The sequence below is a fragment of the Streptomyces sp. NEAU-YJ-81 genome (assembly GCF_017592595.1).
GTDB lineage: Bacteria > Actinomycetota > Actinomycetes > Streptomycetales > Streptomycetaceae > Streptomyces > Streptomyces hygroscopicus_B.
Map to the genome: position 1 here is coordinate 1 of NZ_JAGFNO010000020.1, position 57,671 is coordinate 57,671.

Sequence of the window (57,671 nt, forward strand, 5' to 3'; positions counted from 1 at the left end):
CGCCAACGACCTCCTGGCGCTCGGAGTGCTGCAGGCCCTTTTCGCGGCCGGGGTGTCGGTGCCGGGGGAGGTGGCGCTGGTGGGGTACGACGACATCGAGTTCGCGGCGGCGGCCGCGGTGCCGCTGACGTCGGTGCGCCAGCCGGCGTTCCGGATGGGGCGTACGGCGGCCGAGCTGCTCATCGAGGAGACCGGTGAGGAGGCGGAGGACCATCAGCACCGGCGGATCGTCCTGCAGCCCGAACTGGTGGTCAGGGACTCGACGTTCGCGGCGAGGCCGGGGGCGTGACCTCGAGTGCGCTGACTTCGTGGCGTGGGGAAAGGCCGGAGCAGGGCCAGGCCGTCGGCCTGGCCCTGCTCCGGGGGAATCCGGGATGGCCGCTTCAGGGAGCTGCGGCTGCCGGGCTCAGGTTCAGGGTCGCGCGACAGTGGCGGCCGTCGTCGGGGCGCCGGTCTCCGGCTGAACGGGGGGAGACGCGGGTGCCGGTGAGCCCTGAAGCACGGTTTCGATCTCTTCGAGCCGCTTGCCACGGGTTTCGGGCATGCGCCGGGCGAGGAAGACGAAACCGAGGGCTCCGAGGACGGCGTAGCTGAAGAACAGGCCGCTCGGGGTGATGGCGTTGATCGTGGTGAGAACGGTGACCGAGATCAGCAGGTTGAGGATCCAGTGCGTGGCCAGTCCGAAGGAGCCGGCCTTGCCGCGCACCGCGGTGGGGAAGACCTCGCTGTTGACCAGCCACATGGCGATTCCCAGACTGGCGGAGAACGCGGCTTCGTAAGCCATCAGGGCGGCGACGAGCAGGACCCGGCTGATTCCCGTGAGGTCGGTCGCCGCGTACAGGGTGCCGATGAGGACCAGGGCGGCGACGGTGATGCCCGTGCCGGTCAGCAGCAGCGGGCGCCGCCCGACCCGGTCGACGAGGAGGTAGCCGAGGAAGGTGAAGGTGACGTTGGCGACGCCGATGCCGACGGAGGAGAGGATGGCGGCGGAGCCGCCGAATCCGGCGCGGGTGAGCAGGGTGGGCGTGTAGTACGTGACGGCGTTGACGCCGACGAGCTGGTTGATGGCCGCCACGCCGATACCGAGGACGATTCCGGGGCGGAAGCGCTGCCCCAGCAGGTCGCGGTAGGAGAATTTCCGTTCCGCGGCCATGGAACTGACGATGGCGTTGACTTCTTTGTCGACGTCGGCCGGGCTGTGGTTCTTCGCCAGGGTCCGGCGGGCCTCGTCGATGCGTCCCCGGGTGAGCAGCCAGCGCGGGCTCTCTCCGAGCCAGGCCAGACCCACGAGCATGCCGACGGCGGGAACGGCGGCGATGGCGAGCATCCAGCGCCAGGCGCCGGAGTCGGAGAGCAGATAGCCGACGAGGTAGGAGCTGAGGATGCCGGAGCTGATCATCAGCTGGTTGACGGAGACCAGGCGACCGCGCAGATGGGCGGGGGCGATCTCGGCGATGTAGGCGGGTACGGCGACCGAGGAACAGCCGATGGCCACGCCGAGCGCGACGCGGGCCACGAGCAACTCGGCCAGGGAGGTGGAGACGGCCGAGACGGCGGCGCCGATGGTGAAGACCACGGCGGTGGTGGCGAGCGTGCGTTTGCGGCCGATGCGGTCCATGAGGCCGCCGCCGGTGGCGACACCGATGATCGCGCCGACGAGCAGGGAGGCGACGACGATCTGCTGGGCCTGGTCCCCGAGCTGGAACTGTGGGCCGATGTAAAGCAGAGCGGCAGAGATGATACCGGTGTCGTAGCCGAAGAGCAGGCCGCCGAGAGCGGCGATAAAGGTGGCACCGACCCCTGCCGTGCGTGTGGGTTTCCCGGAGGTCGGCTGAGAGTATGTCTTGGTTGCCATGTGATTCTCCGATCCGGCACGCCATCAAAGCGCCGCAAAATGGGCGCAATTTGACATCGACTCTGGGCGTGCGCTGTGATGGATCTCCTGGTGTGCCGCCGTTGAAGTCGGCACCTGGGTCACCCGATGACAGTGGGCTCGCATACAAACCGACCTATTCCATGGAGTCTTGTATGCGAGTCGATCGGGCTGCTGGTTTCCCGGTGCGGGCTCTGGCCGGAGCCCGCACCGGGGAACCTCTCTGGTGGCTTCCGGCTCAGTGCGTTCCGGTTGCCGTGGGCGGTGTCGCTGCTTCGCCCGTACTCACTCGCCGACGACCGAGCGCCACGGGACGGCACGGCCGTCGATGGCGGCGATGCACTCGTCCAGACGGCGGCGGCCGGTCTCGGCGAGGAATGTCTGGCGTTCGGCGGGGTCCATGCCGACGGCCTCGCGCCAGATGGCACGTCCGCCGATGAATCCGCTCGCGCCGCCTTCGTCGCAGGCGATCTTCAGCACCTCCTGGAACTGTTCGAACGGCACACCCGCGGAGAGGACGGCCCACGGGACGCTGACGGCGTCGGCGATACGGCGGGTGTCCTCGGGGGTCCCGGGATACTCCAACTTGAGCAGGTCCGGCTGGAGTTCGTTCAACAGCCGCGCGGCTTCCACCACGGCGTCGGCCTTGGCCTGTGCGGACAGCTCTTCCGCACCGGGAATCGGATAGATCAGGTTCTCGATGATGGAAGGGATCCCGGCGGCACGGCAGTCGGCGATGACCTCGCGGACGACATCGAGAGCCTCGGCGATCAGATCCGGCTCGCCCGTCGCGCGGGGGCGGTCCGGGCGCATCTGGACGAAGAACTTCACCGCGTGGCCGCCCATGCCTGTGACCCAGGCGGCGTTGAGCTGCGGATCGCGCCCCGGACGCGGCTCGCCGTTCCACTTCTGACGCTCGGCCGGTTCGCAGGCGACCAGGATGCCGCAGCTCTCGGCGGCGGCACCGTCCGCGACGGCGGCCGGTACGCCGAAGTCGGGGTCCAGCAGGAAGCCGCTGGCCGAGGGGGAGAGGGAGGCGACGACATCGTGCTTGAAGGCGCGCAGGTCGGCGGCGGCACCGTCCTGGCCGATGGCGGTGAACATCCGGCGCAGCGTGTTGCGCTGGTCCAAGGCGACGATGGCGAAGGTGCCCTCGGGCCCGGCCAGGACATCCAGGTCCTTGGCACGGGTAGTGGGGGTCTGAAGTGCACTCATGCGGAGATTTCCTGTTCCTGTATCTGTGGTGATGTGCGTGGGGGGTTCGTGGGGTGGGCGAACTCGGTCGCGAGTTCGCCGAGATCGCCGGCGCGGCCGCGGGCGGCCCATTCGGCGATCACCGCGGCGCCGAAGGCGCTGGGCTGGTCGACGTCGGCGAACCTGACCTTCGGCAGCGATGCGGTCTTGGCATGGCGGAAACTGGACATCCGGGTCCAGCCGCCCGCCGCGGTGATGCACGTCGCGGCGGGGACCTCCCGCTCCATCGTGGAGATCACCGCCTCGGCTTCGGACATGGCGTGGCGTAGTGCCGCGTCCCACACATCCGCCGGGCCGATCTCGTCGCTGGCGAGTTCCAGGACCACGTCCGTGGCGGTGGCGTGGGCGCCCCGCACCCGAAGTGGCGGGCGCGTCCGGTCGGCGTCGGCGAGGGCGGCGTCGAGGCGGTCACGGCCTTCGGCGTGGTCCAGGCCGAGCATGCGCAGGGTCCTGCCGAGCAGCAGCCCGCCGCGGGTGCCGCCGAGGAGGATCCAGCGCCGCGGGAGAATGTGCATGCCCTGGGCCAGGCCCGCTTCGGTCAGACGTCGGCGCTGGTCGTCGGCCAGCGGTTCGGAGATCACACGCATCATCGCTTCGGACGTCCCGCAGGAGTCGAAGAGATGGCCGGCATCGGCGGCGTGCGCACCGACGGAGGCGACGGGATGGTCGTGGCCCGCGACCGTGATCACCGCACCGAGTAGCGCGTCGGGCGCCCGGTCGGCGCGCACGGTGCCCAGGGGGGTGCCGGCGTCAGCGGTCTCGGGGAGCAGGTCGGCGGGCGCACCCAGCGCCCCCAGCAGCTGGGTCCACGCCATGCCGGTGGCCTGGTCGAGCAGTCCGGTGCGCGACAGCAGCGACGGCTCTCCCGCCGGTGGGGCACCGAGGACGTGCGCCAGATACTCCGGGACGCTCAGCCAGCACGACCCGGCGGCCAGGTCGTACCCCTGCCCGGCGAGCCAGCCGATCTTGGCGGCCGAGCACAGCGGGCTCAGCGGCAGCCCGGTGCGCCCGCTGAACTCGGCCGCCAACTCCACCGGCAGAGCAGTCAGTTCAGCACGGCCACGCGGGTCGAACCAGGCGATCACCGGAGCCGTCGGGCGGCCGTCGCGGCCCAGGAGCACACCTGATTCGGCCATCCCGGTGAAGGCGATTCCCCGCACCGTGACCGCACCGACGGCGGCTTCCACCTGTCGTAGGGCGCTTGCCACGGCGGCCAGCACCGAGTCGACGAGGACGTCGGCCGTGATGTCGGCACGGCCGTCGCGGTCGCGCCGCCACGGAGTGCGGCGCCGGTCGAGCGCCAAACGACGCCCGGCCTGGTCGAGGATCAGAGCTTTGGTCTCGGTGCTGCCGATGTCCACGCCCATGACCACGGAGGTACTCATGCGCTGCGCTCCCCTCGCCCCGGACATGCTCCGGACGCGCCTCGGGCCCCGGCACCGCGGCTGCCACCGACCACGCCACGCCCCGAGGCGTTCGGGGGCAGCTCACCCGAACCGCGGGGGATCAGCTCGGCGGGAATAACCGTCCGACACACCGGCAGGTCCGGGACGTCCATGCGCTCCAGCAGCCGTCGCGCGGCCACTTGCCCGATCCGCTCCGGGTCCTGCTCGAGCACGGTGATGCCGGGCACCAGCGTGCTGGCCATCGGAAAGTCGCCGAAGCTGACCACAGCGACATCCGTACGGCGGCGCGCGTGCAGGGCCGGCACCAGGCCGATCGAGCAGCGGGCATTGGAGGAGAAGACCGCGGTCGGCGGCTCCCGCAGCTCCAGCAACCGGGCCGTCATCCCCGCTGCCTCGTGTTCGGTCGGGCAGCCGTCGGCCACCAGGTCGGGCACCACAGCCAGACCGGCTTCCTCCATGGCGGAGCGGTATCCGGCGAGCCGCTCGCGGGTCGTCGACACATCCGGCGAGTCCCCGAGGAAGGCGATCCGCCGGTGGCCCCGGTCGATCAGGTGCCGGGTTCCGGCCGCCGCGGCCTCGAAGTTGTCGGTCACCACTGTGTCGGTGTCCACGCCGGAGGGGCCGCGGTCGACGAAGACCATCGGAAGGTCCGCCAGGTGAGGACCGAGGTAGGACTGGTCCCCGCCAACGGCGACGGCTAGCAGACCGGAGATCTGCCGACGCATCAATCCCTCGATCACCTGGCGCTCACGCTCCGCGTTCCGGCCGATGCTGGAGACCAGTACGGCGAGGCCCCGCTCCAGAGCGGTGCGCTCCACCGCTTCGGTCATGGCGGCGAAGAAGGGGTCGGCGACGCTCTCGACCGCCATGGCGATGACGTGGTCGCCACCGACGCGGAGGGAGCGCGCCGCGCGGTTGAGCCGGTAGCCGAGGGAGGCGAAGGCGTCCAGGACCACCTGTCGGGTCTCCTCGGTGACCTGCGGGTCGTTGTTGTACACCCGCGAAACGGTCTTCGCGCTCACCCCGGCCCGCTCGGCGACGTCCTTCATGGTGGGCCTGCCCTGCTTCCGGGGCGGGCCACCGCTACCTGAACTTGCTGGTGTGCTGTGGGTCACGAGCCCATTGGAAACGCTCGATGTCATCGATGTCAATGAAAAGTTACGAGCTCTTTGTCATCGATGTCATGGAGGCCTCCACGGCGTTCGGGCAGCGCAAAGTGCCCGGCGTCGGGGAGCTCCGTGCCGGTTTCCCGGAGGCTGATGGGGGTGTGGTGCGAGTGGGTACGGACGATGGCGCGAAGCGGCTCGGCGGTGTGCGGGGGCGGATCAGCGGTGTGCGCGGAGGGCCTGCCGCGCCTGCCGCAACTGCTCGGCCATCGACGCCGTGGCGTCAACGGCCGTGTGCTCCACCACGGGTGGGCGCAGCGCCGGACTGGTCAGGAAGGCTCGCACGTCGGCGAGCTTGGAACGGTCACGCGTGGCCGCGCGCTCCCGCATCCGCCGCACGAGCTCCTCGCCCGGACACGCCAGCCATATCAGCCGGGGCTCGGCACCCGCCCGCCGCAATCGCAGGCGGACCCTCTCCCACGCGGCACTTACGGTGCGCTCGGTGGTGAAGGGCGCGACCATGACGACACCGTTGCCCGCCTCCACGTTGTGCACGGCGGTGTCCAGCAGGGCGTCATAGGTCGCCCGTCGGGTGGCCTGCCGCAGTAATGGATGATCCAAGTCCCCGTCCGCGCCCAGGATGTCGCTCAAGACGGTCGTCAGCGGACCGGTCATCACGTCCTGGTCGAGGAGGGTCGCCCCGGTATCGCGGGCCAGCGCCGCGCCGAGGACGCTCTTGCCGCTGGCGGGAGGGCCGGTCAGCAGCACGGCGTACAGCGGGTCTGCGGACATCGGGGGAGCTTGTCGGTCACTGTGTGCTCTCGGGTTCGTGAACGGTGCCACAACCGTCATGCAACTCCGAGCATGTCATCGATGTCAACAGGTCCGTTCACACGCGTTCGCCGGCGCGGCCTGCCTCCGGCACCGTCTCGGGGGCATTCAGGCGACGGCCCCGGCCCAGCCGCGCGCAGTGCGTAGCGCCTGGATGTCCCGTACGGCGGCCCGGCCCGCCCGGTTTGCGCCGACCGTGCTGGCCGAGGGCCCGTAGCCGACCAGATGCACCCGCGGATCGCGGACCGCCCGGGTCCCCTCGACGGCGATCCCGCCGCCCGGCTCGCGCAGCCGCAGCGGGGCGAGATGGTCGATCGCGGCGCGGAAGCCGGTGGCCCAGAGGATCACGTCCGCGTCGACGTGACGCCCATCCGCCCAGGCCACCCCGGACGGGGTGATCCGCTCGAACATCGGCAGCCGCTCCAGCACGCCCTTGGCCCGGGCCCGCTCCATCGCCTCCGTCATGGGCAGCCCGGTCACCGACACCACGCTCTGCGGCGGCAGCCCCCGCCGGACCCGCTCCTCCACCAGCGCGACGGCGGCGCGCCCCTGGTCCTGGCCGAACGGCCCGGTGTGGAACACCGGCGGGCGCCGTGTCACCCAGGTCGTCTCCGCCGCCACCTCCGCGACCTCCAGCAGATGCTGCACCCCGGACGTACCGCCCCCGACGACGATCAGCCGCTGCCCGGCGAACGCCTCGGGCCCCGGGTACTGCGCGGTGTGCAGTTGCCGCCCCCGGAAGGTCTCCTGCCCGGGGTTGCGCGGCCAGAAGGGCCGGTCCCAGGTCCCGGTCGCGTTGATCAGTGCGCGGGCGGACCATGTCCCGGCCGAGGTCTCGACCAGCAGTCGGCCGTCGTCCCGGTCCCGCACGGCGGTGACATGCACAGGCCGGACGACCCCCACCGCCGGGCGCGGGAGCTGGTGCCGGAGGCCGAGTTCCGCCATACCGATGCCACGGCCGTGGAGTTCCCGGCCGCCTCCTTCGACGCCGTGGTCTCCCTCTACGCCCTGATCCACGCCAACGACCTCCTGGCGCTCGGAGTGCTGCAGGCCCTTTTCGCGGCCGGGGTGTCGGTGCCGGGGGAGGTGGCGCTGGTGGGGTACGACGACATCGAGTTCGCGGCGGCGGCCGCGGTGCCGCTGACGTCGGTGCGCCAGCCGGCGTTCCGGATGGGGCGTACGGCGGCCGAGCTGCTCATCGAGGAGACCGGTGAGGAGGCGGAGGACCATCAGCACCGGCGGATCGTCCTGCAGCCCGAACTGGTGGTCAGGGACTCGACGTTCGCGGCGAGGCCGGGGGCGTGACCTCGGGTTCGCCGGTCTCCGCGGCGTCGGGAAGGGGCCCGGCACGGGCGAATTCCAGGGGCCCTTCCCGACGCCGGGGCCCGGTCAGACCGGAGGTTTGACCGCGACGACGGGGACGCGGCTCTCCAGCAGCAGCCGCTGGCTCACGCTGCCCAGCAGCGCCTTGCCCACCGGTGAGCGCCGGCGGATGCCGATAACCAGCCGGTCGACATCGGGCCGGGCCTCGATTTCGTCCAGAACGGCGTCGACGGGGTCGCGGTCACCGGGACCGCTGCGCTCGACGATCGTGATCTTCAGGTCCTCGGGCAGGCCGGAGCGGTCCAGTGCTGACAAACGCAGATTGACCAATACCAGATCGGTGCCCAGCAGACGGGCCTCGGCGATTCCCGCGGTCAGTGCGTGGTCTCCCTCGCGGCCCTCGGCGATTGCGGTCATGACGGTCATGGTGTGGAGCTCTCCTCTCGGGGCGGGGTGGGTGAGGAGTAGCGGGCGCGGAAGTCGTCTTCCAGCTCTTCCAGCGAGCGGCCCTTGGTCTCGGGAACACAGGTCGCGATGAAGATGATGGCCAGCACACCGAAAGCGGCGAAGCCGAGGAAGGTGTTCGAGATCCCCAGAGCCTTCACGACGGGCGGGAAGCCGAGGGCGACCAGGGCGTTCGCCATCCACAGCACGAAGATGCTGATACCGATGGCCAGGCTGCGGATCTTCAGCGGGAACATCTCGGAGAGGATGAGCCAGACCAGCGGACCGATGGTGGCCTGCATGGAGAAGACGAAGAGCACGACGAACACGAGAATGAACCACGCCTTCGCACCGCCCTCGGGCAGCAGCATCGCGGAGAGACCGACGAGCAGGTGGAACGTGGTGGTGAGGGTGAACCCGCCGAGCAGCATGGTGCGTCGCTTGATCTTGTTGATGACCGACACGCCCACCGCGATGCCGATGACGCTGAAGGCGCCGTTGAGGGTGTTCGCGATGATGGCGGAGTCGCCCGAGAACCCGGCGTCGCCGAGCAGTTGCGTACCGTAGTACATGACGGAGTTGATGCCGGTGAACTGCTGACAGAATCCGAGCCCCGCCCCGATCAGGATGAGCACACGCACCCATCGCACTCCGAGATCCACCCGGCCCGCGGTCTTGGCGACCCGCTCCTCCTCGGCGAGGCGGTGGACCTCGGCCATCTCCGCCTGGGCCCGCTCGGGGGTGCGGACCTGCGACAGGACCGCGAGTGCCTCGTCGTCACGGCCCTGGGCGACCAGCCAGCGCGGGCTTTCCGGCAGCCGCAGCATGCCGATGAACAGCCCGATCGCCGGAAGGAGGGCGACGAGCAGCATGAGCCGCCAGATGCCATCGGTTTCGCCCCAGAGATTGAAGATGACCGCGTTGATGACGAACGCGGCGAACTGGCCGGACACGATCATCACCTCGTTGCGGGTGACGATGGAGCCGCGGCGTTCGACCGGGGCGATTTCGGCCAGATAGACCGGAACCGTCGCCGAGGCACCGCCCACGGCGAGGCCGAGGATGAAGCGGAAGAGGGCGAGCACCTGCCAGCTCGGCGACAGTACGCAGCCCACGGTGCCGACCATGAACACCAGGGACAGCAGCAGGATGTTGTGGCGGCGGCCGTGCCGGTCCGACAGCACTCCGCCGATCATGGCGCCGAAGGCGGCACCGAAGACGAGGTTGCTGACGACGATTCCCTCGGTGAGCGCGGTCAGTCCGAGGTCGTCGGTGAGCGGATCGAGGGCGCCGTTGACGACGCCGGTGTCATAGCCGAACAGCAGCCCGCCGAAGGTCACGATGACGGCGACCAGGCCGAGCCGTCGTGAATGGGGACCTTTGGTGTCCGGCGGCAGTTCGGGTTCTTGGGGTGCGATGCCCGAGTTCTCGGAGTCGAGTCGGGTGTTCATCGTGTCTCCTCGTGGAGGCAGCGGAGGTCGTGGTGGCGCCCCGACACGTGCGGTGGTATCCAGTGTCGACTGAGTGGGGGCGTGCTTGGGCCCGGTGCGGCGACGCAGCCATCTCGGCAGGGGTCGCCTGCCGCGCGGTCTCGTGGCTGCCCAGCCGCGATCGCGCGGCTACGGAGGGCCTTTGTCTGTTTGTCAGTACAACTAGTACGTACAAGTGCTACGTACTATGGGAGCGCGGTGTGACGCATGTCAAGACATGAGCACGAGGAGGTCCACATGAGGGATCCGGGGGGCGTCGGCCGGACGGGTGAGCCGGGAGCCTCAGTGGGGCGCCCCAAGCGTCCGACCATGTCCGACGTCGCCGCGCGTGTCGGTGTCTCGCAGGCCCTGGTGTCACTGGTGTTCCGCAACCAGCCCGGCGCGAGTTCCGAGACGCGCCGACGCGTGTTCCAAGCGGCCGAGGAACTCGGCTATCGTCCCGACACCGCCGCCCAGCTTCTGCGACGCACGCGAAGCCGGCAGTTGGGCGTGTTGTTCACCATGCGCCAGCCACACGACGTGGGCATCGTCGAGGCCCTCTACCCCGCCGCCCAGAAACACGGCTACACCCTCGTACTCAACGCCATGTTCGCCACCCGCGACGAGCGTCAGGGGGTGGAAGAGCTGCTCGGACTGCGCAGTGAAGCCATCATCACCATCGGCGCGACGTCCAGTCGGCAACACCTGACCACGGGCGTCGGACGGACCCCCATCGTGGAGATAAGCCCGCGCACGAGAGCCGCCGGTGTGGATGTCGTCCGGACCGCCGAGCGCAGGGGGATGGGCCAAGCGGTCGACCACCTCGTCACGCTAGGACACCGCGCCATCACGCACATCGAAGGCGGCGCCATGCCCGGCGCCGACGAGAGGCGACGCGGATACCGTGCCGCCATGCGCCGCCACGGACTCGCCGATCACATCCGGGTCCACCCCGGCGACTACACCGAGGAATCCGGAGCCCAGGCGGCCCGGGACCTGCTCGCGCTGCCCGAGCTGCCCACGGCGGTCATCGCCGGGAACGACCGCTGTGCACACGGTCTGCTCGGCACGTTCCTGCGCGCCGGCGTCAGAGTGCCCGAGGACGTGTCCATCGTCGGCTACGACGACAGCCAACTCGCCCGGCTGTCCTTCATCGACCTCACCTCGGTGCGCCAGGACGCCGCCGAGGCGGCGGAGACCGCCGTCCGGGCAGCCGTCGAACGACTCGACGAGGGGCGTACCACCGACCGGGACATCGTCCTCAACCCCACCCTCGTCGTCCGGGGAAGTACCGGCCCGGCCCGCACCCCGTCAACGCCCGACGGTGACCTTCTCCGGTGACCACTGGCTGGCGTACGGGGCATCCAGCAGCTCCTGGATGTCCCGTACGGCGGCCCGGCCCGCCCGGTTGGCCCCCACCGTGCTGGCCGACGGCCCGTAGCCGACCAGATGCACCCGCGGATCCCGGACCGCCCTGGTCCCCTCGACGGCGATCCCGCCGCCCGGCTCGCGCAGCCGCAGCGGGGCGAGATGGTCGATCGCGGCGCGGAAGCCGGTGGCCCAGAGGATCACGTCCGCATCGACGTGGCGACCGTCCGCCCAGGCCACCCCGTCCGGGGTGATCCGCTCGAACATCGGCAGCCGCTCCAGCACGCCCTTCGCCCGGGCTCGCTCCATCGCCTCCGTCATGGGCAGCCCGGTCACCGACACCACGCTCTGCGGCGGCAGCCCCCGCCTGACCCGCTCCTCCACCAGTGCGACGGCGGCGCGCCCCTGGTCCTGGCCGAACGGCCCGGTGTGGAACACCGGCGGGCGGCGGGTGACCCAGGTCGTCTCCGCCGCCACCTCGGCGACCTCCAGCAGATGCTGCACCCCGGACGTACCGCCCCCGACGACGATCACCCGCTGCCCGGCGAACGCCTCGGGCCCCGGATACTGCGCGGTGTGCAACTGGCGGCCCCGGAAGGTCTCCTGCCCGGAGTAGCGCGGCCAGAAGGGCCGGTCCCAGGTCCCGGTCGCGTTGATCAGCGCGCGGGCGGACCACGTCCCGGCCGAGGTCTCCACCAGCAGCCGTCCGTCGTCCCCGTCCCGTACGGCGGTGACATGCACAGGCCGGACGACCCGCAGATCGAAGGCGCGCTCATACCGTGCGAAGTACGCCGGGATCACCTCGGACGAGGGCCGCTCGGGATCCGCGTCGTCGCTGGTCAGCCGCATGCCTGGCAGGTCGTACATCCCGTGCACCTTGCCGTACGTCAGCGACGGCCACCGGAACTGCCACGCCCCGCCGGGCGCGGGCGCGTGGTCGAGCACCACGAAGCCCGTCCCGGGCTCGTACCCGGCCCGCCGGAGGTGATAGGCCCCGGACAACCCGGCCTGCCCGGCACCGATGACCGCGACGTCCACGCTGTTGTTCATGGTTCTACTAACTCTGCTCGGGGGCGGTCTCTTCCCGGTCCTCCAGCCGCCGCCCCCGGCTCTCGGCCACCCGCAGTGCGTCATGCAGCGCCTCGGCGAGCCGATGCCCCGCAAACCGCAGCTCACCGATGTCGGCCTTGCGGTCCTGGAGCAGTGGCCGCGCATGCCCGAGGAGCTCGGCCCCGGTGCGAAGCTGTACGGCCTCCATCTCGTCGGCCAGCCGTGAAAGGTGGCTGGTGCCGGTGTCGTCGGTGACGAGGTAGCAGGGCTGCCCGTTCAGTCCGGGCCAGGGCAGCAGACGGGGGCGGGATGAAGGCATGAGGGCTCCATGGCGTTCCGAGGTTCGGCTACCGCGAGTGATGAGGCGGTGGCGGAAACAGCTTCGGGTGCGCGGAAGTGGGCGCGCAAGATGACAGCTAATTTCCGCTTCAGATGGCATATGTGACCGAGTGGGCAAATGACCTGATGCGGCGGTCCGCCCTTGCCAGACTCAGAACTCGCACGGCGACATGGCAGGCTCGACCCACCGGGAGGCATACTCGTGGCAGCACCAACGGGACCGACGGTCCGTCGCATGCAACTCGGCTGGGAGCTCAAGCGGTTGAGGGACAAGGCCGGATTCACCCTCGCGGAGGCCGTGGACGGGTTGACGTTTTCCACCACGAAACTGTTCCGCGTCGAGAACGGCCTCTCGGCCCTGCCCAAGGCCGCGGACCTGAAAGCCCTCTTGGACCGATACGGCGTCGAGGACGAGGACGACGTGGACTTCCTGGTCGAGATCCACCGGGACTCGCTCAACCGGGGCTGGTGGTCGCTCTATCGCAGCGTGCTGCCGTCCGGCATGGGGATGTACATCGGGCTGGAGAGCGGCGCTCGAAGCATCCGGGCTTGGCAACCGAGCGTGGTGCATGGGCTGTTGCAGACCGAGCGCTACGCCCGGGAGATGTTCCAGACCGCCAAGCCGGTTGAGGAGACGACGACGGAGTTCGTCGAACGCCACATCCAGATTCGAATGGAACGCAAGAAGGCTCTCACACGCAGAGACGGCCCATTGGAACTTTGGGTCATCCAGGAGGAAGCAACACTGCGGCGGGTGGTGGGCGGCCCGGAGGTTATGCGCGAGCAGTATGAGGAGATCCTTGCCTTCGCGCAGCTCGACAATGTGACCGTCCAGATCCTCCCGATGGCCACAGCCACGTACAGGACAGGTGCCAACTTCAACCTGCTCGAGTTCGGCAGCCCGCTTCCGACGGTGGTGCAGAGCGACGCAGCCGACGGGTCGGAGATCAGCGACAAGGACACCACCATCTGGAGTTTCTCCCGCAGGTTCGAGGCCCTGCGGGCAGGAGCTCTCGCGCCCGGCGAGACACCGGAATTCCTGCAACGACTAGCACGGGAGATCTGATATGACCCACCGCATAGCTTCTGACGTCGCGCCCGAAGGTGCCTGGTTCAAGTCGTCCTACAGCGAGAACAACGGAACCGCGTGCGTCGAGATCGCCCACCTGCCCCACACCGCCCAGGTCGGCATCCGCGACTCCAAGGACAAGGGCGGCCCCGCCCTGGTCGTCCCGGCCGGGGCCTGGGCGGAGTTCGTGGCCGCAGTGCGCAAGGTCTGACGGTGCTGCCGGGCGCGGGCATCGTCTCGCGCCCGAAAACCGTTCGCGGAACGCACCCGCCCCCAACTAGCGTGCCTCGCCGTGGACATCGACGATCCCAAGGACGTGGTCAGGCGCGGGTATGACGCGCTCTCCCGCCACTACGAACAGTCCTATGCCACCGAGACCAAGTACCAGCCCTGGCTCGGGGCACTCCAGCAGCGCATCCCGCCCGTCGCCACCGTGCTGGACCTCGGGTGCGGCTGCGGCATCCCGGTCGCCCGGGTGCTGGCGTCCGCAGGACACCGGGTGACCGGTGTCGACATCAGCGGGGAGCAGATCCGCCGGGCGCGGGAGCTGGTGCCGGAGGCCGAGTTCCGCCAGGCCGATGCCACGGCCGTGGAGTTCCCGGCCGCCTCCTTCGACGCCGTGGTCTCCCTCTACGCCCTGATCCACATCCCCCTGGCGGAACAGCCTCCCCTCCTCGCCAGGATCGCCACCTGGCTCCGCCCGGGTGGCTGGTTCCTGGCCACCACCGGGCACACCGCCTGGACCGGCACCGATGACAACTGGCTCGGCGGTGGCGCCACGATGTGGTGGAGCCACGCCGACGCCGCGACCTATCGGACGTGGCTCACCCAGGCCGGACTGACCGTTGAGGGAGAGGAATTCGCCCCCGAGGGCGACGGCGGCCACGCCCTGTTCTGGGCGCGGCGACCGTGACGTGTCCCGGGATCTTGTCTCAGCCGACGGGCCCGTCCTCACCGGCCTTCTGCCAGGCGCAGCTACCGAGCGTGGCCCGGCCCTTCTCGACCAGCGGGTCGGCGATCCGGGCCGGTGGCATGGAGCTGTGGCCCCGGTAGCAGATGACCGTACGGTCCGTGTGCCCGGCGAGGTCGACGAGGATCTGGTCCCAGTGCCGGTACTGCACGTCATGCCCCGAGTCGGCGTAGCTGCGCACGGCCGGGTCGCCGGGCAGGTGCTCCTTCCAAGTGTCGATCGTGCTCGGCGGCACGGTCGTGTCCTTCTTCCCGCTGTAGATGGTGACGGGGGCCGTCAGCTTTGACAGATCGGGGCCGGGCCGCTGGCAGTAGAGCTTCTGCTCATGCACCTGAGGCGCGGGGTCGGCCTTCTGCCCGCGCTGGTTGTAGGTGCGGGCGCCGTCCTCGAAGGCGGTGTCGGCGAAGCCGGGGATGCGCTTGGTCGGGCTGTCGTCCGGGAACGCCCACCAGACGCGGGGATCGGCGATCTGCTTCTCCAGCGACTTGCCCAGCTCCTCGTCGGACATCGAGCAGTACGGACGCTTCGCGCCGTACGGCGGCAGCGCGGCGGCCAGGTGCAGTGACTGAATGCGGTCCGGGGCCAGGGACGCCAGCTCGGCGGCGTAGGGACCGCCGCCGGAGATGGCGACCACACTGACCTTGCGCACCCCGATACGGTCCAGCACCTGAAGCGCGTCCTTGGCGAAGTCGGCCTTCCCCAGGCTCTTGTCGAACTCGGTGTCCCCGAAGCCGTTGCGCTCGACCGATATCAGCCGCAGCCCGAGGGACTCCCGGGTGCTGCGCAGGAAGTCCGTCATATGGGCCACCCGCGCACTGGTGCCCGTGCCGCCGAGGTAGAGAACCGGCTTTCCGTCCCGGGGTCCCTCGTCGATGTAGTGGGCGGTGCGCCCCGACTCCAGTTTCATCCCCCGGACCTCGGGGCCGAGCGAGTCGAAGTCGTCCTGGATACGGACCCGGTGGACATCGGTGGCGTGCGGCTCCCGTGGCGCGGTGGCCGTGGCGGTGGCGCTCACGGCTCCGGAGCCCGTGAGCAGGACGGTGGCGACGGCGGTGGCGGCGATACCCGTGACAAGCGTTCTGGGCACGTGTCTCTCCTGGTCATAGGGGGAGGTGACGCAGTGGGCGGGACGATCGCCACCTACCCCCTTTGATCGGGAAGACTCCGAGCGGAGGGAAGCTAGTCGATCCTGGAGAAGCGCCGTGCCGCGGTGGCCAGGGCAACCAGCGCCAGCGCGCCGACGAACGCCATCTCCACCGCAACGGGTGGCTGCCAGCCCCACCAGCGCGGCCCGCCGCCGGTGGCGGCATCGGACAGTGTGCGGCGCATCGCGTCGACGGCATAGGTCAGGGGGTTCGCCAACACCGCGCCGTTCAGCCATCCGGGCAGCCCGCTGACGGGGAAGAGTGCTCCGGACAAGAAGAGGAGGGGCATCATCGAGATGCTGACCACGGCCTGGAACGTCTCTATGCGTGTGATGCTCACGGCGGCCAGCGCTCCCAGCGCGGTGAGTGCCAGCGTGGTCACCAGCAACTCCATCAGCACCGGTGCGAACAGAAGCGGGTCGTAAGTGACGCCGAGCACCCCGGCGATACCGAGCACCAGCGCGCCGTATGCGGTGGCGGCGGTCGCGCCGCCCAGGCAGATACCGGTGATCAGAGCGCTGCGGCGCACCGGGGCGACCAGCATCTCGCGGAGGAAACCGGCCCGGCGGTCCCACACGATCGATACTCCTGTGTTCACCGCGGGCGCCTGGACGACCATGAGGAGCATGCCGGGCAGGAAATAGGAGCGAAAGTCCGCGTCACCGCCCGTGTCGCGCATGGCGGAGTTCAGTCCGGTCCCCAGGACCATCAAGAACATCAGAGGCGTGAGCAGGCTCATGAGGAGGCCGACGGGGCTTCGGGAGAGCCGGATGAGTTCGCGCTGCCACATGACCCGGACCGTGCGCAGATTCCGGGCGTGGGTGCTGCCGCTCCATGAGATCAGGGCCGGGGGCGCCGTCGTGGTGTTCTTGGACGGTGCTTCGGTGGGAGCCACGGTCTATCCCTTCGGTTGAGGGCCGCCGTCGTCGATCTCCCGAATGGTGCGGCCGGTGTAGTACAGGAAGACGTCGTCCAGGGTCGGCGGCGTCACGGTCACCGAGTGGACGGGAATCGTGAGTTCGGCGCACAGCAGGGGGACGAAGCCCGCCGCGTCGGACACTCGCAGGCCGATCCCCCGGGGCTCGGCAATCGCCTCCAGCCCGAAGCGCTCGCGGATGGTCCGTATGGCCGTGTCGTCGTCGCCGGTGCGCAGGACTACCAGGTCAGCGCCGACGACGGCCTTGAGCGTGGCCGGTGTTCCCTCGGCCACCAGGTGCCCGTCGTCGATGATGGCGATCCGGTCGCAGTGCTCGGCCTCCTCGAGGTGATGTGTCGTCAGGAAGACGGTGATGCCCTGCTCCTCCCGCAACTGGTGGAGGTGTTCCCAGATCACGGCTCGGGTCTGCGGGTCGAGTCCCGTCGTGGGCTCGTCCAGGAAGAGCACACGCGGGGTGTGCATCAGCCCTCGGGCGATCTCCAGCCGCCGGCGCATACCGCCGGAGAAGGTGCGGACCGGATCGGAGTGGCGCTCGGCCAGGCCCATCAGATCCAGCATGGTGAGGGCTCGATCGCGTCCCTCGCGCCGGGGGAGGCCGTAGAGATCAGCGTGGAATCGCAAGTTCTGCCCGGCGGTCAGGTCCACGTCCAGGGTCGTCTCCTGGAAGACGAGCCCGATGCGGCGGCGCACCTCATCGGGCTCGTGACGGATGTCGTGGCCTGCCACTTCCGCCCGGCCCGCGGTGGGGCGCAGAAGCGTGCTCAGCATGCCGATGGAGGTGCTCTTGCCCGCGCCGTTGGGCCCGAGGAAGCCGAAGATTTCGCCGGAGGAGACCGTGAGGTCGAGGTCGCGCACGGCCGGAACGGCGCCGTAACTCTTGCCGAGCCCTCGGGCCAGAACGGCCGTACCGGCGCCGCCGTTGACGTTCACGGCCGGCTCCGTACCGTCATGAGGACATGGAAGTACCGGATTTCATCGATGTTCTCACCGATGGGCTTGCCGTCGACCTCCACCCAGGCGTGGGCTTGGAAGGGCTGGGTGCGTACGCCGGTGCACCAGTCCGGCCAGGTGCCGGTCATCCGGCACAGCAGCGCGGTGGCGATGGAACGTTGCAGGCACCGGGGCCCGGCGCAGGGCACGCTGACCGCTACCACCGCGTTGCGGGCTCGCAGGGTCTGGGTCTCCGTCGCCGGCCGGGATCCGCGTCGCGCGCATTCCAGTACCTTGCGCAGACGCTGGGGCGGCAGGTAGGTGAGCAACCGGGCGATCCCCACCGCGGTCAGCGCGGCCGGACGCAGATGCCATGGCGGAGTGGTGGGAGTCTCAAGGCTCAGGGCTCGCACGCTCATGAGGCCACCATCTTCGCGGCTCGAAGGGCGTCGACCAGTTTCTCGACGTCGGCCGTCGCCGCTTCGGGCGCTCCGGAGAAGCGTTCGTGCAGGGTCGAGGCGGCGGACGCGACGGTGCCGCCCGCGAGGAGGCATCGGAGCACCAGCGCGCCGGTGTCGTTGAGCTGCCAGTACCGGCCGGTGCGCTCGTCGAGCAGCACCATGCCGGTGTCCGTTTCGGTGCTGGTCACATGGGAGGCGAGGGAGAAGGTCACGATGCTCCTCGGACGGGTTGGGGTGTGGATGTTCCGGCAGCCCTCGCATCGGCCGGCAGTGCGCGGAGCCACAGTTCGTTGGCGAGCGTCAGCTCGAAGGGCATGAGCGGCCTGGTGTCGATGTGCAGGCTGTTCAGGACGGTGCGGATGCCGTCGACGTCCACCAGCCCCAGCCGTGCGAGCCGTGAGTCCTCGAACAGTTCCGTGAGACGGCGCCGGTGGCGGCGCAGCCCGATGTACAGCTCGGGGCTGGCGTCGGCCTTGCTCTGCCGGGCGAGGAGGTCATCGGGTGCGATGCCGCGCATCGCCGCGGCGAGGACCGGTTTGACCTGGCCGGGCGCCATACGATCGGCCAGCCTGATGGACATCGCCGCCTCGAGCACTCGGTCGTCGATAAAGGGGGCTTGGAAGGAAACGCCGAATCCGGCGCCGATCCGCGAGCTCGTACGCACGGCGGTGCCGTTGACCTGGGTCAACCGCAGCATCTCGTGGTGTACGGGCAGGGGGGCCAGCGGTTCGGGGTTCTGCGATGCGACCTGGCGGATCCGGCGGCGTACCGCGTCGATGGCATCCGGGGTGGCCCAGGGAGGCATCTTCGGTGCGATCTCCCAGTCGACGGCGGTGCCCCAGGCCCGTTCGGCGGTGATGTCCTCGGCCGCCGAGGCCATCCACCGCGGGTAGGACTGGTTGTACAGGAGAACGCGTAGCGTGCTCGCCCACGACCAGCGGCGCATCGACTTCATCGCCCGAGCAGGACGGATCGCGCTGATCGGGCTGCTGCGAGCGAGTGCGTGCAGTGACAGGGCGCTGGGGATGAACAGCTCGTCCGAGCCGGTGCCCTGCAGATGTATGGCGGAGCCGTGGTCGGCGACAAGTCGCGCGTGGTGTTCCATCATCGGCCGACGGGCGAAGGACAGTGGCGTATCGGTGTCCTGGGCGGTGTCGCCGTCGGCGACTTCCGCGTAGATCCCGGGCGTGGCGTTCATGGGGACCACCAGGTGCTGGGCGTGGGGCAGCCGGTCCGCGCACCGGGCGGCCCAGATCCTGTCCTCGTTCGCGGGGTCCGAGGACTGGACGTGGACGGTCACCAACCGCGTGTCATGCCGGGCGGCGAGAAAACACAGGCTCGTCGAGTCCTTCCCGCCGGAGAGGTCGGCGCTGATGGTGGCGCCCCGTGACGTACGTGCCGCGACGGCCGCCTCCAGGGCCTCGCGCAGCGCGGCGACACCTGGTTCCAGCGGGAGTTCGGGGTCGGGCGGCGTCCAGTAGCGGGTGGTGCGCTCGGTCCCGTCGGCGTGGATGTCCACGTAGTGGCCCGGGAGCAGGGTCCGCACTCCCCGCCATACGCTCGTCATGTTCAGCGGCCAGGGCGGACCGAAGGGGGTGAGCAGCTGCAACGCGAGCAGTTCTTCGTCGATGCCGGCACCCGTCATCGACGCTATGGTCTGCGGCCGGTCGGCTGCCACCGTCACGCCGTCGACGCGGCCGTGGAAGAGCTGGCACGCGGTCGAGACGGTTCCTTGGGCCCGCACGCGGCCGCCGATCGACGCGACCAGATGGAAGCAGCCCGACAGAGACCGGGCCAGCGTGTCCAGATCGTGGACGGTGTGGACGGTGCGGAGCCGTTCGGCCAATGCGGCGGAGGTCACCGTGGTGGTTCCCAGCACTGCCGCGGAGTTCTGCCCCACGGAAGCGGTCACCACCTCGCGGTCGGCCCAACGACCCACGATCAGCGGGCGACCGGAGCTATGCGGAATCATTTGTGAGCGCGCCGAGTCCGGCAAGAGCGCCGTGATTCCCGCACTCGCCGGGTGATCCGGAAGGATCAGGAATTCCATGTCGATCTCCCTGTCGGGCGGACCCAGGGCCATTCCTGGGTCCGCCATTTCGCCTGGGAATGGTCGGGGCCGAGGGTTTAGAAGTCGAACCACCCGCCGTTGAGCGGGTTGTCGATCCACCGGCCGCAGCAGCCGAAACGGGTGAGGTCGGCGAAGTCGCCGACCTCGACCAGCATCGGAGGCTCGTATCCCAACTGCTCTGCGATCACGAAGAATCAGCTCCTTGGATTGTTGGCCGCAGCCGGTCCGGAAGGGCCCGGGGGACGGACACGGAACGCGTCCGTCCCCCGGGCCGTGAGACCGGCCCTTACGCGGGCCAGGGGTTTAGAGGTCGAACCAGGCGGTCCAGCCGAGCGGGTTGTCGAGCCACCTGCCGCAGCAGGTGATCCGGGTCAGCTCGGCGAAGTCGCCGATCTCGGCCAGCACGGGCGGCTCGTACTCCAGCTTTTCCGTGTTCACGGACGCTCTCCTTTGTGTTGATTCACCATGCGGTGGTCGATCTCCTTGACCGCCGCGGAAACCAATGTGCTCGGAGGGCCGTGGACAGACCTTGGACGAACCTTGAATCGTCCGGTCACAGCGGCTATGAAGGTTGCAGGGGATGCGACAACGGGGGGAAGAATCGATGGTGTCATTCGGCTTATTGGGCAGTGTCGAAGTACGTGTCGACGGCACAGAGGTGAACCTGGGACATGCCCGGCAGCAGTGCGTACTCGTCGCACTACTGGTCGAGGCGAATCACGTGGTGGCGGTTGACCAGCTCGTCGACCGGGTGTGGGGAGAGCGTCCTCCGCGACGCGTTCAGGGGACGCTGTACAGCTACATTTCCCGTCTCCGCCAGGCACTGGCTCCCGCCGCCGAGCAGGTGAGCATCGGCCGGCGATCCGGCGGTTACGTGCTTTCGGTCGAGGAGACGGCAGTGGATCTGCACCGCTTCCGTCGACTGGTCGGGCAAGCCCGCGCCGCCGACGAGGACGAGCGTGGCTCGGACCTGTTCGCCCAAGCGCTGGGGCTGTGGCGGGGGAGGGCGTGCACCGCCCTGGACACCCCGTGGTTCACCACGCTCCGCGAGGCCCTGGAGCGGGAACGGACCGCCGCGGAGCTGGACCACACCGACATCCAGCTCCGCATGGGCCGCCACACCGGACTGCTGGCCGAACTGTCCACCCGCTCGGAGGCGCAATCGCTGGACGAGCGTCTGGCCGGACAATTCATGGTCGCCCTGTATCGCAGCGGCCGCCCTGCCCAGGCCCTGCACCACTACCAGGAAATCCGATGTCGACTCGCAGAGGAACTGGGTACCGATCCGAGTCCGGCGCTGCAAGATCTCCACCAGCGGATTCTCACCGCTGATCCGGCCCTCACCGCCCCGGCGACCCCCTCCACAGGCGGTTCGGGCCGACGCCCGGTACCTGTGCCACGGCAACTGCCCGCGCCACCCCCGGTGTTCATCGGACGAAGCCCCGAACTCGCCACCCTGGACCGCCTGCTGGACTCCCAGGTCGCTCCCGGTGGCACGGTGATGGTTTCCGCGATCGGTGGCGTCGGCGGCGTCGGCAAGAGCTGGCTCGTCCTTCACTGGGCCCACAACCGTCTGGAACACTTCCCCGACGGACAGCTCTACATCAACCTGCGTGGCTTCGACCCCTCCGGCGAACCGCTCCCACCGGCGGTGGCGGTACGAGGTTTTCTCGACGCCCTCGGCGCCGATCCCGCGGAGATCCCCGCGGAGCTGGACGGGCAGACCGGGCTGTACCGCAGCCTGACGTCGGACAAGCGGCTGCTCATCGTGCTCGACAACGCCTGCGACACCGCCCAGCTCCTGCCGTTGCTTCCCGGCAGCTCCACCTGCACCGTGCTCATCACCAGCCGCCGCCAGTTGACCGGCCTGGCCGTCAGCCACGGCGCCCGCTCACTCGACCTCGACGTACTCCCGGACACCGAGGCACGCCACTTACTCATCCGCCATCTCGGCCACCGCCGGACGGCCGCCGAACCCGACGCCGTCGCCACGCTCTTGAAGTACTGCGCGGGTCTGCCCCTGGCCATCAGCATCCTGGCCGCCCGCGCGGCGGCCGGCCCGGACCTGCCGCTGTCGGCCCTGGCCGAGGAAGTCCAGGAAGCCGCCACCCGACTCGATGCCCTGGACACCGGGGACATGGCCGCAGACCTGCGTGCCGTGTTCTCCTCCTCCTACCACGCACTCGAACCCGATACCGCGCAGGCGTTCCGGCTGATCGGCCTCGCGCCGGGCCCCGACATCAGCGTGCCCGCCACCGCGAGCCTCACTGGACTCCCCGTGGCACGGGTGCGCGTCCTCCTGCGCAAACTGCGGGCCGCCCACCTGATCCAGGAACACATCCCCGGCCGCCACCGCATGCATGACCTCATCCGCCTCTACGCCACCGAACAGGGCCACGGTCAACCGGTCTCCGTCAGCGAGGCCGCACTGCACCGGCTCGCTGACTTCTACCTCCATACCGCCCACACCGCGGCAGGGCTGCTGGACGCACACCGGGACCAGATCCCCCTGGCCGCCGTTCAGCCGGGGGTCGTGCCGGAGGAGATGGCGGACCACGGTGCGGCTCTGGACTGGTTCACAGCCGAGCACCGGGCGCTGTATGCGGTCGTTGATCTGGCGGCCGGTCTGGGTCTCGACGCGCACGCCTGGCAGCTGGCGAGGGTCCTCGAGACCTTCTTCGACTATCGGGGGCACTGGCACGACTGGGCGGCCAGCCAACGTACCGCGCTCGCGGCGGCGCGGCGGCTGGGGGAGCGGTCCTGGCAGGCCGGCGCACATCGCAGCCTCGGCATGGCCTACACCCAGATGGGCCGCCTCGACGAGGGCCACACCCACTTCCACCAGGCCCTGGATCTCTACGACCAGCTGGGCGACCGGGTCAGTCAGGCGCACACCTACCGGGGGCTGGGCTGGGTGTGCGATCGGCAAGACCGGCCCCGGGAGGCGCTCGACCACAACGAACGGGCGCTGAGGCTGTACCGGCGGGCCGGCCACCGGGGCGGACAGGCCATGGCGCTGAACAACGCCGGGTGGTTGCACGCCATGCTCGGTCAGTACGAGCGGACACTTGATTACTGCACACAGGCGGTGGCCCTCAACAGGGAGATCGACGACCGGCACGCGGAGGCGGGGGCGTGGGACAGCCTCGGCTACGCACATCACCACCTCGCTCGGTACGCGGATGCCACCGGCTGCTACGAGCGGGCCCTCGACCTCGTCCGAGGGGTCGGCGACCGGTTCAACGAGACGGAGATACTGAATCATCTGGGCGACACCCGTCTCGCCGCGGGCGATCATGAAGCGGCTCGGCTGGTCTGGCGACAGGCGCTTGAGATCGCGGAGGAGATCGGCCACCCGGCCGCCGACGAACTCCGTGACAGACTCATGGATCCCGCATGGGACCTCTCCGACGACCAGTCGCAGCGTTGACCCGCGGCTTCCCGCAGGTGCGACAGCCCCGTGTCACCCGCCCGGTGCCGACCCCATCGGCTACACCGTCGCCTGCCAGGTCGCCGACCTGGAAGCGGTACGGAAGGCGCTGCGGGCCAACTAGGCGGGGGCTGTCATGAAGTCCTGTGGCCGCAGGGCTCGTTTGACGATGCGGGTGTCGCCGATCCAGCCGTAGAAGCCCTGGCCGAACTTCTCCTCGAACTGAGTGCCGCCGATCACGAAGGGCTTGCCGAGGGTGGCGATCCCCGTCGACGGCTGGGAGGGATTGCGGGCGATCTTCGAGCCGTCGACGTACACCACGGTGTGATGGCCGTCGTTGACGACGGCGATATGGGTCCACCGGCCCACCGGCAGGGCGTGGCTCCAGGAGGTGGGATCGGCGTCCTGCACATGGGGGTAGACGACGAACTGCAGGAAGCGCTCGGGGGTCACATTGAGGCTGCACGTCGGCTCGTCGGGCGACCAGCCGGTGGTCTTCCCCGCGTCGCCGTTGCGCCCCTCCCAGCTCAGGATGCCCATCCAGGCGTGGTCGCCCTCGAAGGGGTCCGGGAGCTTGAGATACGTCTCGATGGTGTACCCACCGGTGAACTTCTCGGAGTTCAGCGGCGCCGTGGCGGAGGTGGTCAGGACCGCACCGCGATCGGGGGCCTTGCCGCCGTCGAAGCGCAGGCTGGCATGGGCCGGCTGGTCGCCGTGGTGCTCGCCGGACCACGTCAGGATGTCGGGCTCGCTGTCGTGCAGGCGCGTCACCCGGAGGTCGTTGCCGTGGCCGGACAGATCGCGGAGCACCGTATCCGTGCCGACCGGTCCGTCCGCGCCCGCGCGGGAGGCGGTTCCCGAGGCGTCGAAGCGCCAGTACGCGAGGGTGCCGCGCGGCATGACGGCGGAGGCCGGGCGCGGCTTGCGCGGTACGACCGGCGCGAAGGAGGAGAAGCGGCGTTCGAAGTCGATGCTCAGGCTGAACCGGTCGACGGGGCCGGTCAGTTCGATGGTCTCCGCCTCCAGAGGTGTTCTCTTCTCCGGGTCGCGGCTGAGGAACCAGGGCGAGAACGTCTCCACGTCGATCACACCGCGGACGAGGTCGAAGGCGTAGAGGCGGATCATTCCGGCGCCGCCGTAGTACCGGTCCTGGTAGTTGGTGATGTGGATATGGACGTCGTTGCCTGCGTCATTGGTCAGGACGGTGCGCCCGGGGGGCCAGTAGTGCCCGCCCAGGGCGAGGAAGATCTGGTCGTTGCCGCGGACGAGGCCGTCCCACAGCCGCCCGCCGTTGTCCGAGAGCTGTGCGCTGCCCTCGTCGTCGGCCCAGGCCAGGTCGTGGGTGGTGAGGACGGCGGGCAGGGTGGGGTGGGCATCGAGCACCTTCTGCGCCCATCGCAGTCCGGAGTCGGAGATCCGCCAGTCAAGCGCGAGGACCAGCCAGTCACGCCCGCCCGCGGGCAGGACGTGGTAGCTGTTGTAGCCGTCGGGCGAGGCGCCGCCGAAGGTGGGCATGGCGGAATACCGCCGCGGACCGAAGGCGTCGAGATAGGCGCTGTCGCCGCGCTGGTCGTCGGTGCCGGAGTCGATGTCGTGGTTGCCGGCCAGGACGCTGTAGGGGACCTTGCCGTGGATGGTCCCGAACACCGTCGCGGCCAGCGTGATCTCCTCCCGCGAGCCGTGTTCCGTGACATCGCCGAGGTGCGCCATGAAGGCGATGTTGGCGTCCTCGCGCTGGGACACCAGGTACCGGAAGGTGGCCCGGAGCGGCTCCGGGTCGGAGCTGTCGGCGTCGAAGAGGTACTGCGTATCCGGCAGCACCGCGAGGCTGAACCGCGGTGACTCGGGGTCGTACCGGAGGCCACCGGCCTTCGGGGTGGCCGCGTGAGCGGGTGTCGTACCCGATACGACGGCAGCGGTGCCCGCGGCCGGGATCACGGCGGTGGCCCGCAACAGCGTCCGTCTGCCGAGCTGGTCGCGCCCCGCTGCGTCCATTGACACTCCCGCGCATCGTGTGAAGAACCGGTGACCCCGGACCGCACTGTGGTCAAGGTCCGTGACCACACAGGGGCGGTCAGGTGAACGGTGCCTGATCCGTTGCGGGCGGAACAGCCGTACGGCGGAGCCGACGTGGCCCGGTGAGCTGGTGCACGGCGATGGCGAGGAAGTCCGCCACGAGCGGTCCACGGTCCTCGGCCCTGGTCGCGACCACGACTCGGCACGGTTCGATTCCCTCAACGGGAATGGTGGTGAGGTCGTGTCGCAGCGGGTTGTGCTCGCCACCGGCCGGCGCGAGGGCGAGGGCCTGGCCGCCGGCGACGAGTTCGAGCTTGTCCACCGCGGACATGACGAGTGGGCCACCGGGTGCCGGGCGTCCGTCCGGGCGTGGGTCGAGACGCCAGAACGCGTCATACGCCGCGTCGGCGTACCGGACCAGGGCCTCGTCCGCGAAGTCGTCCAGGGTGACCGACGTACGGCCGGCGAGGCGGTGGAAGGCGGGCACCACGAGCACCCGGGGCTCCTCGTAGAGAGCCGTCACGCGCAGGCCGCCGGTCGGGAACGGCTCTCGGGCGAGGACCACGTCGACCCGGTGGTCCAGGAGGGCCGCTCGCACCTGGCGGAAGTCCAGATGCAGGGTGCGTACCTCGGCGGCGGGACGCCGGTCGCGCAGTTCGCGCGCCGCGGTGGTCACGATGAGGCTGCCCGTGTACCCGATGGTGAATTCGTCGGGGCCGACGGCGGCGCGGGTCGTTGTCACGGCTTGCCGGGCGGAGTGCAGGAGCGTCCGCGCCTGAGGCAGGAAGATCCGGCCCGCCTCGGTGAGGTGGCTGCCCTGTTTCGTGCGATGGAGCAGGCGGACGCCCATCCGTTCCTCGAGACGCTGGATCTGCCGGCTCAGCGACGGCTGGGCGAGGTGCAGGGCGTCGGCCGCGCGGTGGAAGTTGCGGTGCTCGGCGACGACCGTGAAGTACCGCACCAGGCGCAGGTCGAGGTCCGCCGAGGAGGGGGGATCGTCGGGCACGCCGCCAGGATACGGGTGATGGCGATCTCGTATCACGTGGTGCGGAACAGGACTTGGACGCGGAGTGCCTGCCGTTCCTAGCGTTCAGGCACCCGCCCGCCCCTCTCCGGGGCCGGGCCGACTCGACATCACCAGAGGACTGTCAACGTGCGCATTTTCGTCACCGGTGCCACCGGGTACATCGGATCCGCGGTCGTCCGCGAGCTCCTCGGAGCGGGCCATCAGGTGGTCGGTCTCGCCCGCTCGGACTCGGCTGCCGCGGCATTGTCATTGGTCGGCGCGGATGTGCGCCGCGGCGAACTGGAAGACCTCGACAGCTTGCGCGCCGGCGCCACGGTGACGGACGGGGTCATCTACGCGGCCAACCAGCACATTTCGGAGACCACGGATCCGGCCACTCGCGCCCGGATCGAGCGGAGCGCCGTCGAGGCGATCGGGGCCGTGCTCGAAGGCTCCGGCAAGCCCTTCGTGGTGACCTCGGGCACCTTGGGCCTGACGCTCGGGCGCCTGGGCACGGAAGCGGATGCCCCCGATGCGGAGCGGCTGGGGGCGTGGGCCCTGCGGGTGCCGACCGAGCATGCCGTGATCGCGATGAGGGAGCGCGGTGTGCGCTCGGCCGCGCTACGGCTCGCGCCGCTGGTGCACGGTGAGGGAGACCTGAAGGGCTTCACACCGACTCTCATCGGCATCGCCCGCGCGAAGGGCGTGTCCGCCTATGTCGGCGACGGATCCAACCGGTGGCCCGCGGTGCACCGGCTGGACGCGGCGCATCTGTACCGGCTGGCGGTGGAGGCGGCCCCGGCCGGCTCGCGCCTGCACGCGGTCGGCGCTGAGGGGGTGACGTTCCGGGAGATCGCCGAGGCCATCGGCCGTCGGCTGAGAGTGCCGGTGGCCGGCGTCGCGCCCGAGGACGCGGGCGACCACTTCGGCTTCCTCGGCCCCCTGGTGTCGCTCGACAGCCCGACGTCGAGCGCGGGGACGCGGGAACGCCTGGGGTGGCGGCCGACGCGTCCCGCGCTGATCGCGGACATCGCGGAAGGTCACTATTTCAACGATTGACGGTCCCGCTCCGGCGGAGCTGGCATCGCGGGCCGCGGACATCGCATTCGGAGGAATCCGTTCAACTTTCATATTTCCGCACGCCGTCAACGGGCGATGGTCCGTTGGCGGCGCAGCCGGCATGAGTGCCTGTCTCGCCAATTACTACGGATAACCAGTTTGGATATGAGTTCCGATTACTTTCGGACGGTCCAGCGCCGGGATCCGGGGCTCCATCCGCGAAATCAAGCCGACTTTACCTTCGCGAGCAACCCTCGTCTGATCGCGAACATGCCAATTATTGGGGCACGCCTGTTCGATGAGGCCGCCTCGTGGCGGCGCAAGGTCCCTCGACGGCCGCTGTTGGCGCGCGATCCCGGGCGTGGCCGCCGCCGTGGCCGGGCGGCGGCGATATCGAGCGTCGATCGCCTTGCTTCTCTGACTTTTACATTGCTTTAACCGGGCCATATTCGGACTTTATTCACCCATGGCGAGTTCAATTGCTAGGGATTCCAGGTTTTCCTGCCTGGCATGCTGGTCGTGAAAAGTCACTCCAGGGAAAGGTCTGAAGATGCCGCGTTCCTTCCTCGCAGAGTTGTCCGCACCGGGTCGCAAGGTGCCGGTGCGGGCGTGCGAATTGGAGTCGAGCCCGGTGTGGCTGTTCGCTTCGATCGGCGAGTATCCGGTGTACGACGACGACGCGTATGAGGCGATGATCAACGACGAGCGTCGGATGAGCGCATACACCGAAGCCGTCCGGCGCTACGCCCCCGGCCGGACGGTGCTCGACATCGGTACGGGGCAGGGCGCGGTGTGGGCGCTGGCCGCCGCCCGCGCCGGAGCGCGGCACGTATGGGCAGTGGAGGTCATCCCCGAGTCCGCGCGGATCGCCCGGAAGAACATCGAAAAGGCAGGCTTCGCCGACCGGATCACGGTGGTGGAGGGGCTGTCCACCGAGATCGAGCTGCCCGAGCCCGTCGATATGTGCGTCTCCGAGATCATCGGCACGCTCGGCGGCTCGGAAGGGGCGGGGTCCGTCCTGCGGGACGCGCGGGAGCGCCTGGTGAAGCCCGGCGGGGTGTTCATCCCGCACCGCAGTGCCACCACCGCCGTCGCCCTGGACCTGAACAGCGCGAACCTCGGCACGCTCCCCGGCTTTCCGCCCCTCGTCTTCCGTTACGTGGAAGAGGTGTTCGCGTCGGTGGGCCGCCCCTTCGATCTGCGGGTGGTCCTCGAAGGGCTGCAGGACAACCCGAGGGTGCGGCAGCGGTCGTATCTGTCCGATGCCGTCGAGGTGGAGCCGCTGGAGTACAACGGCGACCTGCAGCCGGAGGGCGTCGACGCCGTCGAGCTGACCTTCACCCGGGAGGGCCGCTTCTCCGGGCTCGCGCTCGGCGTGCGCCTGTGGGTGGCCGAGGGCGACGAGCCGCTCGACTCGCTGGTCCAGTCGAGCAATTGGACCCCGGTGTACGCCCCGCTGTCGGAGGAGGGTCTGCGGGTACGGCCGGGCGACCGGTTCGAGTTCGACTTCACCACGACGATGAGCGATGACGGTGTACACCCCGACTACGCGCTCGTCGGCGAGCTGTACCGGGCCGGTGGCCCGGCGGTGTCCCTGAGCTGGAGCTCCACGCACCACGGGGACGGTTTCCGTGAGACGCCCTTCTACCGCTCGCTGTTCCCCACCCCTTGACGCCACACCGTCGTCAGCGGTCCGCCGTCCCGGCGGATGCGACGGCTTCCAGCACCAGCCTGGCGAACTCCTCCGGCCGCTGTTCGGGGAACGGCACACCTGCTCGGGGCACGATATGCCCCGTGGCGGACAGGGCGTTCACCATGGGCTCGAAGCTGGGCATCGACGGATCGTCGTCCTGCCCACAGATGACCGTGGCCGGGGCGGTGATCCGCGGCAGCCGCTCGTCCATCGCGAACAGCCGAACGGCGATGTGGCCGTCCTCCGCCCGGTCCAGCACCCGCACGGCGTCGGCCATGAACCGGTTGAGCGCGGCCTCCTGCCCCGGCTCGTAGAAGTGCCTGCGCCGGTTCCACAATTCCATGAGGTGGGAGCCGTCCGGTTTCGGCTGCACCCAGTCGACCGGGCGCTTCCACGCCGCTCGGGCGCGCTTCTCCGGGGTGATGAACGGGGTCGCCGAGAGCACCAGGCTCCGCACCCGGGAGCCCAGGCGCGCCGCCACCTCCACCGCGATCACTCCGCCGGTGTGGTGGCCGACCAGGTGGAACGACTCCAGCCCCAGCCCGGCCACCAGGTCCTCGACCCCGTCGGCGAACATCTCGATGCTCTGATCATCCGCGGGTTTCGCCGAGGCCCCGTAGCCGACGGTGTCCATCGCGATCGCTCGGTGGGTGGCGCCGACCAGCGGAAGCACATCGCGGTACTCGGTCCATGACCGCGGGGTCTGGTGGAGCAGCAGCACCGGCTCGCCCTCACCGCACTCGACGTAGTGAAGCTGGCCGAAGCGGCTTGAGGTGTAGTGGGCGGTCAGCATATGCACTCTCCCGATGTGGCGGGTTGGCGAGCCCGCGGTCCTGGTCGTACTTTGTACGGAACTCCTTGGGTGGCGTCAAGGGCCGAGCGGCGGAGGCAGGCCCCTCGCCCGGAGAGTTCCGTGCGGCGGTACGCCCTTCCGGCCGGATGCGGGTATGGCAGGTCAGCGCCGCCTCGTCCGACATCCCAGTACCCGACGCGTTCCGCGTAACGGAACAAAAGTTGGCTCGTGGCGGCCCGCACGTCTATACCGGAGGCCATATGGGGAGCGCCGGGGGCCCGGCACCCACGTTCCACCTCAGGAGGTAGCCCGTGCCGAATGTGCCCGACCGCGTCCCGACGGACGCCTTCCCCGGGGCCGTGGTCAAGGCCGCCGACGCACTGGCGGAGGCCGCCCGCGGCGGGACCGCTTGCCCGCCCGTACGCACGCTCTTGGACGACGGTGACATCGAGGCCGCCTACGCGGTGCAGCGGCTGAACCTGCAACGCGAGCAGGCCACCGGCCGCCGCATCGTCGGCCGGAAGATCGGTTTGACGTCGCTCGCCGTGCAGCGCCAACTCGGCGTGGACCAGCCGGACTTCGGCGCCCTGTTCGCTGACATGGCCGTGCCGGAGGGCGGCGAGGTGCCCGCCGGGCGGCTGCTCCAGCCCAAGGTGGAGGGCGAGGTGGCGCTCGTGCTCGGCAGCGACCTGCCGCACGCCCAGTGCACCGTCGTCGACCTGCTGCGCGCCACCGACTTCGCGCTCCCCGCGCTGGAGATCGTCGACAGCCGGGTGCGGGACTGGGACATCTCCATCGTCGACACCGTCGCCGACAACGCCTCCTGCGGGATGTACGTCCTCGGCGCCTTCCCGGTGCCGCTGACCGGGGTCAACCTGCGCTCCGTGCAGATGACCATGACGCGCAACGGCGAGATGGCCTCCGAGGGGACCGGCGCCGACTGCCTCGGCGGCCCCCTCAACGCGGCCGTCTGGCTGGCCTCGGCCCTCGCCGAGCGGGGCGACCCGCTGCGGGCGGGCGACCTCGTCCTGACCGGGGCCCTGGGACCGATGGTCCCGGCCGCCCCGGGCGATGTGTTCCAAGCCCGTATCTCGAACCTGGGCGCCGTAGGAGTCGGGTTCGCCGCGGAAGGAGACAACCGGTGAGCAGCGAGACGAACACCCGCACCAAGGTGGCGATCATCGGGTCCGGCAACATCGGCACCGACCTCCTGATCAAGGTGCTGCGGCTCTCCGACACCCTGGAGATCGCCGCGATGGCCGGCATCGACCCCGACTCCGACGGGCTGGCCCGCGCCCGCCGGCTGAAGGTGGCCACCACCCACGAGGGCGTGGACGGGCTGGTGAAGCTGGACGAGTTCGCGGACGTGGAGATCGTCTTCGACGCGACCTCCGCCGGTGCCCACAAGCGCCACGAGGAGGTGCTGCGCCCCCTCGGCCGTACCCTCGTCGACCTCACCCCGGCGGCCATCGGTCCCTATGTGGTGCCCCCGGTCAACGGCGACGCCCACCTCGGCGCGCCGAACGTCAACATGGTCACCTGCGGCGGCCAGGCCACGATCCCGATCGTCGCCGCGGTGGGCGCGGTCACCCCCGTCCACTACGGGGAGATCGTCGCGTCCATCTCCTCCCGCTCCGCGGGCCCCGGCACCCGGGCGAACATCGACGAGTTCACCGAGACCACCGCCTCGGCCATCGAGCGCGTCGGCGGCGCCGCCCGCGGCAAGGCCATCATCATCCTCAACCCGGCCGAGCCGCCGCTGATCATGCGGGACACCGTGCACTGCCTGGTCTCCGGCTGCGACACCGAGGAGGTCACCGCCTCCGTCGAGGAGATGGTCGGCCGGGTCCAGGCGTATGTGCCCGGATACCGCCTCAAGCAGAAGGTGCAGTTCGACCAGGTGGGGTCCGACGACCCGCTGCGCTCGCTGCTGCCCGCCGGGGCCGCGCAGACCGACGCGGTGAAGGTCTCGGTCTTCCTCGAGGTCGAGGGCGCCGCCCACTACCTCCCGGCCTACGCCGGAAACCTCGACATCATGACCTCGGCCGCGCTGCGCACCGCGGAGCGCCTGGCCGCACACCGCTCCGGCGAGGAGGCCGCACGATGACCACGACCGACGCCGGCGCAACCGCCCCCACCCCGTCGGCCCCGCCCGCCCTGTACATCCAGGACGTGACCCTGCGGGACGGCATGCACGCCGTCCGCCACCGCTACACCGTCGAGCAGGCGAGCACCATCGCCGCCGCCCTGGACGCCGCCGGGGTGGCCGCGATCGAGATCGCCCACGGGGATGGCCTGTCCGGCTCCAGCGTCACCTACGGCATCGGCGCCCACACCGACTGGGACTGGATCGAGGCCGTCGTCGGGGCCTCAGGCAAGGCGATTCCCACCACGCTGCTGCTGCCGGGCATCGGCACCCTGCACGACCTGAAGCGGGCCCACGCCCTCGGCATCCGCTCCGTGCGCGTCGCCACCCACTGCACCGAGGCCGACATCTCCGCCCAGCACATCTCCGCCGCCCGCGAGATGGGCATGGACGTCGCCGGGTTCCTGATGATGTCGCATATGGCCGAACCGGCCGAACTCGCCCGCCAGGCCAAGCTGATGGAGTCCTACGGCGCCCATTGCGTCTACGTCACCGACTCCGGCGGCCGGCTGACCATGGACGGTGTCCGCGACCGCTTCCGCGCCTACCGCGAGGTGCTCGACCCGGACACCGAACTCGGCATCCACGCCCACCACAACCTCGCCCTCGGCGTGGCCAACACCGTGGTCGCAGTCGAGAACGGCGTCACGCGCGTGGACGCCTCCCTCGCGGGCCAGGGCGCGGGGGCGGGCAACTGCCCCCTGGAGGCGTTCATCGCCGTCGCCGACCTGATGGGCTGGAAGCACGGCTGCGATCTGTTCCCCCTCATGGACGCCGCCGACGATGTCGTCCGGCCCTTGCAGGACCGCGAGGTCCGGGTCGACCGGGAGACCCTCACCCTCGGCTACGCGGGCGTGTACTCCAGCTTCCTGCGCCACGCGGAGGCCGCCGCGGTCCGCCACGGTCTGGACACCCGCGCGATCCTGGTCGAGGTCGGCCGCCGCAAGATGGTCGGCGGCCAGGAGGACATGATCACGGACATCGCCCTGGACCTCGCCGCCCGCGCGAACACCGCCCCCTGACCGCCCGATCGGCTCCGGCCACCTCTTCTCGTCCCCGTCCCACAGCCCGTCGGACCGGCGGTTCGTCCGAGGGAGAAAATGCCCGAGGGCGGCTGTACGGTATGCGGTACGACGGCGCCGGGCGCGTCGCCGGTTTCCGGTGGTGTGGGAAGAGGAGAGTCCAGGTGGCGGGTCCGCGGTCGCGTGCGAGGGCGCTCACTGCTGAGCGGATCATCGAGGTGGCCACCCGGATCTGCGACGAGGAAGACATCGAGGTGCTGACCATACGGCGGCTCGCCTCGGACCTCGGCGTGGGCGCGATGACGCTCTACAGCTACTTCCGCAGCAAGGAGGAGATCCTCGACGGCATCGCCGACCACGTCATGGGGAACTTCCGGCTGCCCACCGCCGAGGAGACCTCGCCCGAGGCGGTCGTGCGGGCCCTGGCGCTGGCCTTCCTCGACATGATGCGGGAGCACCCCAGCATCGTGCGGCTCTTCTCCACGCGGGTGAGCACCGGTCCGCAGTCCATGCGGGGCGCGTTCGAGGCGGTCATCGGGAGGCTGCGCGAGGCGGGGTTCGCGGACCGGGAGGCGGTGCGGGTCTACGGCCTGATCGTGCAGTACAGCTTGGGATTCGCCAGCTACCAGGCCCCCCGCCCGTGGGGGAAGGCGGACCATCCCGAGGCCGAGGAGCTGCGGCGGCGGCGCAGGCACTTCTACGGGGCCCTGCCACGTGAGGACTTCCCCAACATGGTGGAGCTCGCCGAGGACATGACCACTCTGCCCAGCGACGAACAGTTCCTCTTCGGGCTCGACTGCCTCATCGCGGGCGTCCTGCGGCAGACCGGCGACTGAGACTCGCTGCCTGGTTTCACCAGCCCCGGGTCCTTCGGCCCGGGGCTGAGCTGTCTTCTCTCCGTATCCGCCATGGGTGCTGTCGGAATCCTTGACGGCATACATCGAACGGTACATAGTACGACCACTTGCGATCGCTGAGCCGACTTCGATTCGGCCCCAGGCGTCCTGCGGTTTCCCAAGGCCCGCTGCATCTGTCAGGGGCGCGCCGCCACCACCTCTTCCCACGCCTCGCCCGTCCCTACGGACAAAGGACCCTCATGACAGCAACCCATGTTCGTGACCCCGGCCGGGACCAGGGCACACGAGCGCTGCTCGCGGGCTGGATCGGCACCACCGTCGAGTACTACGACTTCTCCATCTACGGACTGGCCTCGTCGGTGGTGTTCGCCAAGCTCTTCTTCCCCACCTCGGACCCGGTGATCGGCACGATGCTCTCGCTGTCGACCTTCGCCATCGGCTTCCTGGCCCGGCCGGTCGGCGCGGTGGTGTTCGGGCACTTCGGCGACCGGCTGGGCCGGAAGTCCACGCTGGTCGCCACGTTGGGTCTGATGGGCGTGGCGACCTTCGCGGTGGGCCTGCTGCCGACCTATGGCCAGGTGGGGATCGCGGCGCCGATCCTGTTGATCGTCGCCAGGCTCGCCCAGGGGTTCTCCGTCGGCGGCGAATACGGCGGGGCGGTCCTGATGACCATCGAGCACGCGGAGCGCGGGAAACGCGGATTCCGGGGCTCGTTGATCAATACCGGCACCTCGGCCGGGCTCCTCCTGGCCAACCTCGTCTTCCTCGGGGTGCTCCAGCTACCGGACGACCAACTGCACTCCTGGGGCTGGCGGATTCCGTTCCTGCTGAGCGCGGTGCTCGTCGGGGTGGGTCTCTTCGTGCGGCTCAGCCTGGCGGAGAGCCCCGAATTCGAGGCGGTCAAGGCGCAGAACACGGTGAACCGGCTGCCCGTGGTCGAGGTGTTCCGCGAGTGCGGCGGACGCGTCGTGCTGATGGCCGGCGGCATCCTGAGCGCGGGGGTGGCCTTCACCCTGGCCAGCGTGTACAGCCTGGAGTACGCCCGCACCGGCCTGCAACTGGACAAGGACACCATGATCGCCGTCCTGCTGCCGGCCACCCTCGTCATCATCGTGTGCGTGCCGCTGGCCGGAAAGCTGGCGGACCGGTTCGGAAACCGCAGGGTCTTCCTCGCCGGGGCGGCCTCGCTGATCGTGCTGCCGTTCGTCTGGCTGGCGCTGCTGCAGACGCGGGAGTACTGGCTGATGCTGCTGGGCTTCACGCTCCTGTTCATCGGCTACTCCGCCAACTACGGAGTGGTACCGGCGTATTTCTCCCAGGTCTTCCCGGCGCGCCTGCGGTTCACCGGCATGTCGATCGGCTTCACCGTCGGGCTGATCGCCGGGAACGCGTTCTCCCCCGACATCGCCACCTATCTGCTGCACACCATCGGCGGGTGGCTGGGGATCGCGGTGTACATGGCGGCGATGTCGGTCGTCTCGGTGATCGCGGGCCTGTTCCTCCGGGAGGAGGACGACACCCCGCAACAGCCGCGCGATCCGGTTCCGTACGACGTGGCCGACAGCGGCACCGCACAGGTCCATTGACTCTCGTGCGTCGTACCGTACATAGTACTAACGCGTGAACACACCGGAGGAGAGCAAGATGCGCATCGGAATCCGCATACCGCCGTGCGACCGGGTGGACCGGCTGGCCAGGACCGCCCGGCGGGCCGAGGAACTGGGCTTCGACCAGGTGTGGTTCCCCGACTCCCAGCTACTGTGGCGGGACGTGTTCACGGTCCTGACCGCCGCCGCGCTGGGCACCGAGCGGATCGGCCTGGGCAGCGCGGTCACCAACCTGGCCACCCGGCACCCGGCCGTCGTCGCCTCGGCCGCCCGCAGCGTCGCCGAGCTGGCCCCCGGCCGGTTCACCCTCGGCCTCGGCGTGGGCAACAGCTCGGTCGGCCCCATCGGCATGCGCCAGAGCACCGGGGCGGAGCTGCGCGACGGGCTCGCCACGCTGCGGGCGCTGTTCGCGGGTGAGGAGTGGGACTTCAACGGCGTACGGTCCCGGCTGCGGGACCCGGATCCGAACGTGCCGATCCACATGGCCGCCAGCGGCCCCCGCAATCTGCGGCTCGCCGGGGAGATCGCCGATGGTGTCATCCTGCTCAGTGGCGTCTCGCGGAACACCCTCGCCAGTGCCACCGCCCGGGTGCGGGAGGGCGCCGAGGCCGCGGGCCGCACCGCGGCGGCCATCCCGCTGACGGTCTCGGCGTTCTGCGCGGTGACCGACGACATCGAGGCCGAAGCCCGGCTGCTCAAGCCGATCTGCGCCTCGATCGCCCAGAATGGCGGAGCGCCCTTCCTCGCCCTGGCCGGGATCGAACTGGACGTACCCGCAAGGGTGGAGGGGGTCTATCCGGACCTCGTCCACGCCGAGGACTGGGACGCGGCCGTCGAGATCTGCTCGGCCTGGGTGAGCGATGCGGCGGTGCTCCGGTTCGCCCAGGAGTTCTGCCTGTTCGGAACCGCCCAGGAGATCGCCGAACGGCTCAGCGCGCTGCACGCCGATGGGGTGACCGATGTGTTCCTCCAGCACGTCGGCTCCTACGACCCGCCCACCGAGCTGATCGAAAGCGTCGGCTCCGAGGTGCTGCCCGCCCTGCGGGCGGCAGCCGGCCGGTGAGCGTACTGGAGGAGCTGGTCCGGCGTGGCCCGCGCGCGGCCGCGCCGGCCGTGACCTCCGCGAAGATGAGCGGCCCGCAGCGCCTGTGGCCGGCGCCCCCGTCGCGCACCGTTGGCCACGGCGGCGAACATGGGGGCGCCGGTGGCGCGGCGGCTAGGAGGCGGTGCACGAACCGATGGTGGGGGCCGACCAGTCCCCGTTCGCCATGACCGTGAAGCCGAAGCTGGTCGCCGCTCCGGCGCCCAGGTTGCCGTTGCCATTGGGCCGCATCGTCATGACCTTGCCGCTGCCGTCCCAGGTGGGACTGCCGTTCCAGGTCGTGGCGACGCTCTGCGCGGAACGCACGGTCACCGTCACCGTCCAGCCGCTGATGGCGGAGCTTCCGGCCCGCACCGTCACCTCACCGTTGAAACGGTCGCCCCACCGTTGCGTCTCGGCGTACGACACGGTGCACGTCCGGCCGCCACCGCCACCATCGCTGGTGCCGCCCAGCGCGGCGAGCACCGCGTTGTACGCGGGCTTCTTGCCGTAGTTGTCGTCGAACAGCAGCGGGGTGCCGCTGGCGCGCCATGAGTACTTGTCGGGGATGCCCCATACGGTGATGCCGGTGCAGCGGGACACGGCCAGGCACGCCTGCGTGACCCGGCGGTAGCTGTCGGCCTGGGCCGTGCCGGAACCCTCGATGTCCAGCTCGGTGATCTGCACATCGACGCCGAGGGCGGCGAAGCGCTGGAGGTTCTGCTGGTAGTCACCGGGCACCGGGGACTGGCTGTTGAAGTGTGACTGGAAGCCGACGCAGTCGATCGGCACACCGCGGGCCTTGAAGTCCTTCACCATGTTGTAGACGGCGTTGCTCTTCGCGTTCTGACCGTCGGTGTTGTAGTCGTTGTAGCAGAGTTTGGCGTTGGGGTCGGCCGCACGAGCGGTGCGGAACGCCTCCTCGATGAAGCCGTCGCCGAGCTTGTCCTGGAACGGCGAACTGCGCCGCGCACCGCTGTTGCCGTCCTGGAACGCCTCGTTGACCACGTCCCAGGCGTAGATCTTGCCCTGGTAGTGCTGCATCACCTTGGTGATGTGGTTGTTCATCGCCGAGCGCAGCTCGGTGGCGCTCAAACCGCCCACCCAGCCGGGCAGTTGGGAGTGCCAGACCAGTGTGTGGCCGCGGATCTTCATGCCCTTGCCCTGAGCATGGCCGACGATCTGGTCCGCGGAGCCGAAGGTGAACGAGTTGCGGGACTTTTCGACGGCGTCCCACTTCATCTCGTTCTCGGGTGTGACGGCGTTGAACTCGGTGTCCAGTGTGGCGGCGTACGGGGATTCGCCGAGGTGGTTGGCGGCCACGGCGGCACCGAAGTACCGGCCCTTGGCCGCCGCCGCACCGCCGAGGGTGCTCGCGGCGCTGGCGGGACCGGACAGGGCCAGAACACTGGCCGCGGTGAGGAAGCCGACGACACCGAGGCTGAACGCCCTTCGGACGCGTAACCGAGGGTGCCGATCTCTGCGTTCCTGACGGGAATTGATGACCATTGCTGTCCCTTCTTCGAAGGCCGAGCGGGTGGCAGTGGTGTGCCGATGGGCAACGATCGCTGCGGAGTATGCTGCGGGACTGACGCAACGTCAACGCTTCCTTCCGGAACTCTTCCGGTAGAAGACTTCGCCGGCACCTCCGCCTCCCCGCCCTTGAACTGCTGGTCTTTGGCGTATACGTGCGACTATCGGCCACAAAGAGGATCTCTCCGGGCTGATCTCCGAAAAATTTTCGGAGAGGAGGTGATGTGTTATCGGTCACGTGGCCGTCGTCGGAGAGCAGGTGCAGTCAGGTGACGGATACCGCCCCCGGCCCCCTCCGGCGAGGATTCTGCTGGTAATCGACTTTCTGGCACACGAGGCGAATATTCATGCAGCAGATAACGCTGGGCGATGTCACCATCACACGCGTCGAGGAATACTACGGCCCGGTCGACCTGACCTCCCGGGCATTCTTCCCGGAAAGCCCGGAGGAGGTCTGGGAGGACAACGCGTCCTGGCTGGTCCCGGACTTCTACGACCCCGACACCGATAATGTCCGGTCCGCGATTCAGACCTGGGTCCTGCGCAGCGAGGGCAAGACCATTCTGGTCGACACCGGTGTGGGCAACCACAAGCACCGGCCCTACGCGCCGGTGTGGAGCTATCTGAACACCGACTTCCTGGGGAATCTCGCCAGGGCCGGGGTGCGCCCGGAGGACGTCGACGTCGTGATCAACACACATCTGCACGTCGACCACGTGGGCTGGAACACCCGCCTCGACGGCCGGAGTTGGGTTCCGACGTTCCCGAACGCCACCTATATCCTCCCCGAGCGCGACTTCGAGTTCTGGAATCCGGAGAATGAGCACAAGCCGTTGCTCGGCCGGGGCAATCAGAATGTCTTCGAGGATTCCGTCGCTCCCGTCCATCAAGCGGGCAAGGCGCTGCTGTGGGACGGCAGCCTCGACATCGACGCCAATCTGCGACTGGAACTCGCCCCCGGACACACACCGGGCTCGTCCGTGCTCGCCCTCGATTCCCGCGGCGATCGCGCGCTCTTCGTGGGGGACCTGCTGCACAGCCCGGTGCAGATCGCCGATCCCGACACCAATAGCTGCTTCTGCGAGAACCCGGCCGAATCCCGCGCCACCCGCCGCCGGATCCTCGGCCGGGCGGCCGAGGAGAACACCCTGGTCTTCCCCGCCCACCTGGGCGGTCACGGCGCCGCGGAGGTGCGGCGCGACGGCGGCGGGTTCGCCATCAAGGAATGGGCGGCCTTCGCGCGCCTGTGACCCCGGACCGCCTGTGATCCGGACCGGAGCGATACCGAGGAACCGAGGAAGAGACACACCCCGCACATGACGAACACCTTCGCCCCCATCGTGGCCACCTCCCAAGGCGCCGTCCGCGGCCGCCAGGCGGAGCACGCCACCGTCTTCCGGCACATCCCCTATGCCGCCCCGCCACTGGGCGCCACCCGGTTCGCCCCGCCGACGCCCCACCCGCCATGGGACGGTGTCCGGGATGCCACCGCCGCGGGTCCCACGGCACCGCAGCCCAAGCGCGACGCGTTCGGCGACCTCGACATGTCCCCGTACTTCGGGCAGGGCTGGGTCCCGGGCGAGGACTACCTCGCGGTGAATGTCTGGACGCCCGACACCACACGTGACGACCTGCCCGTCATGGTGTTCGTGCACGGTGGCGGATTCGTGGCCGGGTCGACCCGGTCGGAGCTCTACGACGGCACCGGCTTCGCCCGTGACGGCGTCGTCCTGGTCACCCTCAACTACCGGCTCGGCGTGCCCGGCTTCCTGCACCTCCCCGACGCCCCCGACAACCGGGGTCTGCTGGATGTGATCGCGGCCCTGCGCTGGGTCGAGGAGAACATCGGGGCCTTCGGCGGCGACCGGTCCCGGGTGACGCTCTTCGGGCAGTCGGCGGGCGCCACGATCGTGGGCGCGGTGGTGGCCGACCCACGGGCCGAAGGTCTCTTCCAGCGGGCGATCATCCAGAGCGGCAACGGCCTGGGAGCGTTCGCCCCCGCCCAGGCCGACCGGGTCACCCAGGCCCTCGCCCGCATCCTGGGGACCGCCCCGACCGCGGAGGCGCTGGCGTCGGTCCCCGACGAGCGCTTCGTCGAGGCCATGCCCCAGCTCGCGGGCATCGATCTCACGGTCGACGGGCACTTCGATCCGCTGATCGGCCTGAGCCCGTTCAGCCTTGTCCTGGACCAGCAGCCGGCCGAGGCCGTGGCCGCCGGCCGCGGCGCGGGCATCGACCTGCTGCTCGGGACGAACGCCGAGGAGGGCAACCTCTATCTGGCCCCGCTCGGCCACCTGGCGTCCTCGACCGAGGAGGACGTCCACGCCGTGGCGGCACGCTCCCACCCCGCTCCGGAGAAGCTGGTGGAGGTCTACCGCCGCGAGCGGCCCGGGGCCTCCGCCGGGGAACTGCGGTCCGCCATCATGACGGACGCCCTGTTCGGCGCGGGCACGCGGCAGCTCGCGGCCGCCCACGCCCAGCATCCCTCGGCGCGGACACACGTCTACGAGTTCGCCTGGCGGTCGCGGGCCCTGGACGGGCGGCTCGGCGCCACGCACGTCATGGAGCTGCCGTTCGTGTTCGACCGCACCGATCTGCCACGGCTCCATGGCCCCGAGGCGATCCTCGGCCCGGCCGAGCCGCCCGCCGGTCTCGCGTCCCGCCTCCACGCCACCTGGATCCGGTTCGCGAGGACGGGCGACCCCGGCTGGCCGCCGTACGAGAGCGTGCGCCGGACGACCATGCGCATCGCCGAGGCATGGACGCAGGTGGCGGACCCCGGCGCCCGGATACGGCGGGCCTGGGAATAGCGCCCGCGCGGACGGTCGTACCGCCGCCATCACATGGAGCTCGGCTTCGGCGCCCATCGGGACCTCCCGGTGGGCGCCGTTCCGTTTCTCCGTACCCGCCGTCCCCGGTGAGGTGTTTTTCGGCCCCGGCAAGGGCTTGACCAGAGGCGAAGTGGCTCCTACATTCCTCTCACCCTCGAGGTAGAACGATTAACCACTTGTTAACCGCCTGGTTGGAGACCCCCGCAGTGCACTCACCGCTGACTCGGCGCGGCTTCCTCGCCACCGGTTCCGGCCTGGCCGCCGCGACCGTCTTGCCCGGCCTGTCCGGCTGCTCCGCGCTGACCGGAGCGGACTCCGATCCCGATACGCTCGTCGTGCACAGCCAGCTGGGCACCACCGCACCGGGATCGCCGACCTACCTCGCGGCCCTGGACCGGTTCCGCAAGGAAAATCCGGGACTCAAGGTCAAGAACCTCATCAACGGCGACGACCTCGCGCAGGTCTACGAGACCTCGCGGCTGGCCCGCAAGGAGCCGGACGTCGTCATGGTCAACCTCTACGACAAGACGCTGGCATGGACCGACGTCGGCGCCACGGTCGACGTCAAGGGCTACCTGGACGACTGGGGGCTGCGCGACCGCGTGCTCCCGCAGGCGCTGGCCGAGTGGACCGACGCCAAGGGCCGGGTGCGGGCCTTCCCCTACTTCGCCACCAACTGGCCGATCGCCTACAACAGGGCCCTGCTGGACCGGGCGGGCGTCGACGCGATACCCACCACGGGCGATGAGCTGATCGCCGCGGCCCGCAAGCTGCGCGCCAAGGGGATCGCGCCCGTGACCGTCGGCGGCAACGACTGGACCGGGCAGAAGCTGCTCGCCCAGATCATCCAGACCTTCCTCACCGAGGACGAGGCCCGGCACGCCTACACCACCGGGGACTTCGGCAGCAGGGGTGCCCGGGAGGGCATCGACTACTTCGTGACACTGCGCGACGCGGGCGTCTTCGCCGACAAGGCCCAGGGCCTCACCTCGGACACGATGACCACGCAGTTCAACACCCAGGCCGCGGCCATCGAGTCAGCGATGTCCTCGGCGCTGGCCAAGGTGCCCGAGAAAGTGGCCCGGCACACCGAGGTCGGCGGCTGGCCCCTGACCGGCGGCGCCGTCCACGACAAGCCCACCATCCTGCGGACCTACACCCTGATCGGGTTCTGGATCAGCCCGAACGGCACCAAGAAGATCGACGCCGTCGAGAAGTTCCTGCGCTTCATGTACCGGCCGGACACCGTCTCCCGGTTCATCAAGGAGAGCGGCCGCGACATGGCGCTGCGCTCCGACACCCTCAGCACGGACTTCCCGCTGGTCGCCGCGGCCCAGCGGCTCGGCGGGGCCGTGAGCCAGGCGCTGCTGCCCGATGTGTACGTCCCGCCCGCCGCCGCCCAGCCGCTGATCACCGCGACCAGCACGTCCTTCACCCGCGGCACCAGCGCCGCGAAGGTCCGCGCCGCGCTCGAGACCGCGTACCGCTCCGCGTGAACCGCCCGCCCGTTCGCTCTTATCCCGAGCCCGACTCCACGGGAGCCACCTCATGACGACGTTGACGTCGACCCCGGGCGGGGCCGCGATCCGCCAGCCCGCACCGCCCGCCACCAAGGCCGGTTCGCGTACGCCCCGGCAGGGGGGCACGATCCTCGCCGTCCCGGCGCTGGTCTGGTACGCGGTCTTCATGATCGGCCCGGTGATCGCCATCTTCGTGATCGCCGCCCTGCACTGGCCGGGCATGCTCCAGCCGGTGTCCTTCGCCGGTCTCGGCAACGTCCGCACGGTCCTCGACGACCCCGTGTTCTGGGACGCGGTGCGCAACACCGCCGTCCAGTTGGCGGTGGCGCTCCCGATCATGATCGTGTGCGCCTACATGCTGGGCTACTACGTGGCGCAGAAGCCGCCCGGGCACCGCGTCATCCGCTATCTGCTGTTCATCCCCGGCCTGATCTCCACCCCCGCCAAGGCGATGGTGTTCTACGCGGCGCTGTCCCCGGACGGGCTGGCCAACGGCGCACTGCAGTCGGTGGGGCTCGGTTCGCTCACCGACGCCTGGCTCGCCTCGCCGTCGACGGCCCTGGCCTGTCTCATCGCCCTGGACGTGTGGAGCGGGATCGGCTTCACCGCCGTCCTGTTCGCCGCCCGGCTCGACAGCGTCCCGGACGACCTCGGCGAGGCGGCGCAGCTCGACGGGGCCGGGCACTGGCGGACCATGTGGCGCATCCACTTCCCCGTGATCCGCGACTATGTCGGCGTCGTCACCATGCTGCAGTTCCTCTGGACCCTCTTCGGCTCGGCCCAGCACGTCCTGCTGCTCACCCAGGGCGGCCCAGGCAGCTCGTCGACGACGCTGTCCTTCCTCGTCTACCAGAAGGCGTTCATCGCGGCCGACCTGGGCTACAGCCAGACCGTCGGCGTCATCCTCTTCCTGGCCGGGCTCGTCGGGCTGCTCACCATCCGCCGCGCGTTCCGCCAGAACTACTGACCCGAAGGCGGCTCCCCATGAAACTCGGCAAACGCTGGCTGCCCGCACACCTTCTGGTGTGGACCTACGCGGTGCTGCTGATCGTGCCGCTCTACTACTTCCTCGCCTCCGCGTTCAAAAGCAACGAGGAGATCTTCGCCCATCCCTTCGCGCTGCCCTCGTCCTTCGGCTTCGGCAACTTCCGCACCGCCTACAACAGCGCCGACCTGGGGACGGCCGTCGTCAACTCGGCGCTGGTGACGGTCCTCGCGCTGGCGCTGACCCTGCTGCTGGCGCTGCCCGCGGCGTTCGCGCTCGCCCGCTCGACGAGCCGGCTCGCCTCGGCGATGGAGAAGATCTTCTCGCTGGGCTTCCTGATCCCGACGTTCGCGGCGCTCTTCCCCACCTTCCTGCTCGCAGCCGCCACCGGGCTGTTCCACACCCGGCTGTTCATGGTCTTCTTCCTGCCCGCGACGGCGATGCCGCTGTCGGTGGTGATCCTCGTGCAGTTCATGCGGACCATTCCCAGGGAGATGGAGGAGGCCGCCCGGATGGACGGGGCGTCCACCTACACGGTGCTGCGGCACATCTACATACCGATGTGCCTGCCCGGCATCGCGACCGTGCTCCTGCTGAACTTCCTCACCTTCTGGAACGAGTACCTGTACTCGCTGATCATCATCGGCCCCGACCCCGAACAGCGCACCGTGCAGGTGGCCCTGCCCACCCTCAAGGCGATCACCGGCACCGACTACGGCGTCCTCACCGCCGGTACCGTACTGACCCTGGTCCCCGTATGGGTCGTCTACACGGTGCTCCAGAAGCGCATGCAGCAGGCGCTCATCAACGGGGCGGTCAAGGCGTGAGCACACCCACCGTGAAGCAGGGACGGCGCCCCACCATCAAGCAGGTGGCCGCCGCCGCCGGGGTGTCGACCGCGGCCGTGTCCCAGGCGTTCAACGACAAGGGCCGGCTGTCGGAGGCGACCCGGGCGCGCATCCTGGACACCGCGATGGAGCTCGGCTGGTCGCCGAGCGCGTCCGCCGCCGCCCTGCGCAGCGCCCGCACCCGCACCCTCGCCCTCGTCGTCAGGCGCCCCACCGATGTGCTCGGCGCGGACCCGCACTTCAGCGAGCTGATCACCGGCATCGAGGGCGAACTGGCGCCCCGCGGCTACGGTCTGCTGCTGCACCTGGTCGCGGGCGCGCAGGAGGAGAACGCCCTCTACAAGCGGCTGGCGGCCGAGGGCCGCGTCGACGGGGCCGTCCTGACCGACGCCCGCGCGGATGACCCGCGCCCCGCCCTGCTGGCCCGCCTCGGCCTGCCCGCCGTGCTGCTCGGTCCCCCCGACCGCGCCGCCGCCGTGCCACGCGTCGGCCTCGGCCACCAGGACGCCGCCGTCGAGGAGGTCGTCAGCCATCTGCTCGGGCTCGGACACCGGCGCATCGCCTATGTGGCGGGCCCCGCCGACCTGCGGCACACCCGGCTGCGCGGCGGTGTCTTCGAGACGGCCCTCCGGCAGGCGGGCTTGCGGCCCTACGCGGTCCTGCACACCGATTTCACCGAAGTGTCCGCCGTCGCCGCCACCCAGGCCCTGCTGGAGCCCGCCGACCGCGCCACGGCGATCGTCTACGCCAACGACTCCATGGCCATGTGCGGCATCGGCGCCGCCCAGCGCGGCGGGCTGCGCGTCCCCGACGATCTGTCCGTCGTCGGCTACGACAACCTGATGCTCGGCCGCTGGCTGCACCCCCGGCTGACCACGGTCGACCAGCAGGTGCGGCGGGTCGGCGCGGCCGCCGCCCGGCTGCTCCTGGCACGCTGCGGTGAGGACGTCGAGGAGACGGTGCTCGACGACCGGCCGCGGCTGGTCGTCCGCGAGTCCACCGGACCCGCCCCGGGCTGACACCCGACCCCCGGCCCCGCTCCGGGCACCCCCCACCCGTACCACCGACACCCGAGAAGGACCATGCGACGCCACAGCGCCCAGCTCATCCACAACCCCGCCGTCCTGCCCTGGCTCGGCGCCAACTTCTGGTCCCGCACCGGCGGGCCCCTGATGTGGCGCGACTACGACCCGGAGACGGTCCGCGCGGAGCTGCGGGTGCTGCACGAGCACGGCCTGACGATGACCCGGTCGTTCTTCTACTGGCCCGACTTCCATCCGCAGCCCGACCGCGTCGACGAGACGCTGTGCGAACGCTTCCGCGACTTCCTCGACGCCCACACCGAGATCGGCATGGGGACGGTGCCCACCTTCATCGTCGGACACATGTCGGGCGAGAACTGGGACCCCGCCTGGCGCGGGGGCCGCGACCTCTACGAGGACGTGTGGATGGTCGGCCGCCAGGCGTGGTTCGTGTCCCAGATGACCCGCCGCTTCAAGGACCACCCGGCGGTCACGGGCTGGCTCATCACCAACGAGATGCCCGGCTACGGCCGGATCTACCAGGTGGATCCGCCCTCCTCCGATGTGGTGACGGCCTGGGCGCAGGCCATGTGCAACGCGGTACGGGCGGCCGGGGGAACCCAGCCGGTCTCGCTCGGCGACGGCGCGTGGGGCATCGAGGTCACCGGCCGCGACAACGGCTTCTCGCTGCGCGATACCGCCGAGTACGTGGACTTCGTGGGCCCGCATGTGTACCGCTCGGACACCGACCGGCCCCGTCAGCACCTGCGCGCCGCCTTCGAGTGCGAACTGGCGTCGGTCACCGGACAGCCCGTCGTCCTGGAGGAGTTCGGCCTCTCCACGGACACCGTGTCCGACCGGAACGCGGCGGTCTACTACCGGCAGACCCTGCACAACTCCCTGCTCGGCGGGGCGACGGGCTGGATCGCCTGGAACAACACCGACTACGACGACCTGTGGGACCGCTCGCCGTACGACCACCACCCCTTCGAGATGCACTTCGGCATCACCGACAGCACCGGTGCCCCCAAGGCCCCGCTGCTCGAACTCGCCGCGTTCGCCGGGGTGTTGAGGGACGTGGACTTCGCACACTGCCGACGCGCCGACGCGGACGCGGCGCTGGTCGTGCCCGCCTTCCTGGAGCGCGGCTACCCCTACAGCAGGCCCGCCGACCGCCCGCTGATCTTCACCTCCCTGCACCAGAGCTATGTCGCCACCCGCGCCGCCGACCTGCCGGTGGGCTTCACCCGCGAGGCCGACGGACTGCCCGGCGACGCGGCCCTGTATTTGCTGCCGGCCACCCGCCAGCTCACCACGCGCACCCGGCGTGAGCTCGAACGCCGCGCCCACGCGGGCGCCACGGTCTACCTCTCGTTCTGCTCCGGCGAATACCCCGGGACCCGCGGCCCGTGGTTCGACGACCTGGACGGGCTGTTCGGCGTCGAACTGCAGCTCTCCTACGGTGTCGCCGAGCCCATCGAGGACGACGTCCTGGAGATGACGTTCACCGAGGACTTCGGCGGGCTGACGGCCGGGACCTCGCTGCGCTTCCCCGTCGCGGGCAACGAGGACAGCCGGGCATATCTGCCGGTCCTGCCGCGCGACGCCCGGGTGGTGGCCGTCGACGCCCACGGGCGGCCCGCCCTCCTGGTGCGCGACACCGGGCGCGGACGCACCGTCCTGGCCACCTACCCCCTGGAGCACATGGCCGCCCGCACCGCGCGTGCCAACCCCGAGGACACCCACCGGCTGTACGCGGCGCTCGCCGATGTCGCCGGGGCCCGCCGCCCGGTGACGGTCGACAGCCCCCATGTCGGCGCGGACCTCCTCGTCCATGACGACGGGCGTCGCTTCGTATGGCTGGTCAGCCAGAGCGCCGAGGAGCTCACCGTCCGCCCCGTCGCCGACGGCACCCTGCGCGACCTCGCCTCCGGCGCACCGGCCGCGGAGGTGTCGCTCGGCCCGTACGGGGTGCGCGTCCTGGAGCTGCGGTGACCGGCGACCTCTACCGCGACCCCGCCGCGCCGGTGGCCGAGCGGGTCCGCGACCTGCTGGGGCGCATGACGCTCATCGAGAAGGTCGGCCAGGTCAACCAGCGCATGTACGGCTGGCACGCCTACGAGCGGGACGGCGACGGCCACCGGCTCACCGACGCCTTCCGCGCCGAGGTCGCCGCGTACGGCGGGATGGGCGCCCTGTACGGGCTGCAGCGGGCCGACGCGTGGTCCGGCGTCGGCTTCGCCGACGGCATCACGGCGGCGGACGGGGCGCGGGTCGCAGGCTCCGTGCAGCGGCACATCGTGGAGAACACCCGGCTGGGCATACCGGTGCTGTTCGTCGAGGAGGTTCCCCACGGTCACCAGGCCCTGGACGGCACCGTGTTGCCGGTCAACCTCGCCGTCGGCGCCACCTGGGACCCCGGGCTCTACGAGGCGGCGGCGGCAGCCGTCGGCGCGGAGGTGCGGGCGCGGGGCGGCCATGTGGCGCTCGTCTCCGCCCTCGACCTGGTGCGCGACCCGCGCTGGGGCCGTGCGGAGGAGTGCTTCGGCGAGGACCCGTACCTGGCGGCGCGGCTCACCGAGGCGCTGGTGCGGGGCATGCGCACCGCCGACGTGGCCGTCGTGCTCAAGCACTTCGCCGGACAGGGGGCCACGGTGGGCGGGCGCAACAGCGCGGCCACCGAACTGGGCGCCCGCGAAGTGCACGAGATCCATCTGGCGGCGGCCCGGGCCGGGATAGGCGCCGGGGCCGCCGGGGTGATGGCGGCCTACAACGAATTCGACGGCCTGCCCTGTGTCGCCAGCCGCCCGCTGCTGACCGAACTCCTGCGGGAGCGGCTGGAGTTCGACGGCGTCGTGATGGCGGACGGCGCCGCCGTCGACCGGCTGGTCCGGCTCACGGGCGACCCGGTGGCCGCGGGCGCCCTCGCCCTGAACGCCGGATGCGATCTGAGTCTCTGGGACGCCTGCTTTCCGCGGCTGGCCGAGGCGGTCGCCCAGGGGCTCGTCACGGAGCGGACCCTGGACACCGCCGTGGCCCGGGTCCTCACGCTGAAGTTCCGCCTGGGCCTCTTCGAACAGCCCTATGCGCAGTCCGGTGAACAGCGCCCCGAGCCGCATACGCCCGCGGTGGAACAGCGCCCCGAGCCGCATACACCCGCTGCGGAACAGCACCCCGATCCGCGCGAGTTGAGCGAACGCATCGCCCGCGCGTCCATCACACTGCTCGCCCACGACGGGGGAGTCCTGCCACTGGCGCCCTCCACCCGCCGGATCGCCGTCCTCGGCCCGAACGCCGACTCCATCGCCCAGCAGATCGGCGACTACACCGCTCCGCAGCGCCCCGGCTCCCACCATGTCACGATCCTGGACGGCATCCGGTCGGCCGCCCCGCCGGACACCGAGGTCAGCTATGCGCCGGGGTGTGATCTGGTCGGCGGCGACCTATCCGGTGTCCCCGGGGCGGCCGCGCTGGCGGCAGCGGCGGACATCGCGGTCCTCGTCCTGGGCGGGTCCAGCGCGCGCTCGGGCGACACCTCCTTCGACACCAATGGCGCGGCCATCGTGACCTCCGCCGACCCCGCCGGTATGACGAGTGGCGAAGGCGTCGACCTGGCCGATCTGCGCCTGCCCGACGGGCAGTTGGCGCTCCTGGACGCGGTGGCGGCCACGGGCGTGCCGGTCGTCGTGGTCCTCGTCCAGGGCCGTCCGCACGCCCTGCCCGACCTCTCCGGCACGGCGGGGGCGGTGCTGAGCGCCTGGTACCCGGGGCCGTGGGGCGGACGGGCCGTGGCCGATGTGCTGTTCGGCGCGGCCGGGCCCGAGGGGCGGCTGCCGGTGTCGATCCCCCGGTCGGCCGCGCAGCTTCCGGTGTTCTACAACGCCAAGGACCACGGCTACCGCGGCTACGTGGACCAGCCCGCCACTGCCCGATACGCCTTCGGCCACGGCCTGTCGTACACCACGGTCGCCTACGCACCCCCACGGCTCTCCCGCGCCCGGGTGACCCCGGACGATCCGACCCTCATCTGCCGGGTGACCGTGCGCAACACCGGCGAGCGGCCGGTGCGCGAGACGGTCCAGCTCTATCTGCGCCGCCTGTCGGGCGGCTCGTCCTGGCCCCGCGTCCGCGAGCTGCGCGGATTCGCCCGCCTCGACCTGCGGCCGGGGGAGGAGACCGACGCCGTGTTCGCGATCGACGCCGACACCCTCGCCTCCGTCACCCGGGACCTCGGCCTCGCAGTCGAACCCGGAGACCTGATGCTGGAGACCGGTCCGTCCTCCGCCGAGACGCAGGGGGCGCGGCTGGTGATCGACTGATCAGGGCCGGTCGGCGGCGGCCCGGCAGGGCCCGGCGGGTGAGGACGTACTCGACACTTCGAGCGGGCCGTCCTACAGTCACCTGCCCGGCAGGGACCGCCCGGCCGCTGACCCAGGGGAAGGCCGCATGCCGATCAGGAGATCACTCAGGTATCTGACGGGACTCGCGGCGATCCTCGCGCTGCTGGCCACGGCGCCGGGGCCGGTCGCCGCCGCGCAACAGCCCGCCGCCCCGGCGGCCCCCGCCACCGCCCCGGCCGCCACTCCCGCTGCCGACACCTGGCAGCCGCCGCTGTCCACCCGCGGCCGGTACATCGTCGACGCCAAGGGCGACCGTTTCCGGCTCAAGTCGGCCAACTGGGACGGTGCGCAGGGGTCGTGGACGGGCAGCGGCAGCGTCGACGACCCCGCCAACCACCACGCCGGCCAGAACTCCCACGGCATACCCCTCGGCCTGGACCGGGTCCCCCTGCCGACGCTGCTCGCCGACTTCCACCGGCTCGGCATCAACAGCATCCGGCTGCCGTTCTCCAACGAGATGATCCACGCCACCGCGACCGTGCCGGACGGTGCCGTGGCCGCCAACCCGCAACTGCGCGGGAAGACACCGCTGCAGATCTTCGACGCCGTGGTGTCCGCCCTCGGCCGCGACGGGTTCGCCGTCATCCTCAACAACCACACCAACAGCACCCGGTGGTGCTGCGGAGTCGACGGCAACGAGCGGTGGAACAGCGGCCAGACCACCCAGCGCTGGATAGACGACTGGGTCTTCATGGCCCGCCGGTACGCCGATGAGCCACGCGTCGTGGGCGCCGACCTCTACAACGAGGTGCGCCGCGACATCCTGGACGACCCCAACTGGGGGCTCGGCGACACGCACGACTGGTACGCCGCCGCGCAACAAGCCGCCAACCGCATCCTCACCGACGGCAACCCCGACCTCCTCATCGTCATCGAGGGCATCAACTGGACGGGGATACCGGTCGACGGGCTGCCCCACGAACGGCCTGCCCTGGCGCCCGCGCGCACCCTCTCGCACACCCTCGTGAACGCCCACAAGCTGGTCTACTCCGCGCACTTCTACGGCTACACCGGCCCCCGCCACAGCGGCGCCACCGGCGTCGGCGAGACCCACGACCCCCGGTACCAGGACCTCAGCCGCGACGAGCTCCGTAAAGTCCTCACCGACCAGGCGTTCTTCGTCGCCGAGGACACCGGGCGGCACTACACCGCACCCGTGTGGATCAGCGAGTTCGGCATCGGATCGGCCGAGACGGGCACCGCCCCGCGCGCGTGGTTCACCAACATCACCGACTACTTCGCCGACCACGACGCCGACTTCGCCTACTGGCCACTGGTGGGCTGGGAGGGCAGCGACGACTGGGCGCTGCTGCGCTACGACTCCGTGGGCCACCGCACCGGAATCCTCGACCAGGGCGACTGGCGCGCCACGCCCTGGCAGCGGCTGATGACCGCGCCCGAGCACACCGGGCCCGTCGACCCCGTCCCCGCCTGGCGCATGCTCGCCACCGACCACGGCGACCAGGTGCAGTCGCTGATCGAGCGGACCCACGGCGACTGGGATCCGGGCGCCTACAAGGCCGCCTGCCCCGACGGGTTGCGGCTGATCGGCCTCGGCCACACCGCCGGGCGCGGACTGTGCACCGACACCGGCGCCGACGACCCGCGCGCCCCCGGCACCGCCCATACGGTCGTCAGGGACGAGCGGTATGTGCCCGCCGGTGGCGACTGGGCCTCCCGCTACACCAAGTTCCAGTGCCCCTCGGACCACTTCCTCATCGGCTACAGCCGTCGCGGCGGCCGGGTGTCCGCCGCGCTGTGCGCCCCGGCCCGCACCCCGCTCGGCACCACGGGACGCACCGTGTGGTTCGACCGGTCCGACAACCGGCCCGCCGACGCCGCCGGGGGCGACTTCGCCCACGGCGCCTACAAGGGCCAGTGCGCGGCCGACGAGTACGCCGCCGGGATCGCCTTCACCACGCGGGTGGGCAGCTCCGGGAGCCCGGACGCGCTGCTGTGCCGCCCGCTGTCCTGAGTCCGCCAGTCGTTCCGCGACCCTTGCCCGAATCTGACGGTCCGTCATATCGTGAGGTGGTGCGCGCAGCCGTTGTCGCACGACACCCGCCGAACCGGATCAGGAGTTACGGGTGGAGTCGCACGCCACACCCGGGACCGCGCCGAAAGTACGTGCCCGCGCGGTGACCCGCACCTTCGGGCACGGAACCCGGCAGGTGCACGCCCTCGGACCACTCGACCTGGACATCCAGCACGGGGAGTTCTGCTGCATCGTCGGCCCGTCCGGATGCGGCAAGTCCACGTTCCTGCGCATCGTCGCCGGACTCGTCCGCCCCAGCGGCGGTGAGGTCGAGCTGCGCGCGGGCCGGCGCCATCCGGCCGCGATGATCCCGCAGGACTACGGCATCTACGACTGGAAGACCGTGCTGGCCAACGTCCGCTTCGGCCTGGATGTGCAGCGCGTGCCACGCAAGGCCGCCGACGCGCGGGCCAGGGACTGGCTGGCCCGGCTCGGTCTCGCCGACTTCGCCGACGCCTACCCGGCCACCCTGTCGGGCGGGATGCGGCAGCGCGTGGCGATCGCCCGCGCGCTCGCGGTGGAGCCGGAGGTGCTGCTGCTGGACGAACCGTTCGCCGCGCTCGACGCCCAGTTGCGCACCATCCTCCAGGACGAGTTGCTCGCGGTGTGCCAGGCGACCCGTACCACCGCACTGTTCGTCACCCACAGCCTGGAGGAGGCGATCGTGCTCGGGGACCGGGTGGTGGTGATGTCGGCCAGGCCCGGCAGAGTGATCGCCGAACGCCACCCGCCGTTCGAACGCCCGCGCACCGGGGCCATGCGCCGCGCTCCGCGGTTCGCCGCGCTGCAGTCCGAGTTGTGGGAGCTGCTGCGCGACGAGGTCCAGCGGGCCGGGGCCGGTGCCGCCACTGCGGCGGACACGGTGGGGAAGTCCTCGTGAAGGGCGAGAGCGCGCCCGCCTCGGCCCGGACCGCCCGGCCCGGTGAAACCGTCGGCGGGCCCGTCGAGACCGTGCTGGTGCGGCGCCCCGGACCGGGGGAGCGCGATCCCGTCCGCGCCCACCGGCGGCGCCGCGGCATCGAGCTGGCCCTCGCCCTCGCCGTGCCCGCCGCGCTGATCCTGCTGTGGCAGCTCGCCGCGGATCAGCACTGGATCGACTCGCGCATCTACCCCGCGCCGTCCACCATCGCGGCGGACGGCTGGCAGCGCGCCGCCGACGGCAAGCTGTGGCCGGACGTATGGGCCACGCTGCAGCGAGTGGTCGCCGGGTACGCGCTCGGCACCGCCGCGGGCTATCTCTTCGGGCTGCTGATGGGCGCGCTGCGGATGGTCCGCGCCGCGCTGGAACCGCTGCTCGACGCCCTCTATGTGGTGCCCAAGCTCGCGCTGCTCCCCGTGTTCCTCAATATGTTCGGCCTCGGTGAGGGCCCCCAGATCGCGCTCGTCGCGACCACCGTCTTCTTCTTCGTATGGATCTCCACGATGGCCGCCGTGATGGGCGTCGCCGAGGGCTACCGGGAGGCCGGACAGGTATTCGGCGCCGGTCCCTGGCAGATGTTCCGCCATGTCCTGCTGCCCGCCTCGCTGCCGCAGGTCCTGGTCGGCATGCGGGTCGCCTCCGGAGTGGCGGTCCTGGTCATCGTCGCCTCCGAGCAGATCGCCGCGAACGACGGCCTCGGCCACCTGATCTTCGACTCGCGGACGCTGTTCCAGAACGACGTGATGTTCGTCGGCATCGTCTGCGTAGCCGTGCTCGGCGTGGTCTTCTCCGAACTCGTCCGCTTCATCGGCCGTCGGCTCACTCCCTGGGCGCCGCGGGACCGCGGCCGGCCCCGGCCCTGACCCTCACCTCGGCTCCGACCCCCAGCCCCGGAAGGCGGCACCCATGGCACGGAGACTCTCCCTCGCCCGCGCCCTGGTCACGGGCGTGACCCTGTTCGGCGTCCTCGGCTCCCTCGCCGCCTGCGACGCGCAGACCTCGGAGTCGGCGCGCTCCGGCACACCGGGCAAGCCCCGCCCGATCACCCCCGTCGCGGGCTGCGCCAAGGGCTGGACCGACCCCGCCGACGCGTCCGCCGCCCGCGCGCCCGCCCGCTGCGCGCCCGGCGCGCCCGCGCCGAAGCCGCTGCAGAAGAAGACGAAGATCGTCGTCTCCGCCAGCACGCTGACCGCCGAGTACCTCGCACCCCTGCGGATCGGCATGGAGAAGGGCGAGTTCGGCAAGGAGAAGCTCGACGTCGAACTGAAGCTGCTGCCCACCCCGGACGCGCTTCCGCTGCTCGCCAAGGGCGATATCGACGTCCAGTACGCGGCGCCGGAGGCCGCCGTGCTCAACGGCATCCGCCAGGGGTTCGACATTCGCTGGGTCGCCGGCAACTTCACCCCCGCGCCCGGCTCCAAGAGCGGATTCTGGGCCAGGCTGAAACCGGGGGAGACGGCGGGCGAGGTCAGCCTCAAGGACCGTACGGTCGGCACGCTCATCGGCAAGGGCTCGGTCATCATGTACCCGATGGAGAAGGTGCTCGCCGCGCACAAGGCCGACGTGGACAGCGTCCGCTTCCAGCAACTCGGCCCGGCCGAGGTCCTCACCTCGCTGAAGAACGGCGGAGTGGACGCCGCATGGCTGCTCGACCCGGTGTGGCGCCAGGTGGACGGCGACGCGGGCTACGCCTTCCTCGGCGGCCAGCCGCGCGGCGAACCGCTCGGCGGGCTCCTGTTCGGCCCCGATCTGCTGACCGGGGACCCGGACGCGGGGGTGGCGTTCCTGCGCGCCTACATCCGCACCGTCAACACCTATTTCGCCGGGGACTACAAGAAGGACAAGGCGTTCCTCGACGACCTCGGCGAAGCGCTCAAGACCGAGCCGGACACACTGGCCGCCGTGCCGTCGCTGCGCATGGACTGGGAGATCCGCGAGGGCACGGTGGACCGGCTGCAGAAGGCGTACGCCAGCGCCGGGGTGGTCGAGGGCGACCCGCTGCCCGAGGACCAGGTCGTGGACCGCTCGTTCTACGCGGAGGCGGTCGGCCACAAGCCCTAGGCCGGCGGTATCGCGGGCACGCGCCCGCGCGGCGAGGGAAGACGTGTGAACGGCGGCGCGAAAGACCCTTGCGCCGGGCCGTCGGCCTATAGTCCGCTGACCCTCATGAGGAGCATGAGGGTCATGAGCGTCATGAGGAAGCGGGGCCTGGCCACGCTGAGCGCCGCCCTGGTCGTGGGCTCGCTCTGCGCGGGCGCGCCGCAACCGCGTGCGGAGGCCGCCGACTCCGGCGGCGGCGCTGGTTCGTCCACGGGACTCGGGGTCGATCTGGACACCGTGACGATCCCCGAACTCCAGGCGCGCATGGCGGACGGCTCGCTGACCTCGTCGGCGCTGACCAGCGCCTATCTGCGGCGGATCAAGGCCATCGACCCCACGATCCACGCGGTGCTGCGCACCGACCCGACCGCCCTGCGGCAGGCGGCCGCCAGCGACACCAGGCACCGGCACGGCGCCACCCGTGGCCCGCTCGACGGCATCCCGGTCCTGCTCAAGGACAACGTGAACACCCGCGGCCTGCCCACGACCGCCGGGTCGCTGGCACTGGCCGGCAGTCCGCCGGACACGGACGCCGCCCTGGTGACACGACTGCGCGACGCGGGGGCGGTGATCCTCGGCAAGACCAACCTGTCCGAGTGGGCCAACTTCCGCGCCGCGAAGCCGACATCGGGGTGGTCGGCCGTGGGCGGGCAGACCAACAACCCCTACGTACTGGACCGGAACCCATGCGGATCGTCCGCCGGTTCGGGTGCCGCGCTCGCCGCGTCGCTGGCGCAGGTGGCGATCGGTACCGAGACGGACGGCTCCATCGTGTGCCCGGCCGGGATGAATGGGGTGGTCGGCCACAAGCCCAGCCTCGGCCGCGTCAGCCAGGCCGGAGTGGTCCCGATCTCCGCCGAGCAGGACACCGCCGGGCCCATGGCGCGTAATGTGATCGACACCGCGCTCACCTTCTCGGTGCTCAGCGGCGGCCGCACCGCGGACGGGCTGACCAGCCCCGGCGCGCTGCGCGGCAAGCGCATCGGCCTGTGGCGGCTGCCCTCGCTCGGGCCGGAAGTGGACGCCGTGATGACCCGTACCGCGAAGCAACTGCGCACAGCGGGAGCCGAGGTCGTCGAGGTGACGCCCCCGTATCAGCAGCGGCTGTCCGAGCTCGAATTCCCCGCGCTGCTCAGCGAGTTCCACCGGGACATCGACGCCTACCTCGCCACCCGCGAGGGGCCGCGCAACCTCGCCGAGCTGATCGAATTCAACCGCACCCACCCGGCGGAGCAGACCTGCTTCGCCGGTCAGGAGCTGTTCGAGCAGGCCCTCGCCGCGCCTGCCACCACCGACCCGGAATACCGGGCCATGCGCGCCGAGTTGAAGGACCTCTCCCGGCGTTCCATCGACGAGACCATGACCACCCACCACCTGGACGCCATCGCCTCGCCGACCAACCCGCCCGCCTGGACGACCGACTGCGCGCGGGGCGACAACGACGTGATCCCGTCCTCGACCCCCGCGGCCGTGGCCGGATATCCCTCCCTGTCGGTGCCCGCCGGGTTCGTGGACGAGCTGCCCGTGGGCCTGCTCCTGATGGCCGGCGACCATGAGGACACCGAGCTTCTGTCGCTGGGGGCCGCGGTGGAGCGGCGACTTCACGCCTGGCGGGCGCCGCGCTACCTCCCGTCGGTGGGGACCGGCGCCTCCCGCTGAACGGTCCGGCCGTGGCGTCCGGCCCTGGCGTCCGGCCCCCGCACCCGTGGCCGGACGCCATCGTTCACCGACGAGATCGCGACATCTTCCACCGCACCCGAACGGGCGTCGGAAAGTCTGCCCCAATGGCCACAGATTCTCGCGCTAGTGTGCGCGCGTGAGCCTTCATGTCGTCATAGGATTCGGGCCCGCCGGAGCGGCCACCGCTCGGCTGCTGGCCGAAAAGGGCCATTCGGTACGGGTTGTCACCACATCGGGTCGAAGCCCGGAGCCGGGCATCGAGCATGTCGCGCTGGACGCGACGGACAGCGCACGATTGACCGAGGCCGCGCAGGGCGCGGCCGCCATCTACAACTGTGCCGCACCGCCCTACCACCGCTGGGCGAGCGACTGGCCGCCGCTGGCCTCGTCGGTCTGCGCGGCCGCCGAGGCGACCGGGGCCGTCCTGGTCATCCTGGGCAACCTCTACGGCTACGGCCCGGTCGACGGCCCCATGACCGAGGAGCTGCCGCTCGCGGCGACCGGCACCAAGGGGCGGGTGCGCGCCGCCGTGTGGGAGCAGGCGCGGGACCTCCATGAGCAGGGCCGGATCAAGGCGGTCGAGGTACGGGCGTCGGACTTCTTCGGGCCCGGAGTGACCGACGGCGGGCACCTGGCGGCGCGGGTGATGCCAAAGGTGCTGCGCGGCAAGCCGGTCTCCTCGCTCGGGGACCCGGACACCCCGCATAGCTGGAGCTACCTCCCCGACGTGGCCGCCGCCCTGGCCGAGGTCGCGGGCGAGGAGCGGGCCTGGGGCCGGGCCTGGCACGTACCGACGGCGCCCGCGCGGTCCACCCGGGAGATGGTCGACCGCCTTGCCACGCAGGCGGAGACCGGGCCGGTCGCGGTGCGCGGGCTGCCGTCCGCCGTGCTCGGTCTCGCCTCGCTGGTCTCCCCGCTGCTGCGTGAACTGAAGGAGGTCCGCTACCAGTTCGACCGTCCCTTCGTCGTGGACGCGAGCGCCTACGAAGCCGCGTTCGCGGTGCGCGCCACCCCCGTCGACGAGCAGGTCAAGGCGACGGTC

At 70.5% G+C, this 57,671-nt stretch carries 51 protein-coding genes (1 of these 51 running past the window's edge); 29 read left to right on the plus strand and 22 right to left on the minus strand.

Going from position 1 to position 57,671, the window contains the following annotated elements:
- On the plus strand, positions 1-289 hold a 289-nt coding region (locus J5X86_RS32470), incomplete at its 5' end, for a substrate-binding domain-containing protein (RefSeq protein ID WP_208520281.1).
- 123 nt (positions 290-412) lie between these two features.
- Here J5X86_RS32470 and J5X86_RS32475 read toward each other — a convergent pair.
- The 6 genes from J5X86_RS32475 to J5X86_RS32500 form a co-directional block, all read right to left on the minus strand.
- On the minus strand, positions 413-1,855 hold the full coding sequence (locus tag J5X86_RS32475; protein WP_208520282.1) for a sugar porter family MFS transporter: 1,443 nt from the start codon (positions 1,853-1,855) through the stop codon (positions 413-415).
- 303 nt (positions 1,856-2,158) lie between these two features.
- The gene (locus J5X86_RS32480; RefSeq protein WP_208520283.1) at positions 2,159-3,088 is read right to left on the minus strand and encodes a hypothetical protein; all 930 of its coding nucleotides are present in this window, start codon (positions 3,086-3,088) and stop codon (positions 2,159-2,161) included.
- On the minus strand, positions 3,085-4,512 hold the full coding sequence (locus tag J5X86_RS32485) for an L-fuculokinase (RefSeq protein WP_208520284.1): 1,428 nt from the start codon (positions 4,510-4,512) through the stop codon (positions 3,085-3,087). Before J5X86_RS32485 ends, J5X86_RS32480 begins: the two co-directional genes overlap by 4 nt.
- Positions 4,509-5,582, minus strand: a complete 1,074-nt coding sequence (locus tag J5X86_RS32490) for a LacI family DNA-binding transcriptional regulator (RefSeq protein ID WP_208520285.1) — start codon at positions 5,580-5,582, stop codon at positions 4,509-4,511. Before J5X86_RS32490 ends, J5X86_RS32485 begins: the two co-directional genes overlap by 4 nt.
- Before the next feature lie 276 nt (positions 5,583-5,858).
- A complete protein-coding gene (locus tag J5X86_RS32495) occupies positions 5,859-6,431 on the minus strand; it encodes an AAA family ATPase (RefSeq protein WP_208520286.1) in 573 nt (190 codons plus the stop codon).
- Positions 6,432-6,578: 147 nt separating this feature from the next.
- A complete protein-coding gene (locus J5X86_RS32500; protein WP_374229315.1) occupies positions 6,579-7,520 on the minus strand; it encodes an NAD(P)-binding domain-containing protein in 942 nt (313 codons plus the stop codon).
- Here J5X86_RS32500 and J5X86_RS32505 point away from each other — a divergent pair.
- Positions 7,431-7,775: a substrate-binding domain-containing protein gene (locus J5X86_RS32505; protein ID WP_374229316.1), complete on the plus strand. Its 345-nt coding sequence runs from the start codon at positions 7,431-7,433 to the stop codon at positions 7,773-7,775. The genes J5X86_RS32500 and J5X86_RS32505 overlap by 90 nt on opposite strands.
- A gap of 84 nt (positions 7,776-7,859) precedes the next feature.
- Here J5X86_RS32505 and J5X86_RS32510 read toward each other — a convergent pair whose 3' ends face one another.
- Together J5X86_RS32510 and J5X86_RS32515 are read right to left on the minus strand one after the other, a co-directional pair.
- Positions 7,860-8,210: a universal stress protein gene (locus J5X86_RS32510; RefSeq protein WP_243982007.1), complete on the minus strand. Its 351-nt coding sequence runs from the start codon at positions 8,208-8,210 to the stop codon at positions 7,860-7,862.
- Positions 8,211-8,215: 5 nt separating this feature from the next.
- Positions 8,216-9,688 carry a sugar porter family MFS transporter gene (locus tag J5X86_RS32515; RefSeq protein WP_243982009.1) on the minus strand — a complete coding sequence of 491 codons (1,473 nt, stop codon included), beginning with the start codon at positions 9,686-9,688 and terminating at the stop codon, positions 8,216-8,218.
- Between the two features lie 348 nt (positions 9,689-10,036).
- On the opposite strand from J5X86_RS32515, the gene J5X86_RS32520 reads away from it, so the two are divergent.
- Positions 10,037-11,047, plus strand: a complete 1,011-nt coding sequence (locus J5X86_RS32520; RefSeq protein ID WP_208520288.1) for a LacI family DNA-binding transcriptional regulator — start codon at positions 10,037-10,039, stop codon at positions 11,045-11,047.
- On the opposite strand, the gene J5X86_RS32525 is transcribed toward J5X86_RS32520, so the two are convergent.
- Together J5X86_RS32525 and J5X86_RS32530 are read right to left on the minus strand one after the other, a co-directional pair.
- Positions 11,018-12,124 (minus strand): NAD(P)-binding domain-containing protein, encoded by a 1,107-nt coding sequence (locus tag J5X86_RS32525; RefSeq protein ID WP_208520289.1) that lies wholly within the window; start codon positions 12,122-12,124, stop codon positions 11,018-11,020. The two genes, J5X86_RS32520 and J5X86_RS32525, sit on opposite strands and share 30 nt — an antisense overlap.
- A gap of 7 nt (positions 12,125-12,131) precedes the next feature.
- A complete protein-coding gene (locus J5X86_RS32530) occupies positions 12,132-12,443 on the minus strand; it encodes a hypothetical protein (protein WP_208520290.1) in 312 nt (103 codons plus the stop codon).
- A gap of 255 nt (positions 12,444-12,698) precedes the next feature.
- Here J5X86_RS32530 and J5X86_RS32535 point away from each other — a divergent pair, with 255 nt between their 5' ends.
- From J5X86_RS32535 to J5X86_RS32545, 3 genes are all read left to right on the plus strand, one after another.
- Positions 12,699-13,529 (plus strand): helix-turn-helix transcriptional regulator, encoded by an 831-nt coding sequence (locus J5X86_RS32535; RefSeq protein ID WP_243982012.1) that lies wholly within the window; start codon positions 12,699-12,701, stop codon positions 13,527-13,529.
- A gap of 1 nt (position 13,530) precedes the next feature.
- Positions 13,531-13,743 (plus strand): DUF397 domain-containing protein, encoded by a 213-nt coding sequence (locus J5X86_RS32540; protein ID WP_208520292.1) that lies wholly within the window; start codon positions 13,531-13,533, stop codon positions 13,741-13,743.
- A gap of 81 nt (positions 13,744-13,824) precedes the next feature.
- Positions 13,825-14,445 carry a class I SAM-dependent methyltransferase gene (locus J5X86_RS32545; RefSeq protein WP_208520293.1) on the plus strand — a complete coding sequence of 207 codons (621 nt, stop codon included), beginning with the start codon at positions 13,825-13,827 and terminating at the stop codon, positions 14,443-14,445.
- 19 nt (positions 14,446-14,464) lie between these two features.
- Here J5X86_RS32545 and J5X86_RS32550 read toward each other — a convergent pair whose 3' ends face one another.
- From J5X86_RS32550 to J5X86_RS32585, 8 genes are all read right to left on the minus strand, one after another.
- Positions 14,465-15,589: an alpha/beta fold hydrolase gene (locus tag J5X86_RS32550; protein ID WP_208520294.1), complete on the minus strand. Its 1,125-nt coding sequence runs from the start codon at positions 15,587-15,589 to the stop codon at positions 14,465-14,467.
- 92 nt (positions 15,590-15,681) lie between these two features.
- Entirely contained in the window at positions 15,682-16,542 is an 861-nt protein-coding gene (locus J5X86_RS32555; protein WP_208520295.1) for an ABC transporter permease, read from the minus strand.
- A 3-nt stretch (positions 16,543-16,545) separates the two neighbouring features.
- The gene (locus J5X86_RS32560) at positions 16,546-17,514 is read right to left on the minus strand and encodes an ABC transporter ATP-binding protein (protein WP_208520296.1); all 969 of its coding nucleotides are present in this window, start codon (positions 17,512-17,514) and stop codon (positions 16,546-16,548) included.
- The gene (locus J5X86_RS32565; RefSeq protein WP_208520297.1) at positions 17,511-17,933 is read right to left on the minus strand and encodes a lasso peptide biosynthesis B2 protein; all 423 of its coding nucleotides are present in this window, start codon (positions 17,931-17,933) and stop codon (positions 17,511-17,513) included. Before J5X86_RS32565 ends, J5X86_RS32560 begins: the two co-directional genes overlap by 4 nt.
- Positions 17,930-18,187, minus strand: a complete 258-nt coding sequence (locus J5X86_RS32570) for a lasso peptide biosynthesis PqqD family chaperone (RefSeq protein ID WP_208520298.1) — start codon at positions 18,185-18,187, stop codon at positions 17,930-17,932. The genes J5X86_RS32565 and J5X86_RS32570 overlap by 4 nt, the downstream gene beginning before the upstream one ends.
- On the minus strand, positions 18,184-19,887 hold the full coding sequence (locus tag J5X86_RS32575; RefSeq protein ID WP_308124791.1) for an asparagine synthase-related protein: 1,704 nt from the start codon (positions 19,885-19,887) through the stop codon (positions 18,184-18,186). The genes J5X86_RS32570 and J5X86_RS32575 overlap by 4 nt, the downstream gene beginning before the upstream one ends.
- A gap of 215 nt (positions 19,888-20,102) precedes the next feature.
- Entirely contained in the window at positions 20,103-20,234 is a 132-nt protein-coding gene (locus J5X86_RS32580; RefSeq protein WP_208520300.1) for a lasso RiPP family leader peptide-containing protein, read from the minus strand.
- A 115-nt stretch (positions 20,235-20,349) separates the two neighbouring features.
- Positions 20,350-20,484, minus strand: a complete 135-nt coding sequence (locus J5X86_RS32585; protein ID WP_208520301.1) for a lasso RiPP family leader peptide-containing protein — start codon at positions 20,482-20,484, stop codon at positions 20,350-20,352.
- A gap of 220 nt (positions 20,485-20,704) precedes the next feature.
- Here J5X86_RS32585 and J5X86_RS32590 point away from each other — a divergent pair, with 220 nt between their 5' ends.
- Positions 20,705-23,476, plus strand: a complete 2,772-nt coding sequence (locus tag J5X86_RS32590; RefSeq protein ID WP_208520302.1) for a BTAD domain-containing putative transcriptional regulator — start codon at positions 20,705-20,707, stop codon at positions 23,474-23,476.
- 120 nt (positions 23,477-23,596) lie between these two features.
- Here J5X86_RS32590 and J5X86_RS32595 read toward each other — a convergent pair whose 3' ends face one another.
- On the minus strand, positions 23,597-25,471 hold the full coding sequence (locus J5X86_RS32595; protein WP_208520303.1) for a LamG-like jellyroll fold domain-containing protein: 1,875 nt from the start codon (positions 25,469-25,471) through the stop codon (positions 23,597-23,599).
- Between the two features lie 79 nt (positions 25,472-25,550).
- Complete coding sequence (locus tag J5X86_RS32600; protein ID WP_208520304.1) at positions 25,551-26,498, minus strand: LysR family transcriptional regulator; 948 nt, start codon at positions 26,496-26,498, stop codon at positions 25,551-25,553.
- 147 nt (positions 26,499-26,645) lie between these two features.
- Here J5X86_RS32600 and J5X86_RS32605 point away from each other — a divergent pair, with 147 nt between their 5' ends.
- Together J5X86_RS32605 and J5X86_RS32610 are read left to right on the plus strand one after the other, a co-directional pair.
- A complete protein-coding gene (locus J5X86_RS32605) occupies positions 26,646-27,557 on the plus strand; it encodes an SDR family oxidoreductase (protein WP_208520305.1) in 912 nt (303 codons plus the stop codon).
- A 550-nt stretch (positions 27,558-28,107) separates the two neighbouring features.
- Positions 28,108-29,229 (plus strand): class I SAM-dependent methyltransferase, encoded by a 1,122-nt coding sequence (locus J5X86_RS32610; RefSeq protein WP_208520306.1) that lies wholly within the window; start codon positions 28,108-28,110, stop codon positions 29,227-29,229.
- A 13-nt stretch (positions 29,230-29,242) separates the two neighbouring features.
- Here J5X86_RS32610 and J5X86_RS32615 read toward each other — a convergent pair whose 3' ends face one another.
- On the minus strand, positions 29,243-30,043 hold the full coding sequence (locus J5X86_RS32615; RefSeq protein WP_208520307.1) for an alpha/beta fold hydrolase: 801 nt from the start codon (positions 30,041-30,043) through the stop codon (positions 29,243-29,245).
- Positions 30,044-30,354: 311 nt separating this feature from the next.
- On the opposite strand from J5X86_RS32615, the gene J5X86_RS32620 reads away from it, so the two are divergent.
- The 6 genes from J5X86_RS32620 (at position 30,355) to J5X86_RS32645 (ending at position 36,738) form a co-directional block, all read left to right on the plus strand.
- Positions 30,355-31,188: a 2-keto-4-pentenoate hydratase gene (locus J5X86_RS32620; protein ID WP_208520308.1), complete on the plus strand. Its 834-nt coding sequence runs from the start codon at positions 30,355-30,357 to the stop codon at positions 31,186-31,188.
- Positions 31,185-32,150, plus strand: coding sequence for an acetaldehyde dehydrogenase (acetylating) (locus J5X86_RS32625; RefSeq protein ID WP_208520309.1), 966 nt, complete (start codon positions 31,185-31,187; stop codon positions 32,148-32,150). Before J5X86_RS32620 ends, J5X86_RS32625 begins: the two co-directional genes overlap by 4 nt.
- Complete coding sequence (dmpG, locus tag J5X86_RS32630; RefSeq protein ID WP_208520310.1) at positions 32,147-33,211, plus strand: 4-hydroxy-2-oxovalerate aldolase; 1,065 nt, start codon at positions 32,147-32,149, stop codon at positions 33,209-33,211. Before J5X86_RS32625 ends, dmpG begins: the two co-directional genes overlap by 4 nt.
- 164 nt (positions 33,212-33,375) lie before the next feature.
- Positions 33,376-34,047, plus strand: coding sequence for a TetR/AcrR family transcriptional regulator (locus J5X86_RS32635; protein ID WP_162953179.1), 672 nt, complete (start codon positions 33,376-33,378; stop codon positions 34,045-34,047).
- Between the two features lie 260 nt (positions 34,048-34,307).
- Complete coding sequence (locus tag J5X86_RS32640) at positions 34,308-35,654, plus strand: MFS transporter (RefSeq protein ID WP_208520312.1); 1,347 nt, start codon at positions 34,308-34,310, stop codon at positions 35,652-35,654.
- Positions 35,655-35,712: 58 nt separating this feature from the next.
- Complete coding sequence (locus J5X86_RS32645) at positions 35,713-36,738, plus strand: LLM class flavin-dependent oxidoreductase (protein ID WP_208520313.1); 1,026 nt, start codon at positions 35,713-35,715, stop codon at positions 36,736-36,738.
- A 153-nt stretch (positions 36,739-36,891) separates the two neighbouring features.
- On the opposite strand, the gene J5X86_RS32650 is transcribed toward J5X86_RS32645, so the two are convergent.
- A complete protein-coding gene (locus J5X86_RS32650) occupies positions 36,892-38,265 on the minus strand; it encodes an endo-1,4-beta-xylanase (protein WP_208520314.1) in 1,374 nt (457 codons plus the stop codon).
- A gap of 371 nt (positions 38,266-38,636) precedes the next feature.
- Between J5X86_RS32650 and J5X86_RS32655 the strand changes: the two genes are divergently transcribed.
- From J5X86_RS32655 to J5X86_RS32720, 14 genes are all read left to right on the plus strand, one after another.
- Positions 38,637-39,539, plus strand: coding sequence for an MBL fold metallo-hydrolase (locus tag J5X86_RS32655; protein ID WP_208520315.1), 903 nt, complete (start codon positions 38,637-38,639; stop codon positions 39,537-39,539).
- Between the two features lie 66 nt (positions 39,540-39,605).
- Positions 39,606-41,099 (plus strand): carboxylesterase/lipase family protein, encoded by a 1,494-nt coding sequence (locus tag J5X86_RS32660; protein WP_208520316.1) that lies wholly within the window; start codon positions 39,606-39,608, stop codon positions 41,097-41,099.
- A gap of 227 nt (positions 41,100-41,326) precedes the next feature.
- Positions 41,327-42,616, plus strand: a complete 1,290-nt coding sequence (locus J5X86_RS32665) for an ABC transporter substrate-binding protein (RefSeq protein WP_208520317.1) — start codon at positions 41,327-41,329, stop codon at positions 42,614-42,616.
- A 52-nt stretch (positions 42,617-42,668) separates the two neighbouring features.
- Positions 42,669-43,607, plus strand: a complete 939-nt coding sequence (locus tag J5X86_RS32670; protein ID WP_208520318.1) for a carbohydrate ABC transporter permease — start codon at positions 42,669-42,671, stop codon at positions 43,605-43,607.
- Positions 43,608-43,624: 17 nt separating this feature from the next.
- Complete coding sequence (locus tag J5X86_RS32675; protein ID WP_208520319.1) at positions 43,625-44,452, plus strand: carbohydrate ABC transporter permease; 828 nt, start codon at positions 43,625-43,627, stop codon at positions 44,450-44,452.
- Positions 44,449-45,492, plus strand: coding sequence for a LacI family DNA-binding transcriptional regulator (locus J5X86_RS32680; protein ID WP_208520320.1), 1,044 nt, complete (start codon positions 44,449-44,451; stop codon positions 45,490-45,492). Before J5X86_RS32675 ends, J5X86_RS32680 begins: the two co-directional genes overlap by 4 nt.
- A 63-nt stretch (positions 45,493-45,555) precedes the next feature.
- Positions 45,556-47,490 (plus strand): cellulase family glycosylhydrolase, encoded by a 1,935-nt coding sequence (locus tag J5X86_RS32685; protein WP_208520321.1) that lies wholly within the window; start codon positions 45,556-45,558, stop codon positions 47,488-47,490.
- The gene (locus tag J5X86_RS32690) at positions 47,487-49,814 is read left to right on the plus strand and encodes a glycoside hydrolase family 3 N-terminal domain-containing protein (RefSeq protein WP_208520322.1); all 2,328 of its coding nucleotides are present in this window, start codon (positions 47,487-47,489) and stop codon (positions 49,812-49,814) included. The genes J5X86_RS32685 and J5X86_RS32690 overlap by 4 nt, the downstream gene beginning before the upstream one ends.
- A 127-nt stretch (positions 49,815-49,941) precedes the next feature.
- Complete coding sequence (locus tag J5X86_RS32695; protein ID WP_208520323.1) at positions 49,942-51,870, plus strand: glycoside hydrolase family 5 protein; 1,929 nt, start codon at positions 49,942-49,944, stop codon at positions 51,868-51,870.
- A 112-nt stretch (positions 51,871-51,982) separates the two neighbouring features.
- A complete protein-coding gene (locus J5X86_RS32700; protein WP_208520324.1) occupies positions 51,983-52,810 on the plus strand; it encodes an ABC transporter ATP-binding protein in 828 nt (275 codons plus the stop codon).
- A gap of 71 nt (positions 52,811-52,881) precedes the next feature.
- Complete coding sequence (locus J5X86_RS32705) at positions 52,882-53,712, plus strand: ABC transporter permease (RefSeq protein WP_208520405.1); 831 nt, start codon at positions 52,882-52,884, stop codon at positions 53,710-53,712.
- Between the two features lie 43 nt (positions 53,713-53,755).
- Positions 53,756-54,910: an ABC transporter substrate-binding protein gene (locus J5X86_RS32710; protein ID WP_208520325.1), complete on the plus strand. Its 1,155-nt coding sequence runs from the start codon at positions 53,756-53,758 to the stop codon at positions 54,908-54,910.
- A 132-nt stretch (positions 54,911-55,042) separates the two neighbouring features.
- Positions 55,043-56,608 (plus strand): amidase family protein, encoded by a 1,566-nt coding sequence (locus J5X86_RS32715; RefSeq protein ID WP_208520406.1) that lies wholly within the window; start codon positions 55,043-55,045, stop codon positions 56,606-56,608.
- 157 nt (positions 56,609-56,765) lie between these two features.
- A protein-coding gene (locus tag J5X86_RS32720; protein WP_208520326.1) for an NAD-dependent epimerase/dehydratase family protein crosses the window boundary here: on the plus strand, positions 56,766-57,671 show its 5' portion. Its footprint extends 36 nt past the window's final position; only the first 906 of its 942 coding nucleotides appear in the window; it begins with the start codon at positions 56,766-56,768; the stop codon falls past the right edge of the window.

Excerpts from the sequence above, each read along its gene's own strand:
- J5X86_RS32475 (WP_208520282.1), bottom strand. The coding sequence starts at position 1,855 with ATGGCAACCAAGACATACTCTCAGCCGACCTCCGGGAAACCCACACGC.
- J5X86_RS32480 (WP_208520283.1), bottom strand. The coding sequence starts at position 3,088 with ATGAGTGCACTTCAGACCCCCACTACCCGTGCCAAGGACCTGGATGTC.
- J5X86_RS32485 (WP_208520284.1), bottom strand. The coding sequence starts at position 4,512 with ATGAGTACCTCCGTGGTCATGGGCGTGGACATCGGCAGCACCGAGACC.
- J5X86_RS32490 (WP_208520285.1), bottom strand. The coding sequence starts at position 5,582 with ATGAAGGACGTCGCCGAGCGGGCCGGGGTGAGCGCGAAGACCGTTTCG.
- J5X86_RS32495 (WP_208520286.1), bottom strand. The coding sequence starts at position 6,431 with ATGTCCGCAGACCCGCTGTACGCCGTGCTGCTGACCGGCCCTCCCGCC.
- J5X86_RS32510 (WP_243982007.1), bottom strand. The coding sequence starts at position 8,210 with ATGACCGCAATCGCCGAGGGCCGCGAGGGAGACCACGCACTGACCGCG.
- J5X86_RS32515 (WP_243982009.1), bottom strand. The coding sequence starts at position 9,688 with ATGAACACCCGACTCGACTCCGAGAACTCGGGCATCGCACCCCAAGAA.
- J5X86_RS32520 (WP_208520288.1), top strand. The coding sequence starts at position 10,037 with ATGTCCGACGTCGCCGCGCGTGTCGGTGTCTCGCAGGCCCTGGTGTCA.
- J5X86_RS32525 (WP_208520289.1), bottom strand. The coding sequence starts at position 12,124 with ATGAACAACAGCGTGGACGTCGCGGTCATCGGTGCCGGGCAGGCCGGG.
- J5X86_RS32530 (WP_208520290.1), bottom strand. The coding sequence starts at position 12,443 with ATGCCTTCATCCCGCCCCCGTCTGCTGCCCTGGCCCGGACTGAACGGG.
- J5X86_RS32535 (WP_243982012.1), top strand. The coding sequence starts at position 12,699 with ATGCAACTCGGCTGGGAGCTCAAGCGGTTGAGGGACAAGGCCGGATTC.
- J5X86_RS32540 (WP_208520292.1), top strand. The coding sequence starts at position 13,531 with ATGACCCACCGCATAGCTTCTGACGTCGCGCCCGAAGGTGCCTGGTTC.
- J5X86_RS32565 (WP_208520297.1), bottom strand. The coding sequence starts at position 17,933 with ATGAGCGTGCGAGCCCTGAGCCTTGAGACTCCCACCACTCCGCCATGG.
- J5X86_RS32595 (WP_208520303.1), bottom strand. The coding sequence starts at position 25,471 with ATGGACGCAGCGGGGCGCGACCAGCTCGGCAGACGGACGCTGTTGCGG.
- J5X86_RS32610 (WP_208520306.1), top strand. The coding sequence starts at position 28,108 with ATGCCGCGTTCCTTCCTCGCAGAGTTGTCCGCACCGGGTCGCAAGGTG.
- J5X86_RS32615 (WP_208520307.1), bottom strand. The coding sequence starts at position 30,043 with ATGCTGACCGCCCACTACACCTCAAGCCGCTTCGGCCAGCTTCACTAC.
- dmpG (WP_208520310.1), top strand. The coding sequence starts at position 32,147 with ATGACCACGACCGACGCCGGCGCAACCGCCCCCACCCCGTCGGCCCCG.
- J5X86_RS32640 (WP_208520312.1), top strand. The coding sequence starts at position 34,308 with ATGACAGCAACCCATGTTCGTGACCCCGGCCGGGACCAGGGCACACGA.
- J5X86_RS32645 (WP_208520313.1), top strand. The coding sequence starts at position 35,713 with ATGCGCATCGGAATCCGCATACCGCCGTGCGACCGGGTGGACCGGCTG.
- J5X86_RS32650 (WP_208520314.1), bottom strand. The coding sequence starts at position 38,265 with ATGGTCATCAATTCCCGTCAGGAACGCAGAGATCGGCACCCTCGGTTA.
- J5X86_RS32655 (WP_208520315.1), top strand. The coding sequence starts at position 38,637 with ATGCAGCAGATAACGCTGGGCGATGTCACCATCACACGCGTCGAGGAA.
- J5X86_RS32660 (WP_208520316.1), top strand. The coding sequence starts at position 39,606 with ATGACGAACACCTTCGCCCCCATCGTGGCCACCTCCCAAGGCGCCGTC.
- J5X86_RS32670 (WP_208520318.1), top strand. The coding sequence starts at position 42,669 with ATGACGACGTTGACGTCGACCCCGGGCGGGGCCGCGATCCGCCAGCCC.
- J5X86_RS32675 (WP_208520319.1), top strand. The coding sequence starts at position 43,625 with ATGAAACTCGGCAAACGCTGGCTGCCCGCACACCTTCTGGTGTGGACC.
- J5X86_RS32685 (WP_208520321.1), top strand. The coding sequence starts at position 45,556 with ATGCGACGCCACAGCGCCCAGCTCATCCACAACCCCGCCGTCCTGCCC.
- J5X86_RS32695 (WP_208520323.1), top strand. The coding sequence starts at position 49,942 with ATGCCGATCAGGAGATCACTCAGGTATCTGACGGGACTCGCGGCGATC.
- J5X86_RS32710 (WP_208520325.1), top strand. The coding sequence starts at position 53,756 with ATGGCACGGAGACTCTCCCTCGCCCGCGCCCTGGTCACGGGCGTGACC.
- J5X86_RS32715 (WP_208520406.1), top strand. The coding sequence starts at position 55,043 with ATGAGGAAGCGGGGCCTGGCCACGCTGAGCGCCGCCCTGGTCGTGGGC.